Consider the following 55299-nt stretch of genomic DNA (forward strand, 5'->3'; position numbering starts at 1 on the left):
GGGCGAGGGGGTGGCAGGGATGGCGGACATTGCCGCATTGTCGGAGTTCAAGTGGGCTTGAACACAAGCGACACGGATCGCGGCTTCGTGCTGTGATCTGGGCCTGCCATTGACGCGGGGCGATCAGGCCCCGTCGGACAGCGCCTTCATCTCCCGGTACAGGTCCGCCTTGCCCTCGAAGCCGATGCCGGGCAGCTCGGGCAGGGTGACGTAGCCGCCGTCCACCTTCACGCCGTCCGGGAAGCCGCCGAAGGGCTGGAACAGGTCGGGGTAGCTCTCGTTGCCGCCCAGGCCCAGGCCGGCCGCGATGTTCAGCGACATCTGGTGGCCGCCGTGCGGGATGCAGCGGCGGGCGGACCAGCCGTGCTCCTTCAGCATGTCCAGCGTGCGCAGGTACTCGACCAGGCCGTAGGAGAGCGCGCAGTCGAACTGCAGCCAGTCGCGGTCCGGGCGCATGCCGCCGTAGCGGATCAGGTTGCGCGCGTCCTGCATCGAGAACAGGTCCTCGCCGGTGGCCATCGGGTTCGTGTAGTAGTTGCGCAGCGTGGCCTGCAGCTCGAAGTCCAGCGGATCGCCCGGCTCCTCGTACCAGAACAGGTCGTACTGCGAGAGCGCCTTGGCGTACTGGATCGCGGTGTCGAGGTCGAAGCGGCCGTTGGCGTCCACGCAGAGCTTCTGGCCGTCCTGCAGCACCGAGAGGATGGAGTCGATGCGGCGCAGGTCTTCGTCGAGCGAGGCGCCGCCGATCTTCTTCTTGACGACCGTGTAGCCGCGGTCGATGTAGCTCCGCATCTCGTCCTTGAGCTTGCCGTGGTCCTGGCCCGGGTAGTAGTAGCCGCCGGCGGCGTAGACGAAGATCCTGCGGTCGGGCCGGCCGTCGCCGTAGCGCTCGGCCAGCAGCTGGAACAGCGGCTTGCCCTCGATCTTGGCCACTGCATCCCACACGGCCATGTCGATCGTGCCGATCGCCACCGAGCGCTCGCCGTGGCCGCCGGGCTTCTCGTTGGTGAACATCGCGTTCCAGATCTTGTGCGGGTCGAGGTTCTTGCCGCTGGCGTCGATCAGCGAGTACGGGTTCGCTTCCAGGATGCGCGGGATGAAGCGCTCGCGCATCAGCGTGCCCTGGCCGTAGCGGCCGTTGGAGTTGAAGCCGTAGCCGACGACCGGCTTGCCGTCGCGGATCACGTCGGTGATGACCGCCACTAAACTCAGGGTCATCTTGCTGAAGTCGATGTAGGCGTTGCGGATGGGCGAGCTGATCGGCAGGGTCTTCTCGCGGATGTCGACAATCTTCATGGGCGGTTTCCGAAGGTGTGGCTGAGGACGATGGCTGAATGATCGTCATCGGCCCGTGTTTCGGCCAATGCCTGTTTTTTCGCCTTTGATGCCCTGAAAGCACCGCCCCCGACATGACGATGAACCTGTCCTGGCTCGACGACTTCCTGGCGCTGGCGGCCAGCGGGAACTTCTCGCGCGCGGCCGAGGAGCGGCACATGACCCAGCCCGCCTTCAGCCGCCGCATCCGGGCGCTGGAGGAGTGGCTGGGCGCCGAACTGTTCGACCGCAGCAGCCAGCCCGCCCGGCTGACCGCCGCCGGCGAGTGGTTCCGCGAGACGGCGCAGGAGCTGATGGCGCGCGTGGCGCGCGTGCCGGGCGAGGCGCGGGCCGTCGCCGAGGCCCACTCGACGACGCTGCGCTTTGCCTCCACCCATGCGCTGTCCTTCACCTTCCTGCCGGAATGGCTGCGCAGCCTCGAATCAAGGGTCGAGGTCGGCCCGGTCACGCTGATCTCCGACGTGCTGGAGCGCTGCGAGGCCCTGCTGCTGGAGCGGCAGGTGCAGTTCGTCGTGAGCCACGGGCACCCGCAGGCCCCGAGCGAGCTGCAGGCGCAGGGCTTCCCCTTCGTCAGGGTGGGCAGCGACCTGCTGCTGCCGGTGTCCGCGCCGGGGCCCGACGGGCGCCCCCGGCATGCCCTGGCGGACGCGACGCCCGCGGCGCCGCTGCAGCTGCTGGGCTACAGCCCGGAGTCCGGCACGGGCCGCATCCTGCGCGAGGTCTGCGGCGCCGCCCTCGACCGCTGCCCGACCCAGGGCGCCTTCACGGCGCACCTGGCGTCCGTGCTGAGGACGATGGCGCTGACGGGCCGCGGCATGGCCTGGCTGCCGCGCCGCCTGATCGAGGACGACCTGGCCGCGGGCCGCCTGCTGGAGGCCGCACCGGCGCCGTGGCATGTGGACATGGACATCAGGCTCTATCGCGACCGGGCGCCGCTCGGGCATGCGGGGGAGCTGTTCTGGCAGGCGGCCGAGGAGGCCGTACAGTCCGGCCGTTAGCAAGACGCCAAGGAGCGGCATGACGACGACGACCGGCTACTCGGGAACCCCGCTGGCGAAGAAGCTCGGCCTCAACAAGCCGGCGATGCTGCTTCAGGTGCTGGGCCTGCCGCTGCCCGAATACCGCACGCTGCTGGGCCCGCTGCCGGGCATCGACTTCGTCAGGCTCAAGCGGCCCGCCGAGCGGGCGGACGTGCTGCACCTGTTCGCCACCGAGCGCGAGGCGCTGGCCAAGGAGCTGGCCGCGGCCCGCAAGGCGCTGCGCGACGATGCGGTCGTCTGGGTCTCCTGGCCCAAGAAGGCCGCCAAGGTGCCTACCACGATCACCGAGGACGTGATCCGCGAGCTGGCATTGCCCATCGGTTTCGTGGACATCAAGGTGTGCGCCGTCTCGGAGGTCTGGTCCGGCCTAAAGTTGATGGTGCGGCGCGAGTTCCGCGCCTGATGACGACGCACGGACAAGGAGACCGCTCATGTCGCTGGCCACGCTGAAGACGATGTTCGCCTACAAGGCCTGGTCCAACGAGGAGCTGTTCGAGCTGCTGTCCACGCTGGCGCCGGACCGTGCCGACAAGGTGCTGACCCCCGCGCTGCGCCGGCTCAACCACATCTACGTCGTCGACCGCCTGTTCCGCGCCCGGCTGGCCGGCGAGGCGTCCGAGCCCTTCGAGGCCACCAACACGCGCGAGACGCCCGCGCTGTCCCAGCTGCGCGAGGACGTGGCGGCCACCGACCGCTGGTATGTGGACTACGTGCGCGCGCTGACCGAGCCGCAGCTGGCCGAACCGCTGCCCTTTCGCTTCACCGACGGCGACGCCGGGCGCATGACGCGCGAGGAGATCCTGGTCCACGTGAGCCTGCACGGCGGCTACCACCGCGGCAACGTCGGCCAGATCCTGACCGACGCCGGCATCAATCCGCCGCGGGATCTCTACACGAAGTTCCTGCACCTCGCCGAGCCGGCGCGAAGGGCCGGCTGACCGGCCGGTCGGGCGCTCACCAGACCTTGCAGCGCTCCTCGGGCTTCTTCACCATCTTCTGCCCCGGCTTGCAGGAAAAAGCCTTCTCGAACTCGGGCATGTTCACGACCACGCCGTTGATGCGGTAGCGGCCGGGCGAGTGCGGGTCGGTCTTGGCCTTGACGCGCAGGAACTCGGGGCGGGCGTCGTTGCAATCCCACTGGGCATAGCCGACGAAGAAGCGCTGCTCGGGCGTCAGGCCGTCCCTGTTGTCCTTGTCCAGCGTCTTGTTGGCGATGTGCGCCTTCCAGGCCGAGTAGGCCAGCACCAGGCCGCCCAGGTCGGCGAGATCCTCGCCCAGCGTCAGCTTGGAGTTGATCCTGATGTCGTCGACGACGGTGTACTGGGCGTACTGGTCCGACACGCAGGCGGCGCGGGTCTCGAACTCCTGCGCGTCCTTCTTGGTCCACCAGTCCTTCAGGTTGCCCTTGGCGTCGAACTGGCGGCCCTGGTCGTCGAAGCCGTGGGTCAGCTCGTGGCCGATGGTGCCGCCGGTATTGCCGTAGTTGGGCGCGTCGTCCAGCTTCGCGTCGTAGAGCGGCGCCTGCAGGATGCCGGCGGGGAAGTTGATGTCGTTCATCTGCGGGTCGTAGTAGGCATTGACCGTCTGCGGGGTCATCTGCCATTCGCCGCGGGCCACCGGCTTGCCGATCTTGGCGAGCTGGCGCTTCGACTCGAACACATTGCCGCGCATCACGTTGCCGGCGAAGTCGCCGCGCGCCACCTGCAGCGACGAGTAGTCGCGCCATTGGTCGGGGTAGCCGATCTTGTTGGCGATCGAGTGCAGCTTCTCGCGGGCGCGCTTCTTCGTCGCCTCGCTCATCCAGGCCAGCGAGTCGATGCTCTTGCCCATCTCGGCCTCGATCTCCTGCGTCATCGTCAGCGTCGCCTGCTTCAGCTCGGGGCCGAAGTTCTGCGCCACGAATTCCTGGCCCAGCGCCTCGCCGAGCTGCTGGTCCACCAGCGCCACGCAGCGCTTCCAGCGCGGCTTCATCTGCGGGGCGCCGTTGAGCGTCTGGCCGAAGAAGTCGAAGTTGGCCTGCACCATCGCGTTGTCGAGATAGGGCGCATTGCTGCTGATCAGCTGCCAGCGCAGGTAGGTCCTGATGTCGGCCAGGCTCAGCGTGGCGAACTGCTTGTCCAGCGCCTTGAAGAAGGCCGGCTCGGTGACGTTGTAGACCTTCAGGCCCGGCGCCACGCCCAGCGCCTTGCGGTAGGCGGCCCAGTCGAAGTGCGGCGTGAGCGCCTGCAGGCCCTTGGCATCGACCTTGTGGAAGGTCTTGTACGGGTCGCGCTTGTCCACGCGGGTCAGCGTGGCGCGGGCCAAGGCGGTCTCGATCGCCATCACCGTGGTCGCGGCAGCCTTCGCCTGTGCGGCATCGCTGCCGGCCAGCTCGAAGCTGCGGGCCACGTGGGCGGCGTACTGCTCGCGCAGCGTCCTGGCCTTGTCGGTGTCGTCGGTGTAGTAGTCGCGGTCCGGCAGGCTGATGCCGCCGCCGGTGGCGAAGGCGATCACGCGGGTGGAATCGGCAAAGTCCTGGTTGGCGCCGAAGCCGAAGAAGAAGCGGTCACCGGCGGTGGCCAGGTGCAGCGCGGCGAGCAGGGTGGGCAGTTGCTTCTTGTCGGCGAGCGCGTCGATGCGGGCGAGCATCGGGGCCAGCGGCGCGAGGCCCGCCTTGTTGGCGGCGGCTTCGTCCATGCAGGCGGCGAAGTAGTCGCCCATGCGGGCCTGGTTGGCGTTGCGCGTGGCTTGCGCGTCGGACAGCTTGTCGAGGATGCCCCAGAGATAGCGCAGGTTCTCGTTGGCCATCTTCGAATACACGCCCCAGCGCGACTGGTCGGCCGGGATCGGATTGTTCTTGAGCCAGCCGCCGCAGGCGTACTGATAGAGGTCCTCGCAGGGGTCGACGCTGCGGTCCATCGCCGTGGTGTCGAGGCTCGGCACGTAGGGCAGGGCGCTGAGCGGGGCCTCGGGCGTCGATGGGGTCTGGGCGCAGGCCGCGGCGGCGGCGAGGCTCAGGGCGAGCAGGGCAGGCAGGCGTGCGGAGGACGGCATGGCGGGCTCTCTATTTTTTGCAAGCCCGCATTCTCAACCCAGGCATACGCCCGGCCGAAAGACACGCCTCTAGCGCAAACCCGCGTTGATCTTCGCCAGCGCCTTGGCGCCGGGGCAGAGCTCCGCCTCGGCGAGCTGGTTCAGAGGACGCGCCGAGGTGTTCAGCGCCTGATGAAGATCGCGCGCCTCCGGGTCCAGGTAGAGCAGGCCGGTGGCGATCTCGCCCGCGGCGGCCAGGGCCTGCACCTGGTTCATCGCGGCGATGCGATCGGTGGGCGCGTAGTCGGGCAGCAGGCGGCGCAGGCGGATGGCGCTGCCGTCGGGCTGCGGGACCAGGATCAGGCTCTCGTCGCCGGCCGCGTGCTGCTGCTCGGCCAGATCGATGAAGTCGATGCGGTTGACCGCCTCGTTGTGCTCGCGCACGTAGTCGTAGCTGCGGGTGCTGCCGGCGTGGTTGTTGAAGGCCACGCAGGGGCTGATCACGTCGATGAAGGCGGCGCCGCCGTGGCGGATCGCGCCCTCGATCAGCGGCACCAGCTGGTCCTTGTCGCCGCTGAAGCCGCGGGCCACGTAGCTGGCGCCCAGCTGCAGGGCCATGCTGACCAGGTCGATGGACGCATCGTGGTTGACCGCACCCTTCTTGGCCACCGAGCCGCGATCGGCCGTGGCGCTGAACTGGCCCTTGGTGAGGCCGTAGACGCCGTTGTTCTCGACGATGTAGACCATGCGCACGCCGCGCCGCATCGCGTGGGCGAACTGGCCCAGGCCGATCGAGGCGGAGTCCCCGTCCCCGCTGATGCCGAGATACAGCAGCTCGCGGTTGGCCAGGTTGGCGCCGGTCAGCACGCTGGGCATGCGGCCGTGCACGGTGTTGAAGCCGTGGCTCGCGCCGAGGAAGTAGTCCGGCGTCTTGGAGCTGCAGCCGATGCCGGACAGCTTGGCCACCCGGTGCGGCTCGATGTCCAGCTGCCAGCAGGCCTGCACGATCGCGGCGGAGACCGAATCGTGCCCGCAGCCGGCGCACAGCGTGGAGACCTTGCCTTCGTAGTCGCGCCGCGTGTAGCCGACCGCGTTCTTCGTCAGGCTCGGGTGGTGGAGCTTGGGCTTGGCGATGTAGGTCATGTCTAGAAGGCCTGAGTGGCCAGCACGTGGACCTGCCGCGTGATCGCCTCGGTGATGAAGCGCGCGGTGATCGGCGTGCCGTCGAAGTGCAGGATGCGGATCAGCTTGTCCGGCGCTGCGTCCAGCTCGTTGACCAGCAGCGTGCGCATCTGCGCGTCGCGGTTCTGCTCGACGACGAAGACGTGGGCATGCGCCTCGATGAATTCGCGCACGGCCGCCGGGAAGGGGAAGGCGCGCAGGCGCAGGCCGTCCAGCGCGATGCCGGCGGCGGCGAGCGCTTCGAGCGCCTCGTCCATCGCCGGCGCGGTCGAGCCGAAGTAGATGACGCCCAGGCTGGTCTTGCGCGCCGCGGGCGTCAGCACCGGCGGCGGCACCAGCGTCGCCGCGGTGGCGAACTTCTTCAGCAGGCGCTCGACGTTGTAGATGTAGTCCGGCCCCTTCTCCGAGTACAGCGCCCGCGGGTCGCGTGTGGTGCCGCGGGTGAAGTAGGCGCCCTTGCTCGGGTGGGTGCCGGGCAGCGTGCGCCAGGGGATGCCGTCGCCGTCCACGTCCTTGTAGCGGGCGAACTCGCGGCCGGCCTCCAGCTGCTCGGCCGTCAGCACCTTGCCGCGGTCGTAGCGGCGGGCGTCATCCCATTCGAGCGGATCGCACAGGCGCTGGTTCATGCCGATGTCCAGGTCTGTCATCACGAACACCGGCGTCTGCAGCCGGTCGGCCAGGTCCAGCGCGGCGGCGGCATGGTCGAAGCATTCCTTCGGGTCCTGCGGCAGCAGCAGCACGTGTTTCGTATCGCCATGCGAGGCGTAGGCGCAGGCCAGCAGGTCGGCCTGCTGGGTGCGCGTGGGCATGCCGGTGGACGGGCCGCCGCGCTGCACGTTGATCAGGGTCAGCGGGATCTCGGCGAAATAGGCCAGGCCGAGGAACTCGGTCATCAGCGAGACGCCGGGGCCGGAGGTAGCGGTGAAGGCGCGCGCCCCGTTCCAGCCGGCACCGGTGATGATGCCGATGGACGCGATCTCGTCCTCGGCCTGCACGATGGCATAGCGCGCCGTGCCATCGGCCGCATCGGTGCGCAGCTTGGAGCAGTATTTCTGGAAGGCCTCGGCCACCGAGGACGAGGGCGTGATCGGATACCAGGCGCAGACGGTGGCGCCGCCGTAGACGCAGCCCAGCGCCGCCGCCGCATTGCCCTCCATGAAGATGCGCTCGCCGATCAGCCCGTGGCGGGCCTTGACCTTGAGCCCCATCGGCGGCTCGCCCAGGTGGTCGCGCGCGAACTCGCGGCCGGCGTGCAGCGCGCGGACGTTGGAGTCCAGCAACCGTTCCTTGCCGCGGTACTGCTCGGCGAACAGCGCCTCGATGACCGTCGGGTCCATCTCCATCAGCTGCGACAGCGCGCCCAGCACCATGATGTTCTTGAACAGCTGGCGCTGGCGGGCGTCCTCGTAGGTGGCGTTGCAGATGGCGGTGACCGGCATGCCGATCACATGGATGTCCTTGCGGAACTCGCTCTCGGGCAGCGGCCGGGTGCTGTCGTAGAACAGATAGCCGCCAGGCTCCACCTCGGCGACGTCCTGCGCCCAGGTCTGCGGGTTCATCGCCACCATCATGTCGATGCCGCCGCGCCGGCCTAACCAGCCATCCTGACTGACACGGACTTCGTACCAGGTCGGCAGGCCCTGGATGTTGCTCGGGAAGATGTTGCGCGGGCTCACCGGCACGCCCATGCGCAGGATGGCCTTGGCGAACAGCTCGTTGGCCGAGGCCGAGCCCGAGCCGTTGACGTTGGCGAACTTGACGACGAAGTCGTTCACTGCATCGATGCGGCTCATTGGTGCTCCCCGCTGGTCGAGTACGCCCAGCGACCCTCCGAGAGGGTGGGGCCTTGCTTGGGGCGGCCCGGCGCTGCGGCCCTCATGCGGCGGCCCTCCGCACCGGCAGGTCGCGGCAGGCATGGCCCGCCTGCGTGGTCTGCAGGAGGAACTTCTGCATGTCCCAGGCCCCGGTCGGACAGCGCTCGGCGCACAGGCCGCAGTGCAGGCAGACGTCCTCGTCCTTGACCATCACGCGGGCCGTCTTCAGCGGCGCGCTGACGTAGAGATCCTGGGTCTCGTTGAGCGCCGGCGCCTTCAGCATCTGGCGCAGCGCCGGCTCGTCGGCATTGCCGGTGAAGGTGATGCAGTCCATCGGGCAGATGTCCACACAGGCATCGCATTCGATGCAGGCCTTTTCGCTGAACACGGTCTGCACGTCGCAGTTCAGGCAGCGCCGCGCCTCGTGGATCGCGGTGGCCGTGTCGAAACCCAGCTCCACCTCTACCTTGATGCTGGCCAGCGCCTTCTCGGCCGCGGCCCAGGGCACCTTGTGGCGCAGCTCGTTGGTGGGGCCGTTGTCGTAGCTCCACTCGTGGATGCCCATCTTTTGCGAGATCAGGTTCACATGCGGCGGCGGGCGCTTGGTGACCGGCTCACCGTGCAGGTAGCGGTCTATCGAGACGGCAGCCTCGTGCCCATGGGCGACGGCGCTGATGATGTTCTTCGGGCCGAAGGCCGCGTCGCCGCCGAAGAAGACCTCGGGCCGGCTGGACTGGAAGCTCTGCGCGTCGAGCACCGGCAGGCCGGTCCTGGCGTCGAAGGCGATGCCGGCGTCGGCCTCGATCCAGGGGAAGGCGTTCTCCTGGCCGACGGCGAGCAGCACCTGGTCGCAGGGGATCGTGATTTCATCACCCTGCGTCACGCGCTTGAAGCGCATGCCGGTCAGTCGACCTTGGCCGTCATGTTCGAAGGCCAGCGGCACATGGAAGTCGAGGATCGGGATGCCTTCGTGCTCCGCGTCCTCCTTCTCCCAGGGCGAGGCCTTCATCTGCGCATAGCCGCTGCGCACGGCCACGGTGACCGACTCGGCGCCGAGCCGCCGCGACGAGCGGCAGCAGTCCATCGCCGTGTTGCCGCCGCCCAGCACGATCACGCGCGGCTTGACGGAAGTGACATGGCCGAAGGAGACGCTGGCCAGCCAGTCGATGCCGATGTGGATATCGGCCGCGGCTTCGCGCCGGCCGGGCAGGTCCAGGTCGCGCCCGCGCGGCGCGCCGCAGCCGACGAAGACCGCGTCATAGCCCTCGCCCAGCAGCGCCTTCATCGAGGCGATCCGCTGCCCGGCGCGGAACTCCACGCCGAGGCCGAGGATGTAGCCGCACTCCTCGTCGATCACCCGCTCCGGCAGGCGGAATCGCGGGATCTGCGTGCGGATGAAGCCGCCCGCCTTGGCCTCGCCGTCGAACACGGTGACCGCATAGCCCTGCACCGCCAGATCCCGTGCGACGGCCAGCGAGGCCGGCCCGGCGCCGACGCAGGCCACGCGCCTGCCGTTCTTCGCCAAGGGCGTGGGCAGCATCGCGCGCAGCTGCTCGGTCTTGTTGTCGGCTGCCACGCGCTTGAGCCGGCAGATCGCCACGGCTTCCGGCTTCTCGGCGTTCTTCTCCTCCACCCGCCCGCGCCGGCAGGCCGGCTCGCAGGGCCGGTCGCAGGTGCGGCCGAGGATGCCGGGGAAGACGTTGGAGACCCAGTTCACCATGTACGCCTCGTCATGGCGGCCCTGGGCGATCAGGCGGATGTATTCGGGGACTGGCGTGTGGGCCGGACAGGCCCACTGGCAATCGACGACCTTGTGGAAGTAGGCCGGATTCGCGGTATCGCTACGCTGCACTGAACTGTCTCCTTCGCCAGCCTCGTGGGGCCAGGTCTTCGGTCCAGTCTACGCCTGCGGGAGGCGCCTCGGCGAGCCCCGGGCAAACCCCGTCAGCCGCCCGGCAAGACGCCCAGCACCTCCCGTCGCCACACCGGCGGCAGTTGCTTGGCCTCCCAGGCCCAGACGGCGGGCTTCACCGCGCGGGTGCTGCGGTACTGGGCGGTGTCGAGCAGGCCGCGGCGCACCTCGTCGCTCAGGGCCAGCTGCTCGATGCGGATCGGCCGCGCGCGGCCGCGGGCGAGGTTCAGCTGGCCGGCGTCGCTGAAGATGTATTCGCGGGCCAGCCGCGCGGCGTTCGGGTGCGGCGCGTGCGGATTGATGATCGGCGTGTAGCCGCTGGTGATCGAGCCGTCGGCCGGGATCAGCACCTCGAAGTCCGCCGCCGCCGCACGCCCCAGCCGCTCGCGCATCGTCAGCGCGAGGAAGTCCCACATCAGGTAGACGTCCACGTCCTCGCCGTCCTTGATGCGCTGAAATGTCGGGTTATGTGAGCGGAGTCTGCCGGCGCGGGCCAGGCGGGCGAACTGCCCCAGGGCCGGCTGCAGCTGGGTCTCGCCGCCGCCCAGCGCCACGGCCGCGGCCAGCACGGCGGCATTGGCCTGGGCCGAGGTGCCCACCGCGCCGACCAGGACGGTCAGGCTGCCGTCGAACAGCGCGCGCCAGTCGCGTGGCGGCCGGGCGACGCGGCGCTTGTCGACCATGAAGGCCAGGGTGCCGGTGTAGGCCAGCGCCCAGTAGCCGTCCTCGTCCTTGGCCCAGCCGGGGATCTGCGCCCAGGGCGCGGGCTTCAGCGGCAGGCTGGCGCCGCGGCCGCGCGCCACCGCCGCGTATTCGTAGCCCACGTCGCCGATGTCCACCGTGCCGGCGCGGCCCTCGCGGGCCATGCGCTCGATCTCCTCGGCGCTGCCCATGTTGGTGTCGCTGTGCTGCAGGCCGTAGAGCCGCTTCAGGTCAGCCCAGGTCTGGCCCCAGTTGGCCCAGCTGTCGGGCATGCCGACGCTGACGAGGCTGCCTTCCGCCCGCGCGGCCGCGGCCAGCCCGGCGCTGATGCCGGGCACCTGCTGGGCGACCCCCGGGTCGGTGGCCAGGGCGGCGCCCACGGTGAGGGCGAAGTCGCGGCGGTTCATCGAAGCCGATTGTGTGCCTCACGGGACCTTAAGCTTCAAACCCGATAATGCAGGGATGTCAAAGTTCCCTGCTGCCGCCGGGCTGGCCCTGCTGCTGGCCGGCTGCATGTCCAACCCGCTCGCGCCGGCGCCCAAGGCGGTCTACCAGAGCGAGCGCTTCCAGTCCGACGAGACCTTCTCGCGCCTGTTCGACAGCAGCGTGGAGGACACCTGCGAGGCCGCGCGCCGCGCGCTGCTGAGCCAGGGCTACATCATCAACGCCTCGGCCACCGGCCAGATCACCGGCAGCAAGCGCTTCCAGCCCAATGGCGAGGACCATGTGGAGATCAACTTCACCGTGGTCTGCGTGCCCGACGGCAAGGGCAACGCGGTGTCCACCGCCTATGTGTCCGCGCAGCAGGACCGTTATGTGATCAAGCGCAGCGCCAATTCGGCCAGCGTGGGCGTGGGCGCGATCGGCTCGATCTCGGTGCCGCTGTCGTCCTCGCAGGACTCGCTGGTCAAGGTGGCCTCGGAGACGATCCCGGCCGGCGAGTTCTATGACCGCTTCTTCGCGCTGATGTCGAGGATGCTCAAGGAGCAGTTGAGCGACAAGGGCTAGGGTCTGTCCGTAGTGTGAACAGGCCCTAGTGCCGCTGCGGCGGCGCCTCGGCCGCCTCCGCCGCGCGCTGCAGCAGCAACTGCTGTTCGCGCACATTGCGGGTCAGCGCCGCGGCCCGCTCGAATTCGATCTTCGCCTCGGGCAGCCGCCCCAGCTTCAGCAGCAGGTCGCCGCGCACGCTGGGCAGCCAGTGGTAGCCCTTGAGCTGGGGCAGGGCCATCAGCTCGTCCACCAGCGGCAGCGCCTGGGCCGGGCCGTAGGCCATGCCGATGGCCACCGCGCGGTTCAGCTCGACCACCGGCGAGGGCCGCAGCTGGGCCAGCGCGTCGTAGAGCGCGACGATCAGCGGCCAGTCGGTGTCCCCGGGCAGCCGGGCGCGGGCGTGGCAGGCGGCGATTGCCGCCTGCAGCGCATAGTTGCCCAGCGATGCGCCTCTCGCGGCCAGCAGCTGCTGGGCCTTCCCTAACGCCGAGAGTCCACGGCGGATCAGCAGCTGGTCCCAGCGTGAGCGGTCCTGCTCCAGCAGCAGCACCGGCCGGCCCTGCGCATCGGTACGGGCGGCGGTGCGGGAGGCCTGGATCTCCATCAGCGCCACCAGGCCCAGCACCTCGGGCTCCTCGGGCGTCAGGCCGGCCAGGATGCGGCCCAGGCGCAGCGCCTCGTCGCACAGGGCCGGGCGCATCCAGTCCTCGCCGGCGGTGGCCGAGTAGCCCTCGTTGAAGATCAGGTAGATCACCTCCAGCACCGAGTCCAGGCGCTCGGCGCGTTCGGCCTCGACCGGCACCTCGAAGGGCACGCCGGCGGCGGTCAGGCTGCGCTTGGCGCGGACGATGCGCTGGGCGATCGTCGGCTCCGGCGCGAGGAAGGCGCGGGCGATCTCGTCGGTGGACAGGCCGCCCAGCAGCCGCAGCGTCAGCGCCACCCGGGCCTCGGTGGAGAGCACCGGATGGCAGGCGGTGAAGATCAGCCGCAGCAGGTCGTCGCCGATGGTGTCCTGCCGCGCGGCGTCCAGCGCATCGACGAAGTCCGGCTGCACATGGGCGCCGAGCGCCTCCATGTCGCCGACCAGTTCCTCTTCCTTGCGCGCGTGCAGCGCATGCTGGCGCAGGCGGTCGAGGGCCTTGTTCTTGGCGGCGGTCATCAGCCAGGCCCCGCAATTGGCCGGGATGCCGTCGCGCGGCCAGGTCTCCAGCGCGGCGACCAGGGCATCCTGCGCCAGTTCCTCGGCCAGGCCCACGTCGCGCACCAGCCGGGCCACGCCGGCGATGATCTTGGCCGACTCGATCCGCCACGCGGCGGCGATGCGGCGGTCGATCTCATCACGGGGCACCGTCGACATGACGCGTTATTCCTGCGGAGGCATGCCGCTCATGTGGACGAGTTCCCACTTGTGCCCGTCCAGGTCCTCGTAGCCGTGCGAGTACATGAAGCCGTGGTCCTGCGGCTCGGGCTGGGCGGTGCCGCCGGCGGCCACGGCCTTGGCGACGAGGCTGTCCACCTCCTCGCGGCTGTCGCAGGACAGGCAGGTCAGCACCTCCACGCTCTCGTGGGCGTTGACGATGGTCTTCTTCGTGAAGGTCGCGAAGAAGGGCTCGGTGAGCAGCATCGCGAACAGGTTCTCGCCCAGCATCAGGCAGGCGCCCTGGTCGTTGCTGAACTGCGGGTTGAACTGATAGCCCAGCGACTCGAAGAAGGCGCGCGAGCGCTTCATGTCCTTGATGGGCAGGTTGACGAAGATCTGCTGGTGGCTCATGGCTTGCTTACTCCGGATTGAATTGATGCGGCTGCACGAGGTTGATGAGGTTGCCGCAGCCGTCCTCGAACAGCACGGCGGTGATCGGGCCCATCGCGCGCGGCTCGCCGCGCACGGTGACGCCGGCGGCGCGCAGCCGGGCGACCTCGCTGGCGATGTCGGTGGTGATGAAGGCGGTGGCCGGGATGCCGGCGTCGAACAGCGCCTGCTGGTAGGCGGCCGAGGGCGGGAAGCCCAGCGGCTCCAGCACCAGCTCCACGCCGTTGATGCCGTCGGGCGAGCTGACGGTGAGCCAGCGGTACTCGCCCATCGGGATGTCGGCCATCTTGGTGAAGCCGAGCTTGGCCGTGTAGATCTCCAGCGCCTGCGCCTGGTCCTTCACGGTGACGCTGATGAACTTGAGCTGCATGGTGGCAAGTCTCCTTTCGTTTACTTGGCGGACTCGGCCGCGGCCTTCAGGTTGGCCAGGCCGGCCTCGAAGTCGGGCCCGACCATGCGGTCCATGCCGACGATGGTGTCCATCAGCTTGGTCATGTAGGGCGCCGGGCCGCTCATTGACCAGGTCACGCGGGTGCCGCCGCCTTCGGGCGCCAGCGTGAACAGCGCCAGGTTGTGCGCCTCCATCGGCTTGGTGAAGTCGAGCTTGAAGGCGACGCGGCTGGCGGGCACGCTTTCCGCGATTTCCATGCTGCCCTCGCCGGTCTCCTTGCCGACCCAGGCGTAGCGGGCGCCGGGGCCGCTGGCGGGGCCGGTGTAGGTGAGGGCGGCCGTGGGCTCCTTGCGCAGCCAGGGGTTCCAGGTGTTGAAGGCCTTGAGGTCGGCGATCAGCGGGTAGACCTTGTCGGGCGACGCCTGGATGAGGGCGCTGCGCTCGAGCTTGAAGCTGTCGGGCTTGGTCGCGGCATAGATCAGCACGCAGGCGATCAGGGCCAGCAGGATCAGGGCAATGGTCTTGAACATCGTGGGTCCTTTGTTGCTTGTTGGTTTGTCGTTCGTCAGCCTTTGTGGAGCACGCCGCCGGGCTCGAAGTCCTCGTTCTCGTACAGCGGGCGCACCTCGATCTCGCACTCGAAGCCCTTGCCGAACGGAGCCGGGAAGCGGCGCGCCCATTCCATCGCCTCGTCGCGCGAACGCACCTGGATCAGCGTGTAGCCGGCCAGCAGTTCCTTGGTCTCGGCGAAGGGGCCGTCGATGACGCTGCGGCCGCCGTCCCGGCCGTAGCGGATGCGCCAGCCCTGGCTGCTGGGCCTCAGGCCGTTGGCGTCCAGCAGCACACCGGCCCGGGCCAGTTCCTCGTGGAAGGCGCCCATCTCGGCCATCACCGTGTCGTCGTCGGGCAGCACGCCGGCCTCGCTGACCGGGGTGCCCTTGACCATGATCATGAAGCGCATGGTGTCTCTCCTTGTCGTGGGTCCATGCCGCTACGACGAACGGCGGCGACGAGGATCGACAGGCGCGGCGCGGAATTTATCTAGTCGTAGCAGGGGCCGACGGCCCGCACCTCGACCGTCGCCCACTCGGCCGCCGGGCAGCGCGCCGCGATCTCCAGCGCCTGCTCGCGGCTGTCCACCTCCAGCAGGAAGAAGCCGCCGACCATCTCCTTGGCCTCGGCGAAGGGGCCGTCCAGGGTGGTGGCGCGGCCCTGGCGCACCTGCAGCCGCGTGGAAGGGGTGGAGAGCGAGTTGCTGGCCAGCAGCAGGCCCTGGGCCTGCAGCGCGGCGCCGAACTCGCCCATGCGGGCATAGACCTCGTGGCCCTTGTCGAGGCCGCGCTCGGCGCGCTGGCCGACCGGTTCGTTGATCAGGAGCAGGTATTGCATGGCGTCACGCTTTCAGCTTGTCCTTGAAGAAGGCGATCGTACGGTCCCAGGCCTGGCCGGCCGCGGCGGCGTCGAAGCGGGGCGTCGTGTCGTTGTTGAAGCCGTGCTGGACGCCGGGATAGGTGAAGGCCTGGTAGGCGACGTGATGGGCCTTCAGCGCCTGCTCGTAGGCGGGCCAGCCGGCGTTGATGCGTTCGTCGTCGCCGGCGTACTGGATCAACAGCGGGGCCTTGATCTTCGCCACGTCGGCGGCCGGCGGCTGGGCGCCGTAGAAGGGCACGCCGGCGGCCAGTTCCGGCACTTGCGTGGCGAGGTAGTTGACGATGCCGCCGCCCCAGCAGAAGCCGACCACGCCGACGCGGCCGTTGCCCATCGGCACGCGCATCAGGTGGCGGGCCACGGCCAGCATGTCGGCGCGGGTCTTGGGTGCGTCGAGCTTGGCGAAGAGGTCGCGGGCCTTGTCCTCGTCGCCGGGGTAGCCGCCCAGCGGGGTCAATGCATCGGGGGCGACGGTGAGAAAACCGTCCAGCGCGAGGCGGCGGGTGATGTCCTCGATGTGCGGGTTGAGGCCGCGGTTCTCGTGGACCACCATCACCACCGGCAGCTTGCCCGCGGCGCCCTTGGGCCAGGCGACGTAGGCGTTGATCTTGCCGTTGCCCTCGGGCGAATCGATCTGCACGCGGTGGGTCGCCAGCCGGGCGTCGTCCGGCCTGACCTTCTGCGCGGCGGCGAACTGCGGGCTCAGCGCGGCCAGCAGGCCGGCCGCGCCGCCGACGGTGCCGGCAGCGTACTGCTGGGCCTGTTCGAGGAAGCCGCGGCGGCTCAGGTCGCCGTGGACGTAACGGTCGAACAGCTTCAGCACCTCGGGCCGGAAATCGGCGGCAGTCTGATGTGGCATGGCGGGCTCCTCCCTGGTCGGATCGATCGATCAGGCCGGGATCTTCACGGCCTTGCGCCCGATGGTCAATCGGGGCAAGAGCCGTGCCGGGAGGAGCTCGGTCAGCGGCGGCGGCGCCAGGCCTTGATGCCGAACACGCCCAGCCCCGCCAGGAACAGCAGCGCCGGCGCCGGCTCGGGCACGGCGGCGGTCGAGGGCTCGGCGATCGCGCTGGAGGCGTCCAGCGTCGACACGGTGGCGCTGACGGTCGAGCCGTCGAGGAAGACGCGGGCGGAGAGGCTGAAGACGCTGGCGCTGTTGGTCAGGTCGTCGGGATGGAAGGTCGTGATGTCGTAGCCGTTCGGGTTCAGCTGCCAGCCGCTCGTGCTGTTGTACATCGCGGTCAGCGCGGCGCCGGCCTGGGCCGGCGTGACGATATTGCCGTTGAGCAGCAGCACGCCGTTGAGCTGGCCGGCGATCAGGTTGCCGGTGGTCTCGGCGTCGTTGCCGTTCAGCGCGGTGGTGACCGAAGCGCTGCCGTTGGCATTGATCGTGACGGACAGCAGGTTGTAGTTGGTGGGCGAGCCCGAGGTGGAGCTGAGCGGGTTGAGCGTCAGGCCGAAGTTGGACCAGATCGCGCCGTTCGCGTCGGTACTGGAGAACTCGCCGAACTGCGAGTAGTCCATGCCCAGGCTCCACAGGCTGGCGCTCGGCGCGGACATGGTCCAGGGATCGGTGATGCGGGTCTCGGCGATGGTCGGGTTGTCGGCCACCACGCCGCGCTTGGCGTTGGCATTGGACTTGGTGTACTTCAGCGCGTAGTAGCCGCCGATGAAGCCCTTGTACAGCTGCAGCTGGGTCCAGTTCGTCGCGGTGCTGCCGCCGACGCTGGTGTCCACGCGCGGGTAGGGGTTGGAGTCGTAGGTGCCGGTCCAGCCGGCCGCGCCGGGCTTGCCGAGGAAGCTCCAGGTGTGCCAGCCGGCCCCGCCGACGGGTACGCCGCCGAAGGAGTTCATGTACTGGTCGTCCCAGCGGCCGGTGGGCAGTTCGTCCTTGTTGTCGGTGTACCAGATGCGATCCTTCTTCCAGCCGTCGGTGGTGGAGAAGATGTCGGTGGACCGGCTGGTGGCCGAGGTGTCGGACGGGGCGCCGTGCGCCGGCGGCGAGGCCGACATCAGCGCGAGGGCGGCGACGATGGCCGCGGTCAGCGGCAGGAACGAGCGAGTCGTGGTGGGCACCATGGCGACGAACTCCAGATGGCGAGCGCCCTCATAGGGGCGAATCTGCCGATTGGCGCGCGGAGCCAGGAAGTCCGTACTGCTTTGACCACGACGAGCAACACGCCAACCGGCAAGGGCTGGCCTCCCACTTGGAGGCGGATGCTGCGCCGCTGGTCCGGGAGCGTCAACAAGGACGAAGGGCTTGCGACGCCGGCGCCGCAAGCCCTTGATTCGGCTGGCAATATTGTTACAATTTCGTAACAGAAAACCTATGCCGCCAGTGTGCCCATTCGCTGGGCTTCATGCGCTCACTTGGTGGCGATCAGCGCTTCCAGCTCGTCCATCACCCGGTTCATGCGGCGCACGACCGCCTGGTAGGGCGCCGGCGTGGCCATGTCCAGGCCGGCGGCCTTGACCAGCAGGTACGGGTCGTCTGAGCCGCCCGCCTTGAGCAGCGTGAAGTAGCGGTCCCGCAGCGCGGTGTCGCCCTTGCCGATGCCCTCGGCGAAGTAGGCCGCGGCGCTGATGCAGGTGGCGTACTGGTAGACGTAGAAGTCGCGGTAGAAGTGGGGGATGTAGGCCCACTCGATGCCGTAGAGATCGTCGATCTTCAGCACGCCCTCGGCGTCGCCGTGGTAGCGCTTGAGCAGGTCCAGGTAGATGGCGCTGAGCTTCTCGCCGGTGATCGGCTCGCCCTTCTCGACCGCCTCGTGCGCCTTCAGCTCGAACTCGGCGAACATTGCCTGGCGGAAGAAGGTGCCGCGGATGTTCTCCAGTTCCTGGCTCAGCGCGAAGATCTTCTCCTGCTTGCTCTTTGCATGCTCGACCATGTAGTCGGCCAGCAGCAGCTCGTTGGCGGTGGAGGGGATCTCGGCGATGAAGGTGGAGTAGTCGCTGGTCTCGAAGGGCTGGGCGCCGGTCGTGTAGACCGTGTGCATCGCGTGGCCCCACTCGTGGGCCAGCGTGCTGAGGCTGTTGTAGTTGTTGTTGAAGCTCATCAGCAGGAACGGATGCACGTCGTAGGCCGAGCCGTTCATGTAGGCGCCGCTGCGTTTGCCGCGCTGGGGCACCGAGTGCATCCAGTTGCCCTTGAAGCCGGCGGCCAGCTTGTCGGTGTAGTCCTTGCCCAGCGGCTGCAGCGCGGTCAGCGTGAGCTGCTCGGCTTCGGCCACCGTGTAGCTGGCCGAGGGCTTGGCCAGCGGCACGTAGATGTCCTGGTAGCCGGCGCTCTTCAGGCCCAGCATCCTGCTGCGCAGCTTGAAGTAGCGGTGCAGCGTGGGCAGGCCCTTGTTGGTCTCCTCGACCAGCGTGCGGTAGACGGCCTCGGGGATGTTGTCGCCGCCCTGGGCCATCGCCACGCTGGTGGGGAAGTTGCGCGCGCGGGCCTGGAAGACGGTGCCGCGCAGGTTGGCGGCGTAGGTGGCGCCGAGCGTGCGCTCATAGGCCTTGAAGACCGGCCAGAAGGCCTTGAACACCTGCAGGCGGATCTTCGGATCGGCGTCGGAGCGGTACTTGACGTACTGCTCCTGGTCCAGCGTCACTTCCTTGCCGTGGATCTTCACCTTGGGCCAGGGCATGTCGGCATTGGCCAGCAGGTTGTAGATCGCCTGGGGCTGCTGCAGCGGCTCGGCGGCGGAGGCCAGCAGCGCCTCTTCCTTGGCGCCCAGCACATGGGCCGACAGGCGCAGGATCGTGCGCAGGCCGTAGGCATGCTTGGCCAGGCCGGCGTCCTGGGCGATGAAGCCGTTGACCTTGTCGGCGCCCAGCGCGGCGACCTCGGTGTTCAGCCAGGAGGTGGCCTCGCCGAACTGGTTGAAGGCCGCGTCGGCCTGCTGGTTGCGCGCCTGGTTCTCGGTGATCTTGGTGTTCTCGTCGGCGCGCAGGCTGGCGTAGACGGCCAGGCGGTAGATGCGCTTCTTCACCGCCGAGATCTGGTCCATGCCGGCGCGCAGCGCGCCCGCATTGGCGCCCAGCGTGCCCTGCAGGGCCTTGAGCTTCGGCAGCTCGGCCAGGATGGCCTGGCGCTCGGTCTCCCAGGCCGCGGCGTTGGGGTACAGCGGCGTCAGGTCCCAGACGCCGGCGGCGTCCATCGTGGGTGCGGCGGCGGCGGGGGCGGTGGCAGCCTGGGCCGGCAGGATCTGCAGCGAGGCGGCGGCCAGGGCCAGGGCGATGGCGGTCAATTTCATGGGCGAGTGCTCGTGGCTTCGTATGAAGCCGGCGATTTTGCACGCGGCGCCCGGGGGTGCCGTTCGTCACCTCGGGTTGGCCCGAGGCCTTGTCAGCGCCGTGGCAGCGTCAATGTTGCCCGCAGCCCGCCCTCCGGCCGGTTCGTCAGTGCCAGCGTGCCGCCCTGGCGCTGCATCAGGTCCCGCGCGATGTACAGGCCCAGGCCGGTGCCGCCGGTGTGCTTGCTGCGCGAGGCATCGACGCGGAAGAAGGGCTGGAACACGTCATCCAGCAGCGCGGGCGGGATGCCCGGCCCGGCGTCGTCGATGGTGATGCGCAGCTGTTCGCCGGTCAGCTGAACCTCGACCTCAGCCCGCCCGCCGTAGCGCAGCGCGTTGTCGACCAGGTTGCCCAGCACGCGGCGCAGCGCGCCCGGCTGCACCTGGGTGACGGCCTCCTCGGCGCCGGTGTAGGCGACCGGCTGGCCCTGCTCGGCGAGGTCGTCGGCCATCGACTGCAGCAGCGCCGCCACGTCGGTCTTCTGCATCGGCTCGGGGTTGCCGTCGGCGCCGCGGAAGACCTCCAGCGTGTTGTCGATCAGCGCGTTCATCTCGCGCAGGTCCGAGATGTTCTTCTGCTGCAGCTCGGACTCGGCGTTGTCCGCCATCTCGATGCGCATGCGCATGCGGGTCAGCGGCGTGCGCAGGTCGTGCGAGATCGCGGCCACCATCAGCCCGCGCGAGCGGAAGTGCTCGCGCAGCCGGCGCGCCATGTCGTTGAAGACCTTGGCCGTCTCGCGCACCTCCAGCGTGCCCTCGTGCTCGTCCAGCTCCGGCGGCGCGGCGCCGCCCTCGGCCAGCGAGCTGCCCAGCCGCTGCGAGGCGCTGACCAGCCGGCGCATCGGTTGCGACACCCAGCGCGAGCCGAACCAGGCCGCCAGGCCGATCACCAGCAGGCGCACGCCGTAGTCGATCGCGAGCAGGCGCCCGCTCATCTCGCGCCGGGCGCCGAAGCGGGGGCCGGGCGGCGGACCGTTGTCCATCGCCGTGCCCGGCGGCGGCCCGCGCATGCCGTCACCCGGGCCAGGGCCAGGGCGCGGTCCGGGGCCGCGGGGCATGCCGGGCGTCGGCGGCATCGTCGGCAGCGTGGCCATGCGGCCGGGGATGCCGTTGCCGCCGAACATCTCGTGTTCCTCGCCGCTGAAGGTGCTGGCGAACTGCACCACCGTGATGGCGAGCAACTGGCTCACCACCAGCGAACCCCAGATCAGGACAAAGAGACGCTTGGCCAGCGTGTCGGCGAACTTGCGCGCGAGCCAGTCCTTCGTCATCCACTCACCTGGCAGTCGAACAGATAGCCCTCGCCGCGCATCGTGCGGATCATCCGCGGTTCGCGCGAGGAGTCGCCCAGCTTCTGCCGCAGACGCGAGACGCTGAGGTCGATGCTGCGGTCATTGACGACCACGCCCGGCGCGCGGGTCAGGTCGATCAGCTGGTCGCGCGTCATCACGCGGCCGGGCCGGTCGACGAAGGCCGACAGCAGGCGGAACTCGGCGTTGGACAGGACGACGACCACTTCCTCCGGCGAGCGCAGCTGGCGCAGCACGCGGTCGAACTTCCAGCCCTCGAACTGCACGCTGCGCGACTTGCTCGGCTCCATGCCGCGCTCGCCCTTCTTCGTGCGGCGCAGCACCGCGTTAATGCGGGCCACCAATTCGCGCGGCTCGAAGGGCTTGGGCAGGTAGTCGTCGGCGCCCATCTCCAGGCCCAGCACGCGGCTGACCGGGTCGCCCTGCGCCGTCAGCATTACCACCGGCGTCTGCGAGTTCTGCTGCACCCACTGGCACAGCGACAGGCCGCTCTCGTCGGGCAGCATCAGGTCCAGCACGATCACGTCGAACACCTGGCCCGAGCCCATGGCTCGGCGCATCTCGACCCCATCGGCCGCGGTGCTCACCTCCATGCCGAAACGGCCCAGGTAATCGCTCACCGCGTGGCGGATCTCGGCATCGTCGTCGACGACGAGGCAGCGGGTCATGGTTTCCTCCTGCTTGGCCGCACGTTGGGCCAGGAAGCGGCCCGCCTCGGGCGGACTGGCGAACCATACACCAGTGCCGTTCTTCATCACGATCATGGCGGGCACCGCTCAGGCCGCGATCGCCATGGTCAGCGCCGCGGCGTAGCCGTTCGTGACGTCGCCGCTGACGGTGGACATCTCCAGGGTCACGCCGTCGCTGAACACGCCGTCGGTGGCGAAGCTGATGCGGGCGAAGTTGGCGATGCTGGCGCTGTAGCCGCTGGCCGTGTTGTAGACGGTGTTGCAGGCGTCCGTCGGGAAGGCCAGCTGCGTGGTCTTCAGCGCCTTGGTGTACGAGGTGGCGGTGGCCGCGCTGGCGTAGACCTCGATGTGGATGTGCGGCATGCGGCCGGAGTAGCAGCCGGGAAAGACGGTGGTGAAGGTGGCCGTGCCGTCGCTGCCGGTCACCTGCACGCCGCGCAGGTAGTTCTCGGCGGTCACGCCGCTGCTGTACATCGAGTAGCGGCCCTCGCGGTCGCAGTGCCAGATGTAGATGGCATAACCGGAAAGATCAGCGCAGGCGCCGTTGGCGTTCTGCAGCGTCAGCTTGACCGTCAGCGGCACGCCGCCGGCGGTGGTGGTGCTGCCGCCGAAGCTGCTGCGGATGTCGCTGCGCAGGATGCCGCTGAGCGTCAGCGCGTTGGCGATCGAGCCGTTGGCGGTGTTGGAGCCGTCGGCCGGATAGGGGCCGTTGGTCTCCTCGGGGATCACGCTGCAGCTCGAGGACGTGGAGCCGGAGCTGGTGCTGCCGCCGCTGGAGCTGCTGCCGCCACTGCTGCTGGAGGCCACGGTGCTGTCGCCGCCTCCGCCGCCGCAGGCCACCAGCGTCAGCGTGCCGACGCCGGTGACGGCGGCCAGCCAGCCGAGGGCGCGGCGGCGTTGCGCGCGTTGCGCATTGATCCGCTGGATGTCGTGGGCCAGGCCCTGGTCGTGGTCGTGGAGGTGTTGCATGACGCCATTGCAGCGCCGGCCCTTGTCATCCACTTAGCGGCTTTGTGTCGAGCTTGACACATGCGGGCAAGGGAATTGCCGCGTCGTCCAGAATCCCTACCCATGAGCAAGATGAAGAACAAGACCCTGCCCCTGTTGCTGCTGCTCGCCGGCCTGGCGACGGCCTCCCAGGCCCAGACCCTGCGCTGGGCCGCCGCCGGCGACGTGCTGACGCTGGACCCCTTCGCCCAGAACGAGACACTGACCAACACCATCAACGGCCAGATCCACGAGTTCCTCGCCACCCGCGACCAGAACCTGAACCTGGCGCCGCAGCTGGCCACGGAATGGAAGCAGACCGGCCCGCTGAAGTGGGTGTTCAAGCTCCGCCCGGGCGTCAAGTTCCACGACGGCCGGCCCTTCACCGCGGACGACGTGATCTTCTCGGTCAATCGCGCGAAGCAGCCCAGCTCCCAGGTGGCCGTCTACGCCAACGCTTTGGGCGAGCCGAGGAAGGTCGACGATCTCACCGTCGAGTTCACGCTGAAGGAAGTGAACCCGATCTTCCTGCAGCACGTGACCACGATCTACATCATGAGCAAGGGCTGGGCCGAGGAACACAAGGCCACCAAGACGCAGGACTTCTCCGCCAAGGAGGAGAGTTATGCCGCCTTCCATGCCAACGGCACCGGCCCCTTCATGCTGGAGAGCCGCACGGCCGATTCGAAGACGGTGCTCAAGCGCAACCCGAACTACTGGGGCAGGATCGAGGGCAATCTGCAGCAGGTGGTCTACACCCCGATCAAGAGCGAGGCCACGCGCACCGCGGCGCTGGTCTCGGGCGAGGTGGACTTCGTGCTCGATCCCTCGCCGCGCGACCTGGACCGCCTCTCCCACACGCCCGGCGTCAAGATCGTCAACGGGCCCGAGAACCGCATCATCTTCATCGGCCTGGATCAGGGCCGCGACCAATTGCTGTACTCGGACGTGAAGGGCAAGAACCCGTTCAAGGACGTCCGCGTGCGCCGCGCGCTGTACCAGTCCATCGACATCGAGACGATCAAGACCAAGCTGATGAACGGCCAGTCCGCGCCGACCGGCGCCGTCGTGCCCTCGCCGCTGGGCGACTACAACGACGCCGAGATCGAGAAGCGCCTGCCCTTCGATCTCGAGGCCGCGAAGAAGCTGCTGGCCGAGGCCGGCTACCCGGCCGGCTTCGGCTTCACGCTGGACTGCACCAACGACCGCTACGTCAACGACGAACGCATCTGCGTGACCCTGGCCGCGCAGTGGGCCAAGGCGGGCCTGAAGGTCAAGGTCAACGCCCAGCCCAAGGCGCTGACCTTCAACAAGCTGGAGCAGCTGGACACCAGCGCCTACATGTTCGGCTGGGGCGGCTCGATCACCGATGCCGAGCCGATCTTCACGACGCACTATCGCAACCGCGGCGCCAAGGGCCAGGGCGAGTACAACCGCGGCAACTTCAAGGACGACGAGCTGGACGCGCTGGTCGTGGCCTCGTCGAAGGAGGCTGATCCGAAGAAGCGCGAGGCGCTGGTGAAGAAGGCCTTCCTGCGCGAGCAGGAGCAGGTCCACTACATCCCGCTGCACCGCCAGTTCATTCCCTGGGCGGCGCGCAGCAATGTGAGCGTCGTCCACCGGCCGGACAACTGGCTGGAGCTGCGCTGGGTCAGCGTGGGGCCGGCCAAGTAGCCAGCAGCGCGGGAAGCTGGGCCATGTCGGTGAAGACATGGCTGGCGCCCGCGGCCAGCAACTGCTCCGGCGAGCCGTGCGAGGGGCCGCCCGGCGCATAGCCGAACACGGTGGCGCCCGCGGCCACGCCGGCGGTGACGCCGGTCGCCGTGTCCTCGATCACCGCGCAGCGCCGCGGGTCCGCGCCCAGCGCCGCCGCGGCGGCCAGATAGACATCGGGCGCCGGCTTGGAGCGCGGCATCTCGTGGCCGCTGAAGATGCGGCCTTCGAACAGCTCGTACAGGCCCACCTTGCGCAGCTGCAGCTCGATCTTCGGCCGGTCCGCGCCGGACGCGCAGGCGATGCGGCCGCCGCTGGCCTCGCGCAGCGCCGCCACCGCGGCCGGCGCACCGGGGATCACTTCCAGCTCGTTCGCCAGCGCCTTGTTGCGCGCCGCGCGGAAGCTGCTCAGCCACTCCTCGGTCAGCGGCCTGCCGGTCATCCGCTCGATCAGCGGCGCCTGGTCGCGCACCAGCTTGCCGATGAACAGGCGCATGCACTCGTCCAGGCCCAGCGTCCAGCCGGCCTCGGCCAGCATGCGCTGCAGCACGATGTGGGTGATGGTCTCGGAGTCGACGAGCACGCCGTCGCAGTCGAACAGGATGGCTTCGAATTTCATGCGGGGGATTGGAGCATGTCACGCCCGCTTCACGCGCCGCCCCGATGATCCCGCGTCATCGTCCTGACACTCTGTTGCGCGCACGTTGCTCCCCATCTCATGCCGATGCCCCGCGGTTTCCACTTCCTGATCGCCGCGCAATTCGCCTCGGCTCTTGCGGACAACGCCCTGCTGATTGTCACGATCGCCTTGCTTCAGCAGCAGGGCCTGCCGGGCTGGTGGGCGCCGCTGCTGAAGTTCGGCTTCACGCTGTCCTATGTCGTGCTGGCCCCCTTCGTCGGTGCGCTGGCCGACGCGATGCCCAAGGCGCGGCTGATGGCCTGGATGAACGGGGTCAAGCTGGTCGGCGTGCTGGCGCTGCTGGCGGGCCTGCATCCGGTGCTGGCCTTCACGATCGTCGGCTTCGGTGCCGCCGCCTATGCGCCGGCCAAGTACGGGTTGATCACCGAGATCTGCGGGCCCGAGCGGCTGGTGGCGGCCAATGGGTGGCTGGAGGTGACGGTGGTCTGCGCGGCGCTGCTGGGTGCGGTGCTCGGCGGGGCGCTGGTGAGCCCGCTCGTGCTGGACCTGCTGGGCATGGGCCTGTCGGGCGCGATGGCCGTGCTGATCGGGGTCTACGTGCTGGCGAGCCTGCTGAACCTCGGCATTCCGGACAGCGGGGCGCGCTATGCCTCGCGGGGCTTTCATCCGCAGGTACTGCTCGATGACTTCCGCGCAGCCAATCGCACGCTGTGGCGCGACTGCGATGGCGGGCTCTCGCTGGCGGTGACGACGATCTTCTGGGGCGTCGGCGCCACGCTGCAGTTCGCGGTGCTGCGCTGGTCGGCCGACGCGCTGGGGCTGCCGCTGGACAAGGCGGCGATGCTGCAGGCGGCGGTGGCCGTGGGCGTGATCGCCGGCGCCGGCGTGGCGGGCCGCTGCGTGCCGCTGGCGGCGGCCAAGAAGATGCTCGTCTGTGGCGTGCTGCTGGGGCTCCTGATGCCGGTCGTCGCCGCGACGCGCTCGCTGCCCGCGGCCATCGTGCTGCTGATGCTCACCGGCGCGGTCGGCGGCCTGCTGGTCGTGCCGCTCAATGCCTTGCTGCAGCACCGCGGCTACCAGCTGCTGTCGGCCGGCCGCTCGATCGCGGTGCAGGGCTTCAACGAGAACGCCAGCGTGCTGGGCATGCTGGCGCTCTATGCGGGACTGCTGTGGCTGGACGTGCCGATCGGCGTGCTGCTGAGCGGGCTGGGGCTGGCGGTGGCTGCCGCGCTCGGGCTGCTGATGCGACGGGAGTCGCGCAAGAGAAAGATCAGCCTGGTACCACGCTGACCCGCGTCGTGGCCGGCAGCACCTCGTGCTGCTGCATCGCCCCGGCCAGCACGCCCTCGAACTGCGCCACGATGCCGGCCCAGTCCAGCGGCTCGGCGCTGGCCCGTGCGGCGGCGCCGATGGCCTGCCGGCGCGGTGCGTCCAGCGCCAGTTCCAGCGCCGCGTCGACAAAGGCCTGGCGCTGGTCCAGCGCCGCCAGCATGCCGTTGCCGCCATGGCGGATCAGCTGCGCGGCGGCCGCGTAGTCGAAGGCGACGATGGGCAGGCCGCTGGCCATCGCCTCGGTCGTCACGTTGCCGAAGGTCTCGGTCTGGCTCGGGAACACGAACAGGTCCATCGACGCATAGTGCGCCGCCAGGTCCTCGCCGCGGCGCTGGCCGGCGAAGATCGCGTCCGGGCAGCGGGCCTGCAGCTCGGCGCGCTGCGGGCCGTCGCCGACGAAGAGCAGCTTCGCGCGCGGCTGCCGCTGGCGGATCGCCTCGAAAGCGGCCAGCAGGGCGTCCAGGTTCTTCTCCGGCGCGAGGCGGCCGACGCAGCCGACGACCACGTCGCCCTCGCTGACGCCCCACTGCTGCTCGCGCAGCGCGGCGCTGCGGCGGGTGGGGTTGAACAGCTTCGTGTCCACGCCGCGGCTCACCACCAGCAGGCGCTCGAAGCCCTGCGCCTGCAGCTGGCGACGCAGCGCCTCGGTGGGCACCATGGTCCAGTCGCAGCGGTTATGGAACTTGCGCAGATAGCCCATGATCGGCTTGTGCAGCCAGCCGATGCCGTAGTGGCTGCTGTAGGCGTGGAAATTGGTGCGGAAGTCGGAGCAGACCGGCAGCTTCAGCAGCAGCGCGGCCTGCAGCGCGGACCAGCCGAGCGCGCCTTCGGTGGCGATGTGCACCACGTCGGGCCGGCGCATCGACCACAGCTTCACCAGCGCCCGCTTGGACGGCATGCCCATGCGCAGGCTCGGGTAGCGCGGGATCGGCAGGCCGCGTACCAGCTCCTCGTCGAAGCGGTCGCCCGCCGCGTCGTGCGCGCCCTGGCGCGGCCGGATCAGCTGGATGTCGTGGTTGCGCTCGTGCATGCCCTCGACCAGCCGGGCCATCGTCATCGCCACGCCGTTGACCTCGGGCGGGTAGGTCTCGGTGACGAAGGCGACCCGCAGGCTGGGCCGCGCGGGGCTCAGGTGGTCGACGAGGAAGCGCTGCTGGGCATCGGTGAGGGCGGCGTTCATGCAGCGATGCTGACCGTGCCGCGCAACAGTTCGATGACGGTTGCGCGTCGGTTTTGTGGCAGCGCCGCCGTCACGGGGCTTTCATGCAGCCCCGTCACCATCGCGTCACACCATCTTTCACTACGACGGGGACCGCCGTGACCACAAGCCTGCTGAAGGACTTCTTCAAGACCCTCGAGACCCAGCGCTGGGACGACCACCGCCTCTACCACCACAGCCGCATCAACCAGAGCCTGCACCTGCTGTCGGCGGTGTGCTTCGTGATCTCCTACGGCCTGATGTTCGTGGACCCGGCCTGGGCCGCGCTGCTCGCCTGGACCGTCTCGATGACCAGCCGCCAAGCCGGTCACTTCTTCTTCGAGCCGCGCGGCTTCGACCACGTCAACAACGTGAGCGACGAGTACAAGGAAGCGGTGAAGGTCGGCTACAACATCCGCCGCAAGATCGTGCTGATGGCCGCCTGGGCCGGCATCCCGCTGCTGCTGTGGTTCCAGCCCTCGCTGTTCGGCTGGATCCAGCCTGCCGTCGACCTGACGGGTTACCTGCACGACGTCGGCATGGCCTGGCTGGCGCTGGGCGTGTCGGGCCTGATCTTCCGCGTGCTGCAGCTGTGGCAGCAGCAGAACCTGATGGAAGGCCTGGCCTGGGGCTTCAAGATCATCACGGACCCGTTCCACGACATCAAGCTCTACCACCGCGCTCCGCTGTTCCTGCTGCGCGGCCAGCTGATCGACCCGATGGAGCATGTCAGCTCGCACGGCTGATCGGTCCGGAGAACCGTTCGGGCTGAGCCTGTCGAAGCCCTGCCCTGAGCCGGTCGAAGGGCCCTTCGACAAGCTCAGGGCGAACGGTTCTTCCTCAGAACAGGTGGCTCAAAGTCTCCTTCAAGATCCCGCGGCGGATGGCCTTGTTGGTCAGCGTCGCGTCCTGCCACCACCAGCCGTCCTTCATCATCTGCTGGCCCGCTGCAACGAAGCGCTGGGTCACGGCGTCGAAGTCCGCATCGGTGTAGTTGAGGCTGAAGATCAGCCGGCCTGTGCCCACCCAGCTGAGCGCCAGGCCCTGCTCGCGCAGGTAGTACTGCAGCAGCCAGTTGTAGCGCGAGGGCTCCGTGTAGGTCACCGTCCAGATCGACTGCAGCGCCGCCACGCGAACCGGCAGGCCGGCCGACTGCAGCGCGGCGTTGAAGCGCTCGGCGCGGCCGGTCCAGCGAGCGTCCAGGCTCTCGTACACGTCCTTGATGCGCGGCGTCTCCAGCCGGCGCAGGAACACGTTCATCGCGCCCATCACGTAGGGGTGGGCGTTGAAGGTGCCGCGGGCGAAGCAGACGTCGGCCGGGCGCTCCTCGCGGTAGCGCTTCATCAGCGAACGCTTGCCGCAGACCACGCCCACCGGCAGGCCGCCGCCCAGCGTCTTGCCGTAGGTGACCATGTCGGCCTGCACGCCGAAGTACTGCTGGGCGCCGCCAGGGGCCAGGCGGAAGCCGACGAAGACCTCGTCGAAGATCAGCACGATGCCGCGCTCGCTGCAGACCTCGCGCAGCTGCTTGAGCCACGCCGTGTAGGCGGCGCGGTCGAAGCCGGCGCGGCGGCTGCTGTCCATCAGCGCCGAGTCGCCTGGCGCGTTGGCGTTCGGGTGCAGCGCCTGCAGCGGGTTGACCAGCACGCAGGCGATGTCGCGGCGGGTGCGCAGCACCTGCAGGCTCTTGGGATCGAGGTCCTTCAGCGTGTAGGTCTCGCGCGGGGGCAGCGGGTTGCCGGGGCCGGGCTGCACGTCCTCCCACCAGCCGTGGTACGCGCCGCAGAAGCGCACCAGGTGCTTCTTCTTCGTGTGGTAGCGGGCCAGGCGCACGGCCTGCATCACGGCCTCGGTGCCGGACATGTGGAAGGACACCTCGTCCAGGCCCGAGACGGCCTTCAGCCGCGCGACGTTGTCGGCCACGCAGGGGTGGTAGGCGCCGAGCACCGGGCCCAGCGGGGCGGCGAGCTGCGCGCCTTCGGCGATGCAGTCGCGGTAGAAGTCCACGCCGAAGACGTTGACGCCGTAGGAGCCGGTCAGGTCGTAGAAGACGTTGCCGTCCAGGTCTTCCACCGTCACGCCCTGGGCGGCGCGCAGGAAGCTGCCGCTGGGCAGGTGCTGGCGCAGGTAGGGGCTGAAGGGGAAGGGCACGCGGTAGCTGCCGGTGAACTGCAGGTCCGAGATGCCGTCGCGTGCCTGGCGGGTGGCTTCGATGCTCTGGGCATAACGCTCATTCCAGACGGCAGCCAGGCGCTGGAAGCCGGCGCGGCGCTGGTTCGTCACATCGGCCGGCGCGCCGTCGGCGGCGAAGAAGCGGGCTTCGCCGTAGGCATAGCCGGGCAGCAGACGTGCCAGGCGCTTGGCCCAGAGGGAATGGCCGGCGAGCGAGCGGTGCTTGGCGCGGGAGAGTTGCAGGCGCCGATGGGCCAGCGGCAGGGTCCAGGCCAGCGCGGCGAGCGCGACAGCCGACAGGGCAAAGGTTTCTTCCATGATCGGGCCGTTGTTTCGGTGGCCCGAGATTTATCAAGCTTGATTGACAGGACGATGAATTGAACACGAGCAACACCCTTATCAAGCGGTTTTTCCAGCAGGAAGACCTGAACTTCCTGCTCACCAACCGCGTGCCGCGCATCGCGTTGACCCGCTTCATGGGCTGGTTCAGCCAGATCCGCTCGCCGCTGCTGGCGCGGGTGTCCATCGGCATCTGGCGGCTGTTCACCGACCTCGACCTCAGCGAGGCCCGCGAGCAGCGCTACGGCAGCCTGCACGACTGCTTCACCCGCGAGCTGAAGCCCGGCGCGCGCACGATCGAGCCCGACCCGGCGCTGCTGGCCAGCCCCTGCGACGGCATCGTCGGCGAGTGCGGGCCGGTGCAGGGCCGGCAGGTCTTCCAGGCCAAGGGCTTCCCGTATTCGATGGGCGAGCTGTTCGGGCCCAGCCAGGACGCCAGCGCCTTCCAGGACGGAACCTACATCACGCTGCGCCTCACCTCCAGCATGTACCACCGCTTCCATGCGCCGGTGGACTGCGAGGTGGACCATGTGACCTTCATCAGCGGGGACACCTGGAACGTCAACCCGATCGCGCTGAAGCGGGTGGAGCGCCTGTTCTGCCGCAACGAGCGCGCGGTGCTGCGCGCCCGCTGCGGGGAACACCAGCTGGCCATCGTGCCGGTGGCGGCCATCCTGGTGGCCAGCCTGCGGCTGCACTTCCTGGACCTGCTGCTGCACCTGGGCTACCAGGGGCCCAAGGAAATCCCCTGCCAGGCGACATACGCCAAGGGCGAGGAGATGGGCTGGTTCCAGCACGGCTCCACGATCATCCTGTTCGCCCCCAAGGGCTTCGCGCTGGCCGATGGCATCGCCACCGGCTCGCGCGTGAAGATGGGGCAGGCGCTGATGAAGTTACCCGTTACTTCATCGCCTCCAGGACAAGGTTGAACGGCGTCTCCGTCGCCCGCCGGAAGCTCCTGAAGCCGGCGTCCATGAACACATGGCGCAGCCGCTTCTCGCCGGCCTGCGCGCCCAGGCCCAGCCCGACCTCCTGCGACAGCGAGTTGGGCGTGCAGATGCAGGTGGAGGCGGCGTAGAACAGCCGGCCGACCGGGTTCAGGTTGCTCTGCAGCTCGTCGTTGGCGAAGGGCTCGACCAGCAGCACCGTGCCGCCGGGCTTCAGCGCCTCGAAGGCGCGGCGGGCGGCGCCGACCGGGTCGCCCATGTCGTGCAGGCAGTCGAAGAAGCAGACCAGGTCGTAGTCGCTGCCCGGGAAGCCCTTGGCGGGCGCCTGCTCGAAGGCGGTGCGGCCCGCCACGCCGGCCTCCTCGGCGCGCTGGCGGGCCTGCTCGATCGACGGGGCGTGGAAGTCGAAGCCGTGGAAGCGCGAGTTCGGGTAGGCCTGGGCCAGCACGACGGTGGAGGCACCGTGGCCGCAGCCGATGTCGGCCACCTTGGCGCCGGCCTCCAGCTTGGGCACCACGCCGTCCAGCGCCGGCAGCCACTGGCTCACCAGGTTGGCCTTGTAGCCGGGACGGAAGAAGCGCTCGGTGCCGGAGAAGAGGCAGGGATGGTGCTCGCCCCAGGACAGGGCGCCGTCGCCGCGCATTGCCGCGGCGATCTTGTCCTTGTCCAGGAACATGCTGGCCAGCACCTGCACGCCGCCAGCCACGTAGACCGGCGAATCCTCCACCGCCAGGGCCAGCGCCTGCTCGGGCGGCAGCCGGAAGGTGCTGTCGCCCTCCAGTTCCACATAGCCGCTGGCCGCCTGCGCGCTGAGCCACTCGCGCAGCAGCCGGGCATTGCAGCCGGTGCGCTCGGCCAGTTGCTCCGCCGTGGTGGGCCGGCCGTCGGCCATGGCCCGGTACAGGCCCAGCTCCTCGCCGAGGATCACCGTGGCCATCATCGCGCCGCCACCCATGTCGGTGACCAGCCGCCCCATGAAGTCCTGTAGCTTCGCTTCGTTCATCGCCGTCACTCCTTGTGCGGATCGACGCAAGACGTGGCCGGGAGGATCCGCGCTCCGGGCCGATGCTTTGTCTCGGATCGGCCCTTCGGCCTTACAGCAGGCGTCGGCTTGTGGCGTTAGCGCGCCATAACGCCGAAACCGTGCGGTGTGCGCAATCCGCCACAGATGGCGCCGGCTGTCATACGCATACAGGGGCAGTCAGGCGCAGACTGGGCCTGTCTTTCTGTTGGTTTGAAAGGTCTGCGATGAGCCCGATGTCCCTGGTCCATCTGTCCGGTGAAACGCTGCAAGCGGCGCACGATCACGACGACATGCCGTCCCCGCACGGCGAGCGCGGCGAGCGCGACTGGGCGGCCTGGGTCGGTCTCGCGCTGCCGCTGGTGATTGCCACGATGATGATCGTGGCGCGGCTGCACTGACCTTTTTCAGGCCGTTTCCAGGGCCCGCGCGATGCGGTGCCTGTTGACGGTCGGCTTCGGCACCCGCATGTCGAACCAGCTGCGCACGTCGTTCTCGATGCCGATGCCGTGCATGAAGTTGTAGATCGCCTTCTTCAGGCAGCGCCCCAGCGCGTCGTGGTCGACGCCGGTGGGGTCCACGAAACCCACGTCGTTCTTGGCGAACGGGCTGTCGGGCAGCGGCAGCAGCGTCACGCCGTAGTCCTGCGGCGCCAGGCCCACCGGCGAATGCACGGTGCAGGCGAAGCGGTGGAAGAAGCCGCTCTGTATGCAGCCGTTCTCGAACAATTGCCGCACGTACTCCAGCGCATCGACGGTGTCCTGCACCGTCTGCGTCGGGAAGCCGTACATCAGGTAGGCGTGCACCAGGATGCCGGCGTCGGTGAAGGCCTTGGTGACGCGGGCCACCTGCTCGACGCTGACGCCCTTCTTCATCAGGTTCAGCAAGCGGTCGGAGGCCACCTCCAGCCCGCCGGAGATCGCGATGCAGCCGCTGTCGGCCAGCTGCTGGCAGAGCTCGGGGCTGAATGACTTCTCGAAGCGGATATTGCCCCACCAGCTGATGCTGGTGCCGCGCTGTTGCAGCTCGGCGGCCAGCGCCTTCAGCGCCTTGGGCGGGGCGGCCTCGTCGACGAAGTGGAAGCCGGTCTGGCCGGTCTCGGCGACGATCGCCTCGATGCGGTCCACCAGCACCTCGGCCGAGGCGCCCTCATAGCGCGAGATGTAGTCCAGGCTGACGTCGCAGAAGCTGCACTTCTTCCAGTAGCAGCCGTGGGCCACGGTGAGCTTGTTCCAGCGCCCGTCGGACCAGAGCCGGTTCATCGGGTTCAGCATGTCCAGCAGCGACAGGTAGTCCTGCAGCGGCAGGCCGTCCCAGGTGGGTGTGCCGACTTCGGCGAAGGCCACGTCGGGTTCCACCAGGTTGACGTACTTCACCGCGCCGTCCTCGCGGACGAAGGTGCGCACGAGGCGCTGCCTGGAACGCTTGGCGCCCAGGTGTTCCAGCAGCGCCAGCAGCGGCCGCTCGCCGGCGTCCAGCGTCACGTAGTCGACGAAGTCGAACAGCCGCGGTTCGGCCAGCTCGCGCAGCTCGGTGTTGACGAAGCCGCCGCCGAGCACGACCGCGATGTTCGGGTCGCGCGCCTTGATCGTCTGCGCGATGCGCAGCGCGGCGTAGACGGCGCCGGGGAAGGGGACCGAGAGCAGCACCACGTCGGGCTGGTGCTGTTCGAGAGACATAACGGTCAATTCGCGCAGCGTCTCGTCCACCAGGTTCGGCGGCGCGCCCAGCGCGTCGGCCAGCGGGTCGAAGCTGGGCTGGCTGGTGGCCAGCTTCTCGGCATAGCGGACGAACTCGAAGCGCGGGTCCACCGCGTCGCGCAGCACGTCGGCCAGATCGTTCAGGTAGAGCGTGGCGAGGTGCCGCGCGCGGTCCTGCAGGCCCAGGGCGCCGAAGGCCCAGGCGAGCGGGTCTTCGCCCTCCTCGGCGATGTAGTGGTCCAGCGCGGCGAAGCGCGGGCCCTCGGGCAGGAAGGCGCGGGTGTTGATGCGGTGCGCCAGCGTCGGGTCGCGACCCTGCAGGAAGGCGATGACCGGCGTGATCGTCGCGCGGTAGCGCTCGTAGGCGGCCTCGAAATACTCCACCGCCGGGCTGCGTTGCGCGCGGGCGGCGGCCTCGTGCAGCGTGGCCAGGCCCTCGCGCGAGAACAGCTTCAGCACCAGGGCCAGCGCCAGGTCCACCTGCTGCGCGGCGATCCCGCGCGAGCGCAGGAAGCCCGTCAGGTAGGCGGTGGACGGGTAGGGCGTGTTGAGCTGCGTCATCGGCGGGATGACGCTGAGCACGCGCAGGGCGATGGCGGGAAGAGCGGCGGACATTGCCGCAATTTTGCCAGTCGCACGCCTGGCGCACCGTAGTTACCCGAATCAACGGCCTTCGTCGCGTGGTCAGCCCTTATCCTCGCGCCCACCCATGCAGCCCCCACGCTCACTTCGTTCACTGCCCCCCGAGGGGGCGCGCAACGCCTTCGGGCGGCCGAGCGGCGCTGCATGAACCTCTTCGTCTCGCTCAAGTACCTGGTCGCGCTGGACGATCACCGCCACTTCGGCCGCGCCGCCGTGGCCTGCCATGTGACGCAGCCGGCGCTGTCCAATGCGATCCGGGCGCTGGAGGAGAACTTCGGCTGCGCCATCGTCAAGCGGGGCCGCGCCTTCGCGGGCTTCACGCCCGAAGGCGAGCGCATCCTGGCCAGTGCGAGGCGGATGCTGAACGAGCACGAACTGCTGCAGCAGGACCTGACGAGCAGCGCCGGCCAGCCGGTCGGCAACCTGCTGCTCGGTGCGGTGCCGACGGCGATGCCGATCGCCGCCCGCTTCGGCGCGATGCTGCAGGACCGGCACCCCGGCATCCGCCCGACGCTGCGCTCGATGAGTTCCGTCGAGCTCGAAGGCGGCCTGGAAAACCTGGCCCTCGACATGGCGCTGGGCTATGCCGAGCGGGTGGACGAGGCGCGCTCGGCGCTGCGGGTGATCCCGCAGTACGTGGAGCACTACTACCTGCTGTCGCGCCCGGCCGAGCCGCGGGGCGAGGGCCTGCAGATGGGGCCAGGTCTTGCCTGGAGCGAGGCGGCCGAGCTGCCGCTGTGCCTGCTGAGCCCCGAAATGCACAACCGCACGCTGATCGATCGTGCATTTTTCACGGCCTGCGGCCGCGCCGTCACGGCGGCGATAGAGACCAACTCAATACTGACGCTCGTTTTGAGCGTTAGGGCCGGGCGCGTCGCCAGCGTGCTGCCGGGGGCGCTGCTCAGTGCGATGCAGGGGGACGCGGCGCAGTTGCTGGCCCGGCGGCTGGTGTCGCCGGTGGTCGAGGTGCCGATGGCCCTGCTGGTGCACGACAGCAACCGCCCCTCGCGCACGCTGGAAGCGGCGCTGGCCTTCGCGGACAGCGCCGAGTGGCGCGAGCAACTGGCCCGTCATGCGGGCCTGCTGCCCGGTGATCCAGGTTAACCCTCGATTCACCGGGCTGATCGCGCCATTCGGCGAATGAATTTGACCCTGGGCGGGAGCGCTCGGGACACTTCGGCCTTACCGCGCGGCCAAAACAGCGCGGAAAAGCAGTACGACAGGAGAGACATCAATGTCCGCCGTGATTGGGAACACGACAGGAGCCGGGGCGCCGGGCCTGCTCGACAAGGAACGCACGATCGCCGGCGCCGGCTTCAACCGGTGGCTCGTTCCTCCGGCCGCGCTGGCCATCCATCTTTGCATCGGCATGGCCTACGGCTTCTCGGTGTTCTGGCTGCCGCTGTCCAAGGCGCTGGGCGGCGCCGCCGCGGCCTGTGGCAAGGACGTCGGCCTGATGGCCGAGCTGTTCGCCAGCGATTGCAACTGGCGCATCTCCTCGCTGAGCCTGATGTACACCCTGTTCTTCGTGGTGCTGGGCGTGGCCGCGGCGCTGTGGGGCGGCTGGCTGGAACACGTCGGCCCGCGCAAGGCCGGCGTCGTGGCGGCCTTCTGCTGGTGCGGCGGCCTGCTGATCTCAGCTCTGGGCGTATCCACGCACCAGCTGTGGATGATGTGGCTGGGCTCCGGCGTGATCGGCGGCATCGGCCTGGGCCTGGGCTATATCTCGCCGGTGTCCACGCTGATCAAGTGGTTCCCGGACCGCCGCGGCATGGCGACCGGCATGGCCATCATGGGCTTCGGCGGCGGCGCGATGATCGGCTCGCCGATGGCGGTGGAGCTGATGAAGGCCTTCGGCGGCAGCGTGGCGGCCACCTTCGTCTGCATGGCGGTGATCTATTTCATCTTCATGATGGGCGGCGCGATGAGCTACCGCATCCCGGCCACCGGCTGGAAGCCCAAGGGCTGGACGCCGCCGGTCGCGCAGACCGCCAACGCGATGATCACCCAACGCCACGTCCACGTGAAGAAGGTCTGGGGCATTCCGCAGTTCTGGCTGATCTGGATGGCCCTGTGCATGAACGTGACCGCCGGCATCGGCGTGATCGGCATGGCCAGCCCGATGCTGCAGGAGGTGTTCGGCGGCTCGCTGATCGGCCTCACCGGTGATGCGGCCAAGTTCGGCAACCTGGACAAGGACGCGCTGGCCAAGATCGCCGTCGTCGGCGCCGGCTTCGCCGCGCTGCTGAGCCTGTTCAACATCGTCGGCCGCTTCTTCTGGGCCAGCATGTCCGACAAGCTCGGCCGCAAGCTGACCTACGTCGTGTTCTTCGTGCTGGGCGGCGCCCTCTATGCCAGCATCCCGAGCAGCGCGGACAGCGGCGCCAAGCTGGCCTTCGTCGGCGCGATCTGCATCATCGTGTCCATGTACGGCGGCGGCTTCGCCACGGTGCCGGCCTACCTGGCCGACATCTTCGGTACCCAGATGGTCGGCGCGATCCACGGCCGGCTGCTGACCGCCTGGTCCACCGCCGGCATCCTCGGCCCGGTGCTGATCACCTATATGCGCGAGTACCAGCAGGGCCTGGGCCTGCCCAAGGCGGAGGCCTACAACCAGTCGATGTACATCTTCGTCGGTGTGCTGGTGATCGGCCTGGTCTGCAATCTGCTGGTGCGTCCGCTGAACGAGAAGTGGTTCATGAACGACGCCGAACTGGCGGAAGAGAAGCGCCTGGCGCATGACCGCGCGGCCGCCAACGAGGTGGGCACGGGCAGCGGCGGCGCCGCTTCGGCCGCTGCATCCTCGAACCTGGTGGCGGTGCTGGCCTGGCTGGCTGTTGGAATTCCGCTGGCCTGGGGTGTGTATCGCACGCTCTTGAGCGTGGTCAAGTTCTTCGGCTGAGCATGATGTGAAGATGCGGGCCTGCGTTGCTTGCAATGCAGGCCCGCTGCACTAGAACTGATGAATGAGGAAGCGATGGTGGAGACGATGAACAGCAAGGCAGAGGCAGAAGCAACCGTCAGCGCGGTGCTGGCCGCCCGCGCGGACGAGCCCGGCGCGCTGCTGCCGATCCTGCATGAGGTGCAGGACAAGCTCGGCTACGTGCCGCCGGCTTCGGTGCCGGTCATTGCCGCGGCGCTGAACCTGTCGCGCGCCGAGGTGCACGGCGTCATCACCTACTACCACCACTTCCGCAGCGAGCCGGCCGCACGCCATGTGCTGCAGATCTGCCGCGCCGAGTCCTGCAAGGCGATGGGCGGCGACCAGCTGATGGCCCATGCCGAGAAGAAGCTGGGCTGCGGCCAGCACGAGCATTCGGCCGACGGCCTGTTCACGCTGGAGCCGGCTTTCTGCCTGGGGCTGTGCTCGTCCTCGCCGGCGCTGATGCTGGGCGATGAACTGCACGCCCGGGTGAGCGTCGATGACCTGGATTCGCTGATCGAAGAAGCAAGGAGCGCCGCATGAGCGCCGCCACGATTTACATCCCGCGCGACTCCGCCGCCCTCGCCGTGGGCGCGGACCGGGTCGCGAAGAAGATCGCCGCCGAGGCTGCCGCCCGCGGGATCGAACTCAATATCGTCCGCAACGGCTCGCGCGGCCTGATGTGGCTGGAGCCCATGGTCGAGGTGGCGACGCCCGCCGGCCGCGTCGCCTACGGCCCGGTCACGACCAAGGACGTCGCCGCGCTGTTCGACGCCGGCTTCCCCGCTAACGGCACATCTCATCAGACCCATCTGGGCCTGACCGAGGAGATCCCGTATCTCAAGAATCAGGAGCGCCTGACCTTCGCCCGCATGGGCGTCACCGATCCGGTGTCGCTGAGCGACTACGAGGCCCACGAAGGCTATGCCGGCCTGCGCGCCGCGCTGGGTCTAGCGCCCGAGGCGATCGTCCAGCAGGTGTTCGACTCCGGCCTGCGCGGCCGCGGCGGCGCCGCCTTCCCGGCCGGCATCAAATGGAAGACGGTGGCCGGTGTGCAGGCGGCGCAGAAGTACATCGTCTGCAATGCCGACGAGGGCGACTCCGGCACCTTCTCCGACCGCATGACCATGGAGGGCGACCCCTTCATGCTGATCGAGGGCATGACGATCGCCGGTCTCGCGGTCGGCGCCACGATGGGCTACATCTACTGCCGCTCCGAATACCCGCATGCGATCGCCGCGCTGAACGAGGCGATCGTCGCGGCCGAGAAATCCGGCCACCTGGGCGACAACGTGCTGGGCAGCGGCAAGGCCTTCTGGCTCGAAGTCCGCAAGGGCGCGGGCTCCTACGTCTGCGGCGAAGAAACCGCGCTGCTGGAAAGCATCGAGGGCAAGCGCGGCATCGTGCGAGCCAAGCCGCCGCTGCCGGCGATCGAGGGCCTGTTCGGCCAGCCGACGGTCATCAACAACGTGATCACCTTCGCCAGCGTGCCGGTCATCCTGGCCAAGGGCGCGGAGTTCTACAAGAACTACGGCATCGGCCGCTCGCGCGGCACGCTGCCGATGCAGCTGGCCGGCAACATCAAGTACGGCGGCCTGGTCGAGAAGGCCTTCGGTGTCTCGCTGCGCGAGCTGGTCGAGGGCTACGGCGGCGGCACGATGAGCGGCCGGCCGATCAAGGCGATCCAGGTCGGCGGCCCGCTGGGCCCCTACGTGCCCGAGAAGAACTGGGACCTGCCCTTCGACTACGAGAGCTTCGCGGCGGCCGGCGCCACCGTGGGCCACGGCGGCATCGTCGTGCACGACGACACCGCCGACATGGCCTCGCTGGCCCGCTACGCGATGGAGTTCTGCAAGCTGGAAAGCTGCGGCAAGTGCACGCCCTGCCGCATCGGCTCGACCCGCGGCGTCGAGGTGATCGACAAGATCACCCAGAACAAGCAACGTGCCCAGCAGGTCATCCTGCTGCGCGACCTCTGCGACACGATGATCAACGGCTCGCTGTGCGCGATGGGCAATATGACCCCGCTGCCTGTGCTGTCCGCGCTGAACCACTGGCCCGAGGACTTCGGTCTCGAGACACCCGACCAGGCCGCGGCCTGATCCAGGAGGAGAACTCAAATGCTGATCCAGGAAACCGACTACGGCACGCCCGCCAAGCAATCGGACATCGAGGTAACGCTCGAAATCGACGGACAGGAAGTCACGGTGCCGAAGGGCACGTCGGTGATGCGCGCCGCCGTCGACGCCGGCATCCAGGTCCCCAAGCTCTGCGCCACCGACAGCCTCGAGCCCTTCGGCTCCTGCCGCCTGTGCCTGGTGGAAGTGGAAGGCCGCCGCGGCTATCCGGCCTCCTGCACCACGCCTTGCGAGCCGGGCATGAAGGTGAAGACCCAGTCGCCGAAGCTGCAGGAGCTGCGCAAGGGCGTGATGGAGCTCTACATCTCCGACCACCCGCTGGACTGCCTGACCTGCGCCGCCAACGGCGATTGCGAGCTGCAGGACATGGCCGGCGTCACCGGCCTGCGCAACGTCCGCTACGGCTACGACGGCGAGAACCACCTGGACGCCAAGAAGGACGAATCGAACCCGTACTTCACCTATGACGCCAGCAAGTGCATCGTCTGCAACCGCTGCGTGCGCGCCTGCGAGGAAACGCAAGGCACCTTCGCGCTGACCATCTCCGGCCGCGGCTTCGAGTCGCGCGTGTCGCCGGGCATGGACGAGCCCTTCATGGACTCCGAGTGCGTGTCCTGCGGCGCCTGCGTGCAGGCCTGCCCGACCGCCACGCTGCAGGAGAAGTCGGTCATCTGGCTGGGCCAGGCCGAGCACAGCGTGATCACCACCTGCGCCTATTGCGGCGTCGGCTGCTCGTTCAAGGCCGAGATGAAGGGCACGGAAGTCGTGCGCATGGTGCCCTGGAAGGACGGCAAGGCCAATGACGGCCACTCCTGCGTCAAGGGCCGCTTCGCCTGGGGCTATGCCACGCACAAGGACCGCATCACCAAGCCGATGATCCGCGCCACGATCGACGAGCCCTGGCAGGAAGTCAGCTGGGAAGTCGCCATCGGCCACGCGGCCAGCGAGTTCAAGCGCCTGCAGGCCAAGTACGGCAAGGACTCGATCGGCGGCATCACCTCCTCGCGTTGCACGAACGAGGAAACCTACCTCGTGCAGAAGCTGATCCGCGCGGCCTTCGGCAACAACAACGTGGACACCTGCGCCCGCGTCTGCCACTCGCCGACCGGCTACGGCCTGGGCGCCACGCTGGGCACCTCGGCCGGCACGCAGACCTTCAAGTCGGTGGAAGAGGCCGACGTGATCATGGTCATCGGCGCCAACCCGAGCGACGGCCATCCGGTCTTCGCCTCGCGCATGAAGAAGCGCCTGCGCCAGGGCGCCAAGCTGATCGTCGTCGACCCGCGCAAGATCGACATCGTCAGCGGCCCGCACGTGAAGGCGGTGCACCACCTGCCGCTGCGCCCGGGCACCAACGTTGCGGTCATCACCGCGATGGCCCACACCATCGTCACCGAGGGCCTGGTGAACGAGGCCTACGTGGCCGAGCGTTGCGATCCGAAGTCCTTCGGCGAATGGCGTGAGTTCGTCGCCAAGCCGGAGAACTCGCCCGAGACGCTGGAAGCGTCCAGCGGCGTGCCCGCGGCCGACCTGCGCGCCGCGGCCCGCCTCTACGCCACCGGCGGCAATGCCGCGATCTATTACGGCCTGGGCGTCACCGAGCACAGCCAGGGCTCGACGATGGTGATCGGCATCGCCAACCTGGCGATGGCGACCGGCAACGTCGGTCGCGAAGGCGTGGGCGTGAACCCGTTGCGGGGCCAGAACAACGTCCAGGGCTCCTGCGACATGGGTTCCTTCCCGCACGAGCTGCCGGGCTATCGCCACATCAGCGACAGCGTCGTGCGCGCCCAGTTCGAGGAAGCCTGGGGCGTGACGCTGGAACCGGAACCGGGCCTGCGCATCCCGAACATGTTCGAGGCCGCCATCGACGGCAGCTTCAAGGGCCTGTATTGCGAGGGCGAGGACATCGTCCAATCCGACCCGAACACCCAGCACGTGGCCGAGGCGATGAAGTCGATGGAGTGCGTGGTCGTGCAGGACATCTTCCTGAACGAGACCGCCAAGTACGCCCACGTCTTCCTGCCGGGTTCTTCCTTCCTCGAGAAGGACGGCACCTTCACCAATGCCGAGCGCCGCATCTCGCGCGTTCGCAAGGTGATGCCGCCGCTGGCCGGCCTGGCGGACTGGGAGGTCACGGTCAAGCTCTCCGAGGCGCTGGGCTATCCGATGCCCTACAAGAACCCCGAGGCGATCATGGACGAGATCGCCGCGCTGACGCCCACCTTCAGCGGTGTCTCCTACAAGAGGATCGAGGAACTGGGCGGCAGCATCCAGTGGCCCTGCAACGAGGCGGCGCCTGACGGCACGCCGACGATGCACATCAACAAGTTCGTCAAGGGCAAGGGCAAGTTCATCATCACCCAGTACGTGCCGACCGACGAGAAGGTCACGCGCAAGTTCCCGCTGCTGCTGACGACGGGCCGCATCCTGTCGCAGTACAACGTCGGCGCCCAGACCCGCCGCACGGCCAACAACGAATGGCACAGCGAGGACCGGCTGGAGATCCACCCGCACGACGCCGAGGACCGCGGCATCCGCGAGGGCGACTGGGTCGGCATCACGAGCCGCGCCGGCGAGACGGTGCTGCGCGCGGTGGTCTCCGAACGCATGCAGCCGGGTGTGGTCTACACGACCTTCCACTTCCCCGAGTCCGGCGCCAACGTGATCACGACGGACAGCTCCGACTGGGCCACCAACTGCCCCGAGTACAAGGTGACCGCGGTGCAGGTGATGCCGGTGATGCAGCCGTCCAGCTGGCAGCAGGAGTACAGCCGCTTCAACAAGGCGCAGCAGGAATTCCTGGATGCGCGCAACGACGTGGTGTCGGCGAAGTAAGCTGGTGGGGTGATGAACGCGCCGAACGAGATCGCCACCCCCGCTGACGCCTTCTGCGAAGGCGCCCGCGAGGTGCGCGTGCGCGGGCTGCGCGGTGGACAGGCCTTCGAGGCGCCCGACTGGGTGGCCGAGGAAGTGCCGGTGGCGCTGGAGTTCAACGGCATCTCCCACGCGGTGATGCTGGCCACGCCGCTGGACCTGGAGGACTTCGCGCTGGGCTTCTCGCTCAGCGAGGGCATCCTGGATGCGGCGCACGAGCTCTATGCGGTGGACGAGGAGGTTTCGCCCGAAGGCGTGACGCTGCAGCTGCAGGTGGCCAGCTCCGCCTTCATGCGGCTGAAGGAACGCCGCCGCTCGATGACCGGCCGCACCGGCTGCGGCCTGTGCGGCACCGAGAGCCTGGCGCATGTGAGGCAAGACCTGGCCCCGGTGTCGGCGCGTGCGTCATGGAACGCCAAGGCCGTGTCGCATGCCATGGCCCAGTTCCGCGCGCACCAGACGCTGCAGCAATCGACCGGCGCCGTGCATGCGGCCGCCTGGTGCACCCGCGAGGGCGAGCTGCGCTGGCTGCGCGAGGACGTCGGCCGGCACAACGCGCTGGACAAGCTGATCGGCGCGCTGGCCCGCAACGACGTGGATGCCTCGCAGGGCTTCATCGCCGTCACCAGCCGCGCCAGTTTCGAGATGGTGCAGAAGGCGGCGAAGGCGGGGGTGTCGCTGCTCGCGGCCGTATCGGCGCCCACGGCCTTCGCCATCGAGACCGCGCGCTGCGCTGGCCTCACGCTGGTCGGCTTCGCGCGCCAGCAGGACCTGGTGGTCTACAGCCACGCCGACAGAATCAGTTTAGGTAACTAGTTATGCACATCGAGAACCTGATCCGCATGGCCAACCAGATCGGCGCCTTCTTCCAGGACATGCCGGACCATCCGGAAGCGCTGGAAGGCGCGTCCCAGCACATCAAGAAGTTCTGGGAGCCACGCATGCGGCGGGCGCTGCTGGCCTATGTGGATGGGGACGACTCGAGCGCGCTGAGCCCCTTCATCCTCGAGGCGATCACCACGCATCGGGAGTTGCTGGAGCCGCTGGTCCGCGCCTGATCCGCTAGCTCGAACTCGCCAGCGTGCAGCTCTGGCTGGCATTCGTCGGGCAGGGGCCGGTCCAGCGCAGTTGAACGGCGGTGGCCGGCGGCCGCGGGGCCGTGAGGCTCTGCAGCTGCGCGCGCGAGGCCGTATTGAAGCTGGCCAGCGTGGTCCAGTTCCCGGTCGTCGTCGTGCGGTAGTCCAGCGTGTAGCGGCTGCCCGGCCGCAACGCGCGGCTGCTGATCAGGTAGTTGTTGCCGCTGATCGTCAGCGTCGGCGCATCGCGCCACGGCTGGGCGAGCGGCTCGCCGACGAACAGGCCCTGGCCCGGCGTGGCCACCGACTTCCAGTAGGCCTCGATCAAGGTGGCGCCGCGCCAGTACTGGTCGATCAATACCGAGGCTTCGGGAAACTTGTCCGTGTAGTTGCAGGGCTCCTCGACGGTGCCGTAGCTGGCGGTCAGGCCCGCGTCGAGCCAGGCCGTCACGAGGGTCTGGCCGGCGTTGCCGTTGGGCAGCACGCCGGCATAGGAGGTGAGCGAATCGCCGATGGCGCCGGGGCGGTACTGGTTCGTCGTCAGCGAGGGGATGCTCGGCAGGCCGGTGAAATAGAACAGCACATCGGTCTTGCCGCTGATCACGTCGGAGCCCAGGCCGCCGGAGTTGTCCACGTAGTTCAGCGCCAGCGTGCTGGCCCACAGCGTGGGCAGCGGGGAAAAGTCGGTGTAGCGCCCGCTGCGGTTGGCGTCGCTGGTGCGGATCAGCCAGCCGGTGCCGGCGGGGGCCGTGCCGTCGGCGGACACGCCCTTGTCGATCAGCGCGTTCGCGGCATCGAGGGTCGTGCGCGCCAGCATCATCGAGGGCCGCATGCCGAGGTCGGTCTGCGGCGCCTGCGACTCGGAGTTGAAGTAGGCCGAGCTCGTCGTGGTCGCGCAGGCGGCGTTGCAGTAGCTGGCCTTGTAGCCGAAGGCCATGGCGCTGGTGATGCTCATCGAGCAGCTGCTGCCCTTGACGCGCGAAGGGGCGCTCCAGGTCAGCAGCGTCGCCTGCACGCCGGCGGGCAACTGGGCGTCGATGGCGGCCTTCAGCGTGGCGAAGTCCGTGGACGAGATCTCGGCGGCCGTCGTCGGCAGCGTGACGCGGATCATGTTGGCGGCCGGGATGCCGCGTTTCGTCTGGTAGCTCGCAGCGATCGCCTCGGACACCGGATCGCCGTTGGCCACGATCACGGCCAGTTGCGCGGCGCCGATGCCGTGCGACGGCAGGTTCAGCGTCAGCGTGGACAAGGGCGTGTCGACGCTGCCCGAGCCATCCGTGGACGTGGAGGACGCGCCGCCGCCGCCACCGCCGCAGGCCGCGAGAAGAAGGAGCGCCAGTACGGCGGCGAGAAGGGCGGCCTTCCGGATATGCCGCTCAATTTGAGAGTTAGGAAAGGCCCGCATCGGCGCGATTGTGGCGTAGCGCCGTGCCCCGGATTCACCCCCTCGCACAGTAAAGAATTCGTCACATCTGCACCACATTGGCGCGATATGCAAGCCCTAGATGTTGTTGGGCGTAAAAGCCACGCCTGGCAAGTCAGCGCCGGCGACATCCGATGGTGCTTGGCTTCTTCAGGCGGCAAACCCGCTGGTTTAATCGCTTAACTGAAAGTTTGCGCACACCAACATCCCTGTTTTGGTGCTCGTGTCTGAGGAAAACCCCAAGTGCGTGCGTGGTTGATGACATCTACATTGCACAGCACTCGATGCGGATGCCTGTCACAAGCGGCAGACGCGAGGCGGGGCTGAGGAGACATACACAACAGAAAGCAAGATCAACGAATCCAGTGACACTGTCACAATTCGCGGGCACCGAAGCAGCGCTTCCGGTGCCCGTTTTGTTTGTATCTGCCGACTTTCTTCCGTGTTCCCGGCGCCTGTGCGCCGCGGCCTGTGAACGCTTCCCCCGATGCTTGAACTCACCACCGTCGCGCTGGCTTCCCTGCTGGCTGGTTTCATCGATGCCGTCGTCGGCGGTGGCGGCCTCGTGCTGGTGCCGGCGCTGTTCGGCGTGTTCCCCAGCAGCGTGCCGGCCACCTTGCTGGGCACCAACAAGGGCGCTTCGGTCTGGGGCACGGCCTGGGCGACGGTGCAGTACGCGCGGCGCGTCTCGCTGAACTGGAAGGCGCTGGCGCCGGCAGCCGTGTTCGCGCTGGTGGGCGGTTTCGTCGGCGCCTGGGCGGTCACGCAGGTCAGCACCGACGGCCTGCGCAAGGCGCTGCCGCTGATCCTGGTGGCGGTGCTGGCCTACACGCTGGCGCGCAAGGACATGGGCCGCAACCACGAGCCGCGCTTCACCGGGCGCAAGGAAACGCTGGTGGCCGGCGGCATCGCGCTGGTGGTCGGTTTCTACGACGGCTTCTTCGGGCCGGGTACCGGCAGCTTCTTTGTCTTCCTGTTCGTGCGCCTGCTGGGCTACGACTTCCTGCATGCCTCGGCCACCGCCAAGCTGATGAACGTGGCCACCAATGCGGCGGCGCTGTCGCTGTTTGCCTACACCGGACACATCTGGTGGCATGTGGCGCTGGTGATGGCGGTGACCAATGTGGTGGGCAGCCTGATCGGCACGCGCATGGCCCTGCGCCGGGGCGCGGGCTTCGTGCGGGGCATGTTCGTCGTCGTCGTCTCGGTGCTGATTCTGAAAACAGGCTGGGATGCCTTCCTGCGTTGAGCAAGTTTGGGCCTCGCGGGCGCTACCATTCGTCACCCGACCGAATCCTGACCCGCCATGCCCGTTGACCCGCAGTTGCGCTCGCTCGACATCGAGATCCCCACCCAGCCGGAGGTCCTCGTCAAGCTGTCGCTGCTGATGGCAGCGGAGGACGTGGACCTGCAGGCGATGTCCGCCCTGGTCGAATCCGACATGGCCCTGGCCGCCGCGGTGCTGAAGGCGGTGAACTCGTCGATGTACGGCCTGCGCGGCCGGGTGCAGACGGTGCACCAGGCGCTGACCTACCTGGGCATGCGCGAGGTCGCGGCGATCACCTTCGAGATGGGCCTGCGCGCCGCCTTCCCCTCGGCGGCCGAGCTGGAACAGGTCTGGTCACGGGCCGCACGGCGCGGGCTGATCATGGGTCGCATGGGCCAGCTGCTGGGCGTGGACCCGTGGGCGGCGCATTCGGCTGGCCTGTTCGAGGAATGCGGCAAGGCGGTGCTGTACCGCCACGCACCTGCTCATTACCCTTCGATGCTGCGTGCGGCGGCCAGCGACTCGGAGCTGGCCCAGCTCGAGCGCACGGCCTTCGGCGTCAGCCATGACGCGCTGGGCGCCGCCCTGTGCGAGAGCTGGGGCCTGGCGCCGGCTTCGGTGGCCAGCGTGCGCTACCACGTCGAGGTGCAGGCCACGCTGACGATGCCGGAGGCCCTGCAGCGCCGCACCGTCAGCGCGATCTCGACGGTGGCCTGGGCCATGCTGCTGCAGCCTGAGCAGCTGGAAGAGGTGACCCAGGCCCTGGCGCCGCAGGCACAACTGGACGAGACCCTGGTGCTGCGCGCCGCCCGCCGCGTGACCGAGCAGCTGGAGCAGGCCGAGCAGCACGGCCGCTGATCAGGCGCCGCTGGCGGCCAGGCTCAGCCGGTCGCGGCCGGCATGCTTGGCGATGTACAGCGCCTCGTCGGCGGCCTGCATCAGGGCCTGCGCGCTCAGGTAGGGATGGGCGGGGCTGTAGGCGGCCAGGCCGACGCTGACCGTCAGCACACCGGTCGATGAGCGCTCGTGCGGCACCTGCAGGGCCAGCAGGTCCTCGCGCAACTGCTCCAGCAGCCCCTGCGCCGCCCCGATGTCGAAGCCGGGCAGCAAGGCCACGAATTCCTCCCCGCCCAGCCGCGCCACCACGTCCGTATCGCGCTTGAAGCGCACCGCCAGCAATTGCCCCACGCGGGCCAGCGCCGCATCGCCGGCGGCCGTTCCGTAGCGCTCGTTGTAGGCCTTGAAGTGGTCCAGGTCCAGCACGGCCAGGGCCAGCAGGCCGCGGTCGCGCTGCGCGCGCTTGAACTCCCGGCGCAGGCGCTCGTCGAACTCGCGGCGGTTGGCCAGGCCGGTCAATTCATCGACGCGGCTCAGGCTGCCCAGTTCGCGGATCTTGGTGTCGAGTTCATGCCGGGTCTGCGTCAGCGAGTGCTGCTGGCGTTCGATCTCCTGTTCCAGCCCGGCGCGGCGCTGCTGCTCGTGCTGCAGCTGCTGCCAGAGGTCCTTGTGCACGCGGTTCAGCGAGTGCGAGAGCTGCTGCAGTTCGGCCGGCGCCTCGGGCTCGCCGGGCAGCTCGCGGGCCGGCGGCGGCTGGGTCGGGTCGAAGGACCGGGCGCTGGCGGCCATGCGGCGCAGGGGACGCAGCAGCATGCGGTCCAGCACCAGCGCGATCGCGCCGCTCAGCAGGGCCACCAGCAGCAGGTCGCGCAGCAGGACGGCGAGCAGCCGTTCGCCGCCAAGGGCCTGGCGCACTTCGTCGTCGCGCAGCGCCAGCAGGCCGTCGACCAGGGCCAGCAGCAACAGGCTCACCAGGGCCACCGCGAGGACCATGCGCAGCCGCATCGAAGGCGCGGCGGCCCCGGCGGGCGCCGGGCTCAGGGACGATTCCTTGTCGGCGCTCGGGTCGAAGGACATGGCGGGCGGCGGCGTCGTGAAAGCAGCGGTGAGGCAGTGTAAGAGCCGGTGTTCCCCAGTTTGTCGGGGCTCCCTAGTTTGCAAAACATCAGCATATGCTTATATAGTGATTCACATGCCTGACGAATCCACGCCCGATCCGACGTCGACCCCGGTCGAGCGCGTCTACGAGATCGCCGCCGAGCTGTTCTCGCTGATGTCCACGCCGATGCGGCTGCGCATCATCAGCGCGCTGTGCAACGGCGAGAAGAGCGTGGGCGCGCTGCTGGAAGAGATCCCCACCACCCAGCCCAATATGTCCCAGCACCTGAACCAGCTCTACCGCGCCGGCATCCTGGCGCGGCGGCGCGAGGGCCAGCAGATGCTGTATCGCGTGCAGAACGAGCGGGCGGTGGCTCTGTGCCGCGCGGTCTGCACGCAGATCGCCATCGAGATCGACGATCCGCAAGCCATGCATCCCGCCGAACGCCTGATCCTGCCGAGAACCTGACATGACCGTCGACGACGCCGCGCCGGGCCGCCTGCTGCGCGCCCCCGAGAACCTGCTGAGCGCCGAGCAGCTGCGCGCCGCGCCCGAGCAGCGCCGCCGCCTGCTGCGCGGCGCCTTCGCCACCGCCGCCGCTGCGCTCGCCGCCGGCGCCGCGCGGGCCCAGGCCGCCGGCGACGACAACATCCTGAGCCTGCCGCCTCACTCACTGGCGCTGGGCCAACCCGTCGCGCTGGAAGGTTATGGCAAGCCCTCGAAGTACGAGGCCAACCTGCAGCGACGCCAGAGTCCCGGCCTGACGCCGACGCGCCAGGCCTCCGTCTCCTTCGCGCCGCTGCAGGGCCTGTTCGGCATCGTCACGCCCAGCGGCCTGCACTTCGAGCGCCACCACCAGGGCTGGTGGGACATCGACCCGAGCAAGCACCGGCTGATGGTCAACGGCAGCGACGCTCAGATGCTCAGGCGCCCGATGGTCTTCACGATGGACGAGCTGATGCGCCTGCCGAGCGTCTCTCGCTTCCACTTCATCGAGTGCGGCGCCAACACCGGCATGGAATGGGGCAACGTGGCCGTGCCGACGGTGCAGTACACCCACGGCATGCTGTCCTGCAGCGAGTTCACCGGCGTGCGCCTGATCGACGTGCTGGAGATGTGCGGCTACGACAGGAAGCGCGGCCGCTTCCTGCTGGCCGAGGGCGCCGACGGGTCCTCGATGACCCGCACGATCCCGATGGAGCTGGTCGAGAGCGGCGACGTGCTGCTCGCCTACGGCCAGAACGGCGAGATGCTGCGCCCGGAGAACGGCTACCCGCTGCGCCTCGTGGTGCCCGGCGTGCAGGGCGTGAGCTGGGTCAAGTACCTGCGGCGGGTCGAGGTCGGCGACATGCCCTATGCCACCAAGGACGAGGACGTCCACTACGTCGACCTGATGCCCGATGGCCAGCACCGCCAGTACACCTCGATCCAGGAGGTCAAGAGCGTGGTGACCACGCCCAGCGGGGGTCAGGTCTTGCTCGACAAGGGCTTCTACAACATCAGCGGCCTGGCCTGGTCGGGCCGAGGCAGGATCAAGAAGGTGGACGTCTCCGTCGACGGCGGCCGCAACTGGCGCGCGGCTGTGCTGCAGACCCCGGTGATGGACCGCTGCCTGACCCGCTTCACGCTGCCCTGGACCTGGGATGGCAAGCCCGCGCTGGTGATGAGCCGCGCCACTGACGAGACCGGCCAAGTGCAGGCCACTTACCAGCAGATGCGCGCGGTGCGCGGCCGGCGCTCGATCTATCACAACAACTCGATCCAGACCTGGCTGGTGCAGGAGAGCGGGGAGGTCAAGAATGTCCAGCTCTCGTAACTTCATCTTCGCGCTGGCCCTGGCGAGCGTCGCGGCGACGGCCCAAACGCCCAGGTTCGACGGCATCGGCAGAACCGCCACGCCCGCCGAGGTGAAGGCCTGGGACATCGACGTCCGCCCCGACTTCAAGGGCCTGCCGCCCGGCCGCGGCACGGTGGCGCAGGGCCAGGACCTGTGGGAAGCCAAGTGCGCCGGCTGCCACGGTGTTTTCGGCGAATCGAACGAGGTGTTCAGCGCGCTGGTCGGTGGCACGACGGCGGACGACATCAAGACCGGCCATGTGAAGCGCCTGACCGACCCGTCCTTCCCGGGCCGCACGACGCTGATGAAGGTCTCCCACATCAGCACGCTGTTCGACTACATCCAGCGCGCCATGCCCTGGACCGCGCCCAAGAGCCTGAAGCCCGACGAGGTCTACGCGGTCACCGCCTACCTGCTCTCGCTGGCCGATGTCTTGCCGGCGGACGGCGAGCTGTCGGACAGGAACATTGCCGAGGTGCAGCAGCGCCTGCCCAACCGCAATGGCAAGACCTGGGACCACGCGATGTGGCCGGGCAAGGAATTCAGCAAGGCGAGCAAGCCCGACGTGCAGGGCTCGTCCTGCATGACGAACTGCGCCACCGAGCCCAAGGTCGCCTCGCTGCTGCCCGACTTCGCGATGAACGCCCACGGCAACCTCTCGCAGCAGCAGCGCCTGGTCGGCCCGCAGCGCGGCCTGGACACGGCGCCGAAGGCTGCTGCGGCCAAGCCCGCCGCGCAGGCCGCCGCGCCCGCCGTCGACGTCGCCAAGCTGCTGACCCAGCACGCCTGCTTCGCCTGCCACCAGATCGACGCGAAGCTGGTCGGCCCCGCCTTCAAGGACGTGGCCGCCAAGTACAAGGACCGCCCCGATGCGCGCGAGTATTTCGCCTCGCGCATCCGCAGCGGCAGCAGCGGCAACTGGGGCACCATCCCGATGCCCGCGCAAGAAGCCGTATCCGCCGCCGATCTGACGGCCATCGCCGCCTGGCTCGCCGGCGGCGCTGGCAATCAGTGAGAATTCCCCCCGTTCCCCGATGGAGATGAGCGAATGAACCCCACCACGAACCGCCGCGAGCTGCTCAAGCACAGCGCCGTCGTTGCCGGCCTGCTGGCCAGCGCCGGGCTGCTGCCCCAACTGGCCCATGCCGAGGCCATCAGCCAGGCCGCCTTCGGCGCCAAGGGCATGGACGAGCTGTACAAGGCCCTGGGCATCGGCAAGCCGGTCGAGAGCCCGCTGGTCACGCTGACCGGCCCGGACATCGCCGAGAACGGCGCCGTCGTGCCGCTGGCCGTCGCGAGCACCGCGCCGGGCGTCAAGCGCCTGCTGGTGCTGGTCGAGAAGAACCCGAACATCCTGACGGCCACCTTCGACGTCACCGAGTTCGTCGAACCGCAGATGTCCACCCGCGTGAAGATGGGCCAGACCTCCAACGTCTACGCGCTGGCGATCACGAACGACAACAAGGTTCTCTTCGCCCAGAAAGAGATCAAAGTGACCCTCGGCGGCTGCGGCGGCTGACCCGACAAGGAGAAACAGACATGGCAGATCCGATGCGCATTCGCGCCCAGGCGCAAGGCGGCAACGCAGTGGTTCGCGTGCTGATGGCTCATGAGATGGAAACCGGCCAGCGCAAGGACGCGGCCGGCAAGACCATCCCGGCCTGGTACATCAGCGACGTCACCGCGCAGCTCAATGGCAAGACGGTGATGACCGCCCAGTGGGGTCCGGCCGTCTCCAAGAACCCCTTCCTGCAGTTCACCGTGAAGGGCGCCAAGGCCGGCGACAAGATCACGATCAACTGGGTGGACAACCACGGCGACAAGCGCAGCGACGAAGCGACCGTGTCCTGACTGAGTGTCTGATCCCCGGTACGACAAGGAGACAAAGCCGATGACCACCATGAAGCTGGCGCTCGCCCTGATCGGCGCCGCCGCAGGCCTTGCAGCCCACGCCCAGACCTCCACCGCCGACGGCATCGCCCAGTACCGCGCGATGCTGGCCGATGGCAACCCCGCCGAACTGTTCGAGGCCAAGGGCGAGGATCTGTGGAAGCAGGCCCGCGGCCCGAAGAAGGCTTCGCTTCAACAGTGCGACCTCGGCAAGGGCCCCGGCGTCGTCAAGGGCGCCTTCGTCGAGCTGCCGCGTTACTTCAGCGACACGGGCCGGGTGCAGGATCTCGAATCGCGCCTGCTGAGCTGCATGGAGACGCTGCAGGGCTTCGATGCCAAGGCGATCGCCGCCACGCCCTTCGGCAAGGGCGAGCAGGCGAACATCGAGGCCTATGTGGCCTGGATCTCGTCCGAGTCCAACGGCCTGAAGTTCAATCTGCCGCAGCAGCATCCGGCCGAGAAGCAGATGTACGCCGCCGGCAAGAAGCTGTTCTACCTGCGCGCCGGCCCCTATGACTTCGCCTGCGCCACCTGCCACGGCGAGGACGGCAAGCGCATCCGCCTGCAGGACCTGCCCGCGCTCTACAAGAACCCCGGCGACGGCGTCGGCTTCGCGGCCTGGCCGGCCTACCGCGTCTCCAGCGGCGAGCTGTGGAGCATGCAGCGCCGCCTCAACGACTGCTTCCGCCAGCAGCGCTTCCCCTATCCGGGCTATGCCTCGGACGTCACCATCGCCCTGGCCACCTACATGGGCGTGAACAGCAAGGGCGCCACCTCGGTGGCCCCGGCGATCAAGCGCTGATCAAGGAAGGATGTCGATGATGAGCAAGAACACCAAGACCTGGATCGCCCTCGCCGCCGCGGCCGCCGTCGTGGCCGGCATCAGCGCCTGCGCCACCGGCCCGGCCGAGCCGAGCGATGCCGAGACCACGGCCGCCGCGAAGGCGATGCTGAACACCTCCTTCCGCGAGGAGGGCATCGCCAAGCTGGACCGCCTGCAGCAGGACGAGATCCAGCAGGCCTGCTCCGGCGACAAGGCCCCGCCGGCCGCCGTCACAGGCAAGCTCGAAGCCGCCCAGATGGCCACGGTGAAGTGGCCCAGCGACGGCAAGTACCTCGGCGACTGGAAGGAAGGCGAGAAGCTGGCCCAGAACGGCCGCGGCATGACCTGGACCGACAAGGCCGGCCAACCCTCCGGCGGCAACTGCTACAACTGCCACCAGATCGCCAAGGCCGAGATCTCCTTCGGCACCATCGGCCCGAGCCTGTACCAGTACGGCAAGCTGCGCGGCGTGACGAACCCTGACTCAAAAGAGGCCGAGGCCATCGTCAAGTACACCTGGGGCAAGATCTGGAACGCCAAGGCCACCAACGCCTGCTCCAACATGCCCCGCTTCGGCCACGCCGGCGTGCTGAGCGAAGGCCAGGTGCGCGACATCATGGCGCTGCTGCTGGACCCGAAATCGCCGGTGAACGCGCAGTGACGGCCGGTATCAGCAGGCGCGAGTTCGCGCAGTTGCTGGGGGCTGCCGCGGTGGCCGGCTTCGGCGCCAAGGCGCACGCCGCTGATGCTGACCGTTATGACGCCCCGCCGCCCTTCAAGGGCCCGGGCGCGGTCAGCCTGCTGCACATGACCGACTGCCATGCGCAGCTGATGCCGCTGTACTTCCGCGAGCCCAGCGTCAACCTGGGCTTCTTCGAGCAGAAGGGCCAGCTGCCGCACCTGGTCGGCGAGCCGCTGCTGAAGGCGCTGGGCCTGAGGCCCGGCACGCCCGAGGCCTATGCCTACACCAGCCTCGACTTCGAACGCGCCGCCCGCCGCTACGGCCAGGTCGGCGGCTTTGCCCACCTGGCGACGCTGGTCAAGCGGCTGAAGGCCAGCCGCCCCGGCGCGCTGCTGCTGGACGGTGGCGACACCTGGCAGGGCTCGGCCACGTCCCTGTGGACCAACGCCCAGGACATGGTCGACGCCTGCAAGCTGCTGGGCGTGGACGTGATGACCGGCCACTGGGAGTTCACCTACGGCCAGGAGCGCGTCAAGCAGATCGTCGACGGCGACTTCAAGGGCAAGATCGACTTCGTCGCCCACAACGTCAAGACCAACGACTTCGGCGACGACGTCTTCCCCGGCTACACGCTGAAGGAGATCAACGGCGTGCCGGTGGCCATCATCGGCCAGGCCTTCCCGTACACGCCGATCGCCAACCCGCGCTACCTGGTGCCCGACTGGAGCTTCGGCATCCGCGAGCAGGAGCTGCAGGCGGTCGTCGACGCCGTCAAGGCCAAGGGCGCGAAGCTGGTCGTGCTGCTGAGCCACAACGGCATGGACGTCGATCTGAAACTGGCCGGTCGCGTCAGCGGGCTGGACGCCATCCTCGGTGGCCACACGCATGACGGCATGCCGGTGCCGGTGTCGGTGAAGAATCGCGGCGGCCAGACGCTGGTGACCAATGCCGGCAGCAACGGCAAGTTCCTCGGCGTGCTCGATGCGAAGGTCGGCCCATCGGGCAAGCCCGAGCTGAACTATCGCCTGCTGCCCATCTTCTCGAACCTGCTCCCTGCCGACGCCGAGATGGCCGCGCTGATCGCCAAGGTCCGCGCGCCCTTCGCCGCGCGCCTGGCGGAGCCGCTGGCCGTCACCGAGGGCCTGCTCTACCGCCGCGGCAACTTCAACGGGTCCTGGGACCAGCTGCTGTGCGACGCGCTGATGGACGTGCAGGGCGCGGAGATCGCCTTCTCCCCGGGCTTCCGCTGGGGCACCAGCCTGCTGCCGGGCCAGACCATCACCCGCGAGATGCTGATGGACCAGACTGCCATCACCTACCCGTACGCCACCGTGACGGCGATGAGCGGAGAGACGATCAAGACCATCCTCGAGGACGTGGCCGACAACCTCTTCAACCCCGACCCCTACTACCAGCAGGGCGGGGACATGGTGCGCGTCGGCGGCCTCGCCTACACCTGCACGCCCGAGGCAAAGATGGGCAGCCGCATCTCCGACATGCGGCTGGGCGGCAAGCCGATCGAGGCCGGCAAGACCTATAAGGTCGCCGGCTGGGCGCCGGTGGCCGAGGAGGCCGCCAAGGCCGGCAACAAGCCGGTCTGGGAGCTTGCCGAGCAGTGGCTGCGCGCGAAAGCCAGCCCGGGTGCTAACGGCCAGCCTGGACGCATCGGCGAGCGCCGCATCAACACGCCGAAACTCGTCGGCGCCGCAGGCAACCCCGGCATCGCTTGACGGTCATTGCCGGCGGGCATACTGCCTGCCATGAGCAAGGACAAGAAGAGCAGCAGCCCGCTGCCGCCCACCACGCTGGGCGGCGCGCGGTTGTGGACGCAGGAGGAC

General features: G+C 68.7%; 51 protein-coding genes. 26 read left to right on the forward strand and 25 right to left on the reverse strand.

All coding sequences use genetic code 11. The annotated features are described in order from the left end of the window. Nucleotides 1-123 precede the first annotated feature (123 nt). Entirely contained in the window at nucleotides 124-1296 is a 1173-nt protein-coding gene (locus tag B0W88_RS01780; protein WP_077032932.1) for a mandelate racemase/muconate lactonizing enzyme family protein, read from the reverse strand. Between the two features lie 113 nt (nucleotides 1297-1409). On the opposite strand from B0W88_RS01780, the gene B0W88_RS01785 reads away from it, so the two are divergent. The 3 genes from B0W88_RS01785 to B0W88_RS01795 are packed head-to-tail and all read left to right on the forward strand — an operon-like array spanning nucleotide 1410 to nucleotide 3313. Beyond that, nucleotides 1410-2333, forward strand: coding sequence for a LysR family transcriptional regulator (locus B0W88_RS01785; RefSeq protein WP_369973834.1), 924 nt, complete (start codon nucleotides 1410-1412; stop codon nucleotides 2331-2333). Nucleotides 2334-2352: 19 nt separating this feature from the next. Further along, on the forward strand, nucleotides 2353-2778 hold the full coding sequence (locus tag B0W88_RS01790) for a DUF3052 family protein (RefSeq protein ID WP_077032933.1): 426 nt from the start codon (nucleotides 2353-2355) through the stop codon (nucleotides 2776-2778). 28 nt (nucleotides 2779-2806) lie between these two features. Beyond that, nucleotides 2807-3313, forward strand: coding sequence for a DinB family protein (locus B0W88_RS01795; protein ID WP_077032934.1), 507 nt, complete (start codon nucleotides 2807-2809; stop codon nucleotides 3311-3313). Between the two features lie 16 nt (nucleotides 3314-3329). Here B0W88_RS01795 and B0W88_RS01800 read toward each other — a convergent pair whose 3' ends face one another. The 5 genes from B0W88_RS01800 to B0W88_RS01820 all read right to left on the reverse strand — a co-directional run bounded on the left by B0W88_RS01800 (nucleotide 3330) and on the right by B0W88_RS01820 (nucleotide 11404). Beyond that, on the reverse strand, nucleotides 3330-5408 hold the full coding sequence (locus B0W88_RS01800) for a M13 family metallopeptidase (RefSeq protein WP_077032935.1): 2079 nt from the start codon (nucleotides 5406-5408) through the stop codon (nucleotides 3330-3332). Between the two features lie 69 nt (nucleotides 5409-5477). After that, nucleotides 5478-6530, reverse strand: coding sequence for a 2-oxoacid:ferredoxin oxidoreductase subunit beta (locus B0W88_RS01805; protein ID WP_077032936.1), 1053 nt, complete (start codon nucleotides 6528-6530; stop codon nucleotides 5478-5480). Between the two features lie 2 nt (nucleotides 6531-6532). Then, the gene (locus tag B0W88_RS01810; protein WP_077032937.1) at nucleotides 6533-8362 is read right to left on the reverse strand and encodes a 2-oxoacid:acceptor oxidoreductase subunit alpha; all 1830 of its coding nucleotides are present in this window, start codon (nucleotides 8360-8362) and stop codon (nucleotides 6533-6535) included. Nucleotides 8363-8444: 82 nt separating this feature from the next. Then, complete coding sequence (locus B0W88_RS01815) at nucleotides 8445-10235, reverse strand: FAD-dependent oxidoreductase (RefSeq protein WP_077032938.1); 1791 nt, start codon at nucleotides 10233-10235, stop codon at nucleotides 8445-8447. Nucleotides 10236-10327: 92 nt separating this feature from the next. Further along, nucleotides 10328-11404, reverse strand: coding sequence for an ABC transporter substrate-binding protein (locus B0W88_RS01820; RefSeq protein WP_077032939.1), 1077 nt, complete (start codon nucleotides 11402-11404; stop codon nucleotides 10328-10330). A gap of 55 nt (nucleotides 11405-11459) precedes the next feature. On the opposite strand from B0W88_RS01820, the gene B0W88_RS01825 reads away from it, so the two are divergent. Continuing rightward, the gene (locus tag B0W88_RS01825; RefSeq protein WP_077032940.1) at nucleotides 11460-12005 is read left to right on the forward strand and encodes a DUF2242 domain-containing protein; all 546 of its coding nucleotides are present in this window, start codon (nucleotides 11460-11462) and stop codon (nucleotides 12003-12005) included. Nucleotides 12006-12030: 25 nt separating this feature from the next. Here the strand turns inward: B0W88_RS01825 and B0W88_RS01830 are convergent, their stop codons facing one another. From B0W88_RS01830 to B0W88_RS01885, 12 genes are all read right to left on the reverse strand, one after another. After that, nucleotides 12031-13344 (reverse strand): RNA polymerase sigma factor, encoded by a 1314-nt coding sequence (locus B0W88_RS01830; RefSeq protein ID WP_077032941.1) that lies wholly within the window; start codon nucleotides 13342-13344, stop codon nucleotides 12031-12033. Nucleotides 13345-13350: 6 nt separating this feature from the next. Continuing rightward, entirely contained in the window at nucleotides 13351-13758 is a 408-nt protein-coding gene (locus B0W88_RS01835; protein WP_077032942.1) for a VOC family protein, read from the reverse strand. 7 nt (nucleotides 13759-13765) lie between these two features. Further along, nucleotides 13766-14167 carry a VOC family protein gene (locus B0W88_RS01840; RefSeq protein WP_077032943.1) on the reverse strand — a complete coding sequence of 134 codons (402 nt, stop codon included), beginning with the start codon at nucleotides 14165-14167 and terminating at the stop codon, nucleotides 13766-13768. A gap of 20 nt (nucleotides 14168-14187) precedes the next feature. Next, nucleotides 14188-14718: an SRPBCC family protein gene (locus B0W88_RS01845; RefSeq protein ID WP_077032944.1), complete on the reverse strand. Its 531-nt coding sequence runs from the start codon at nucleotides 14716-14718 to the stop codon at nucleotides 14188-14190. 35 nt (nucleotides 14719-14753) lie between these two features. After that, entirely contained in the window at nucleotides 14754-15149 is a 396-nt protein-coding gene (locus B0W88_RS01850) for a YciI family protein (protein WP_077032945.1), read from the reverse strand. A gap of 80 nt (nucleotides 15150-15229) precedes the next feature. Beyond that, nucleotides 15230-15577 (reverse strand): YciI family protein, encoded by a 348-nt coding sequence (locus B0W88_RS01855; protein ID WP_077032946.1) that lies wholly within the window; start codon nucleotides 15575-15577, stop codon nucleotides 15230-15232. Between the two features lie 4 nt (nucleotides 15578-15581). Continuing rightward, nucleotides 15582-16475 (reverse strand): dienelactone hydrolase family protein, encoded by an 894-nt coding sequence (locus B0W88_RS01860; protein ID WP_077032947.1) that lies wholly within the window; start codon nucleotides 16473-16475, stop codon nucleotides 15582-15584. A gap of 101 nt (nucleotides 16476-16576) precedes the next feature. Next, entirely contained in the window at nucleotides 16577-17692 is a 1116-nt protein-coding gene (locus B0W88_RS01865; protein WP_158080776.1) for a PEP-CTERM sorting domain-containing protein, read from the reverse strand. 290 nt (nucleotides 17693-17982) lie between these two features. Next, the gene (gene pepF, locus B0W88_RS01870) at nucleotides 17983-19860 is read right to left on the reverse strand and encodes an oligoendopeptidase F (RefSeq protein ID WP_077032949.1); all 1878 of its coding nucleotides are present in this window, start codon (nucleotides 19858-19860) and stop codon (nucleotides 17983-17985) included. Nucleotides 19861-19952: 92 nt separating this feature from the next. Further along, nucleotides 19953-21170 (reverse strand): HAMP domain-containing histidine kinase, encoded by a 1218-nt coding sequence (locus B0W88_RS01875; RefSeq protein WP_077032950.1) that lies wholly within the window; start codon nucleotides 21168-21170, stop codon nucleotides 19953-19955. Continuing rightward, entirely contained in the window at nucleotides 21167-21973 is an 807-nt protein-coding gene (locus B0W88_RS01880) for a response regulator (RefSeq protein WP_369973835.1), read from the reverse strand. The genes B0W88_RS01875 and B0W88_RS01880 overlap by 4 nt, the downstream gene beginning before the upstream one ends. 12 nt (nucleotides 21974-21985) lie before the next feature. Continuing rightward, the gene (locus tag B0W88_RS01885; RefSeq protein ID WP_077032951.1) at nucleotides 21986-22867 is read right to left on the reverse strand and encodes an intradiol ring-cleavage dioxygenase; all 882 of its coding nucleotides are present in this window, start codon (nucleotides 22865-22867) and stop codon (nucleotides 21986-21988) included. Nucleotides 22868-22969: 102 nt separating this feature from the next. Between B0W88_RS01885 and B0W88_RS01890 the strand changes: the two genes are divergently transcribed. Further along, nucleotides 22970-24559, forward strand: coding sequence for an ABC transporter substrate-binding protein (locus B0W88_RS01890; RefSeq protein ID WP_233151593.1), 1590 nt, complete (start codon nucleotides 22970-22972; stop codon nucleotides 24557-24559). Here the strand turns inward: B0W88_RS01890 and B0W88_RS01895 are convergent. Next, entirely contained in the window at nucleotides 24537-25226 is a 690-nt protein-coding gene (locus B0W88_RS01895; RefSeq protein ID WP_144006541.1) for an HAD family phosphatase, read from the reverse strand. The two genes, B0W88_RS01890 and B0W88_RS01895, sit on opposite strands and share 23 nt — an antisense overlap. Before the next feature lie 96 nt (nucleotides 25227-25322). Here B0W88_RS01895 and lplT point away from each other — a divergent pair, with 96 nt between their 5' ends. Then, on the forward strand, nucleotides 25323-26528 hold the full coding sequence (lplT, locus tag B0W88_RS01900) for a lysophospholipid transporter LplT (protein WP_077032978.1): 1206 nt from the start codon (nucleotides 25323-25325) through the stop codon (nucleotides 26526-26528). Here the strand turns inward: lplT and B0W88_RS01905 are convergent. Then, a complete protein-coding gene (locus B0W88_RS01905) occupies nucleotides 26509-27750 on the reverse strand; it encodes a glycosyltransferase family 1 protein (protein ID WP_077032953.1) in 1242 nt (413 codons plus the stop codon). The genes lplT and B0W88_RS01905 overlap by 20 nt on opposite strands. Before the next feature lie 137 nt (nucleotides 27751-27887). On the opposite strand from B0W88_RS01905, the gene B0W88_RS01910 reads away from it, so the two are divergent. After that, a complete protein-coding gene (locus B0W88_RS01910; RefSeq protein ID WP_233151594.1) occupies nucleotides 27888-28514 on the forward strand; it encodes a hypothetical protein in 627 nt (208 codons plus the stop codon). A gap of 94 nt (nucleotides 28515-28608) precedes the next feature. Here the strand turns inward: B0W88_RS01910 and B0W88_RS01915 are convergent, their stop codons facing one another. Continuing rightward, complete coding sequence (locus B0W88_RS01915) at nucleotides 28609-30258, reverse strand: aminotransferase class III-fold pyridoxal phosphate-dependent enzyme (RefSeq protein ID WP_077032954.1); 1650 nt, start codon at nucleotides 30256-30258, stop codon at nucleotides 28609-28611. 59 nt (nucleotides 30259-30317) lie between these two features. On the opposite strand from B0W88_RS01915, the gene asd reads away from it, so the two are divergent. Further along, nucleotides 30318-31208: an archaetidylserine decarboxylase gene (gene asd, locus B0W88_RS01920; RefSeq protein WP_077032955.1), complete on the forward strand. Its 891-nt coding sequence runs from the start codon at nucleotides 30318-30320 to the stop codon at nucleotides 31206-31208. On the opposite strand, the gene B0W88_RS01925 is transcribed toward asd, so the two are convergent. Next, nucleotides 31180-32229 carry a class I SAM-dependent methyltransferase gene (locus B0W88_RS01925; protein ID WP_077032956.1) on the reverse strand — a complete coding sequence of 350 codons (1050 nt, stop codon included), beginning with the start codon at nucleotides 32227-32229 and terminating at the stop codon, nucleotides 31180-31182. The two genes, asd and B0W88_RS01925, sit on opposite strands and share 29 nt — an antisense overlap. Nucleotides 32230-32474: 245 nt before the next feature. Here B0W88_RS01925 and B0W88_RS33435 point away from each other — a divergent pair, with 245 nt between their 5' ends. Continuing rightward, nucleotides 32475-32648 (forward strand): hypothetical protein, encoded by a 174-nt coding sequence (locus tag B0W88_RS33435; RefSeq protein ID WP_158080777.1) that lies wholly within the window; start codon nucleotides 32475-32477, stop codon nucleotides 32646-32648. 6 nt (nucleotides 32649-32654) lie between these two features. On the opposite strand, the gene B0W88_RS01930 is transcribed toward B0W88_RS33435, so the two are convergent. Beyond that, nucleotides 32655-34562: a radical SAM protein gene (locus tag B0W88_RS01930; RefSeq protein WP_077032957.1), complete on the reverse strand. Its 1908-nt coding sequence runs from the start codon at nucleotides 34560-34562 to the stop codon at nucleotides 32655-32657. A gap of 171 nt (nucleotides 34563-34733) precedes the next feature. Between B0W88_RS01930 and B0W88_RS01935 the strand changes: the two genes are divergently transcribed. The 7 genes from B0W88_RS01935 to B0W88_RS01965 all read left to right on the forward strand — a co-directional run bounded on the left by B0W88_RS01935 (nucleotide 34734) and on the right by B0W88_RS01965 (nucleotide 43585). Next, nucleotides 34734-35693, forward strand: a complete 960-nt coding sequence (locus tag B0W88_RS01935) for a LysR substrate-binding domain-containing protein (RefSeq protein WP_077032958.1) — start codon at nucleotides 34734-34736, stop codon at nucleotides 35691-35693. Nucleotides 35694-35823: 130 nt separating this feature from the next. Further along, nucleotides 35824-37491: an OFA family MFS transporter gene (locus B0W88_RS01940; RefSeq protein WP_077032959.1), complete on the forward strand. Its 1668-nt coding sequence runs from the start codon at nucleotides 35824-35826 to the stop codon at nucleotides 37489-37491. Nucleotides 37492-37551: 60 nt separating this feature from the next. Then, nucleotides 37552-38055, forward strand: coding sequence for a formate dehydrogenase subunit gamma (locus B0W88_RS01945; protein ID WP_233151595.1), 504 nt, complete (start codon nucleotides 37552-37554; stop codon nucleotides 38053-38055). Further along, entirely contained in the window at nucleotides 38052-39614 is a 1563-nt protein-coding gene (locus tag B0W88_RS01950; RefSeq protein ID WP_077032961.1) for an NADH-quinone oxidoreductase subunit NuoF, read from the forward strand. Before B0W88_RS01945 ends, B0W88_RS01950 begins: the two co-directional genes overlap by 4 nt. A gap of 18 nt (nucleotides 39615-39632) precedes the next feature. Continuing rightward, nucleotides 39633-42488: a formate dehydrogenase subunit alpha gene (gene fdhF, locus B0W88_RS01955; RefSeq protein WP_077032962.1), complete on the forward strand. Its 2856-nt coding sequence runs from the start codon at nucleotides 39633-39635 to the stop codon at nucleotides 42486-42488. Nucleotides 42489-42500: 12 nt separating this feature from the next. Then, complete coding sequence (gene fdhD / locus B0W88_RS01960; protein WP_077032963.1) at nucleotides 42501-43343, forward strand: formate dehydrogenase accessory sulfurtransferase FdhD; 843 nt, start codon at nucleotides 42501-42503, stop codon at nucleotides 43341-43343. A 2-nt stretch (nucleotides 43344-43345) separates the two neighbouring features. Then, nucleotides 43346-43585 carry a formate dehydrogenase subunit delta gene (locus B0W88_RS01965; protein WP_077032964.1) on the forward strand — a complete coding sequence of 80 codons (240 nt, stop codon included), beginning with the start codon at nucleotides 43346-43348 and terminating at the stop codon, nucleotides 43583-43585. Nucleotides 43586-43589: 4 nt separating this feature from the next. Here B0W88_RS01965 and B0W88_RS01970 read toward each other — a convergent pair whose 3' ends face one another. Continuing rightward, nucleotides 43590-44852: a TIGR03790 family protein gene (locus B0W88_RS01970; protein ID WP_077032965.1), complete on the reverse strand. Its 1263-nt coding sequence runs from the start codon at nucleotides 44850-44852 to the stop codon at nucleotides 43590-43592. 661 nt (nucleotides 44853-45513) lie between these two features. Here B0W88_RS01970 and B0W88_RS01975 point away from each other — a divergent pair. Together B0W88_RS01975 and B0W88_RS01980 are read left to right on the forward strand one after the other, a co-directional pair. Next, nucleotides 45514-46275, forward strand: coding sequence for a TSUP family transporter (locus B0W88_RS01975; protein WP_077032966.1), 762 nt, complete (start codon nucleotides 45514-45516; stop codon nucleotides 46273-46275). A 57-nt stretch (nucleotides 46276-46332) separates the two neighbouring features. Further along, a complete protein-coding gene (locus B0W88_RS01980) occupies nucleotides 46333-47151 on the forward strand; it encodes an HDOD domain-containing protein (RefSeq protein ID WP_077032967.1) in 819 nt (272 codons plus the stop codon). Here B0W88_RS01980 and B0W88_RS01985 read toward each other — a convergent pair whose 3' ends face one another. Continuing rightward, on the reverse strand, nucleotides 47152-48207 hold the full coding sequence (locus B0W88_RS01985) for a diguanylate cyclase (RefSeq protein WP_077032968.1): 1056 nt from the start codon (nucleotides 48205-48207) through the stop codon (nucleotides 47152-47154). A 115-nt stretch (nucleotides 48208-48322) separates the two neighbouring features. On the opposite strand from B0W88_RS01985, the gene B0W88_RS01990 reads away from it, so the two are divergent. The 8 genes from B0W88_RS01990 to soxB are packed head-to-tail and all read left to right on the forward strand — an operon-like array spanning nucleotide 48323 to nucleotide 55191. After that, complete coding sequence (locus tag B0W88_RS01990) at nucleotides 48323-48697, forward strand: metalloregulator ArsR/SmtB family transcription factor (protein WP_077032969.1); 375 nt, start codon at nucleotides 48323-48325, stop codon at nucleotides 48695-48697. Nucleotide 48698: 1 nt separating this feature from the next. Further along, nucleotides 48699-50045, forward strand: coding sequence for a sulfite dehydrogenase (soxC, locus tag B0W88_RS01995; protein ID WP_077032970.1), 1347 nt, complete (start codon nucleotides 48699-48701; stop codon nucleotides 50043-50045). Continuing rightward, a complete protein-coding gene (locus tag B0W88_RS02000) occupies nucleotides 50029-51081 on the forward strand; it encodes a c-type cytochrome (protein WP_077032971.1) in 1053 nt (350 codons plus the stop codon). Before soxC ends, B0W88_RS02000 begins: the two co-directional genes overlap by 17 nt. Nucleotides 51082-51114: 33 nt before the next feature. Further along, on the forward strand, nucleotides 51115-51585 hold the full coding sequence (soxY, locus tag B0W88_RS02005; protein WP_077032972.1) for a thiosulfate oxidation carrier protein SoxY: 471 nt from the start codon (nucleotides 51115-51117) through the stop codon (nucleotides 51583-51585). A gap of 20 nt (nucleotides 51586-51605) precedes the next feature. Continuing rightward, nucleotides 51606-51917 carry a thiosulfate oxidation carrier complex protein SoxZ gene (gene soxZ, locus B0W88_RS02010; RefSeq protein ID WP_077032973.1) on the forward strand — a complete coding sequence of 104 codons (312 nt, stop codon included), beginning with the start codon at nucleotides 51606-51608 and terminating at the stop codon, nucleotides 51915-51917. 40 nt (nucleotides 51918-51957) lie between these two features. Further along, entirely contained in the window at nucleotides 51958-52758 is an 801-nt protein-coding gene (gene soxA, locus B0W88_RS02015) for a sulfur oxidation c-type cytochrome SoxA (RefSeq protein ID WP_077032974.1), read from the forward strand. A gap of 16 nt (nucleotides 52759-52774) precedes the next feature. Next, the gene (soxX, locus tag B0W88_RS02020) at nucleotides 52775-53440 is read left to right on the forward strand and encodes a sulfur oxidation c-type cytochrome SoxX (RefSeq protein WP_077032980.1); all 666 of its coding nucleotides are present in this window, start codon (nucleotides 52775-52777) and stop codon (nucleotides 53438-53440) included. Next, on the forward strand, nucleotides 53437-55191 hold the full coding sequence (gene soxB / locus B0W88_RS02025) for a thiosulfohydrolase SoxB (protein WP_233151596.1): 1755 nt from the start codon (nucleotides 53437-53439) through the stop codon (nucleotides 55189-55191). Before soxX ends, soxB begins: the two co-directional genes overlap by 4 nt. Nucleotides 55192-55299: the final 108 nt, after the last annotated feature.

This window comes from Pelomonas sp. KK5 (assembly GCF_001984095.1).
Lineage (GTDB): Bacteria > Pseudomonadota > Gammaproteobacteria > Burkholderiales > Burkholderiaceae_C > KK5.

What these genes read in the sequence shown, in the direction of transcription:
- B0W88_RS01780 (WP_077032932.1), bottom strand. Translation starts at nt 1,296, where the DNA reads ATGAAGATTGTCGACATCCGCGAGAAGACCCTGCCGATCAGCTCGCCC.
- B0W88_RS01785 (WP_369973834.1), top strand. Translation starts at nt 1,410, where the DNA reads ATGACGATGAACCTGTCCTGGCTCGACGACTTCCTGGCGCTGGCGGCC.
- B0W88_RS01790 (WP_077032933.1), top strand. Translation starts at nt 2,353, where the DNA reads ATGACGACGACGACCGGCTACTCGGGAACCCCGCTGGCGAAGAAGCTC.
- B0W88_RS01795 (WP_077032934.1), top strand. Translation starts at nt 2,807, where the DNA reads ATGTCGCTGGCCACGCTGAAGACGATGTTCGCCTACAAGGCCTGGTCC.
- B0W88_RS01800 (WP_077032935.1), bottom strand. Translation starts at nt 5,408, where the DNA reads ATGCCGTCCTCCGCACGCCTGCCTGCCCTGCTCGCCCTGAGCCTCGCC.
- B0W88_RS01805 (WP_077032936.1), bottom strand. Translation starts at nt 6,530, where the DNA reads ATGACCTACATCGCCAAGCCCAAGCTCCACCACCCGAGCCTGACGAAG.
- B0W88_RS01810 (WP_077032937.1), bottom strand. Translation starts at nt 8,362, where the DNA reads ATGAGCCGCATCGATGCAGTGAACGACTTCGTCGTCAAGTTCGCCAAC.
- B0W88_RS01820 (WP_077032939.1), bottom strand. Translation starts at nt 11,404, where the DNA reads ATGAACCGCCGCGACTTCGCCCTCACCGTGGGCGCCGCCCTGGCCACC.
- B0W88_RS01825 (WP_077032940.1), top strand. Translation starts at nt 11,460, where the DNA reads ATGTCAAAGTTCCCTGCTGCCGCCGGGCTGGCCCTGCTGCTGGCCGGC.
- B0W88_RS01830 (WP_077032941.1), bottom strand. Translation starts at nt 13,344, where the DNA reads ATGTCGACGGTGCCCCGTGATGAGATCGACCGCCGCATCGCCGCCGCG.
- B0W88_RS01835 (WP_077032942.1), bottom strand. Translation starts at nt 13,758, where the DNA reads ATGAGCCACCAGCAGATCTTCGTCAACCTGCCCATCAAGGACATGAAG.
- B0W88_RS01840 (WP_077032943.1), bottom strand. Translation starts at nt 14,167, where the DNA reads ATGCAGCTCAAGTTCATCAGCGTCACCGTGAAGGACCAGGCGCAGGCG.
- B0W88_RS01845 (WP_077032944.1), bottom strand. Translation starts at nt 14,718, where the DNA reads ATGTTCAAGACCATTGCCCTGATCCTGCTGGCCCTGATCGCCTGCGTG.
- B0W88_RS01850 (WP_077032945.1), bottom strand. Translation starts at nt 15,149, where the DNA reads ATGCGCTTCATGATCATGGTCAAGGGCACCCCGGTCAGCGAGGCCGGC.
- B0W88_RS01855 (WP_077032946.1), bottom strand. Translation starts at nt 15,577, where the DNA reads ATGCAATACCTGCTCCTGATCAACGAACCGGTCGGCCAGCGCGCCGAG.
- B0W88_RS01860 (WP_077032947.1), bottom strand. Translation starts at nt 16,475, where the DNA reads ATGCCACATCAGACTGCCGCCGATTTCCGGCCCGAGGTGCTGAAGCTG.
- pepF (WP_077032949.1), bottom strand. Translation starts at nt 19,860, where the DNA reads ATGAAATTGACCGCCATCGCCCTGGCCCTGGCCGCCGCCTCGCTGCAG.
- B0W88_RS01875 (WP_077032950.1), bottom strand. Translation starts at nt 21,170, where the DNA reads ATGACGAAGGACTGGCTCGCGCGCAAGTTCGCCGACACGCTGGCCAAG.
- B0W88_RS01880 (WP_369973835.1), bottom strand. Translation starts at nt 21,973, where the DNA reads ATGATCGTGATGAAGAACGGCACTGGTGTATGGTTCGCCAGTCCGCCC.
- B0W88_RS01885 (WP_077032951.1), bottom strand. Translation starts at nt 22,867, where the DNA reads ATGCAACACCTCCACGACCACGACCAGGGCCTGGCCCACGACATCCAG.
- B0W88_RS01890 (WP_233151593.1), top strand. Translation starts at nt 22,970, where the DNA reads ATGAGCAAGATGAAGAACAAGACCCTGCCCCTGTTGCTGCTGCTCGCC.
- lplT (WP_077032978.1), top strand. Translation starts at nt 25,323, where the DNA reads ATGCCCCGCGGTTTCCACTTCCTGATCGCCGCGCAATTCGCCTCGGCT.
- B0W88_RS01905 (WP_077032953.1), bottom strand. Translation starts at nt 27,750, where the DNA reads ATGAACGCCGCCCTCACCGATGCCCAGCAGCGCTTCCTCGTCGACCAC.
- B0W88_RS01915 (WP_077032954.1), bottom strand. Translation starts at nt 30,258, where the DNA reads ATGGAAGAAACCTTTGCCCTGTCGGCTGTCGCGCTCGCCGCGCTGGCC.
- B0W88_RS01925 (WP_077032956.1), bottom strand. Translation starts at nt 32,229, where the DNA reads ATGAACGAAGCGAAGCTACAGGACTTCATGGGGCGGCTGGTCACCGAC.
- B0W88_RS33435 (WP_158080777.1), top strand. Translation starts at nt 32,475, where the DNA reads ATGAGCCCGATGTCCCTGGTCCATCTGTCCGGTGAAACGCTGCAAGCG.
- B0W88_RS01930 (WP_077032957.1), bottom strand. Translation starts at nt 34,562, where the DNA reads ATGTCCGCCGCTCTTCCCGCCATCGCCCTGCGCGTGCTCAGCGTCATC.
- B0W88_RS01935 (WP_077032958.1), top strand. Translation starts at nt 34,734, where the DNA reads ATGAACCTCTTCGTCTCGCTCAAGTACCTGGTCGCGCTGGACGATCAC.
- B0W88_RS01940 (WP_077032959.1), top strand. Translation starts at nt 35,824, where the DNA reads ATGTCCGCCGTGATTGGGAACACGACAGGAGCCGGGGCGCCGGGCCTG.
- B0W88_RS01945 (WP_233151595.1), top strand. Translation starts at nt 37,552, where the DNA reads ATGAATGAGGAAGCGATGGTGGAGACGATGAACAGCAAGGCAGAGGCA.
- B0W88_RS01950 (WP_077032961.1), top strand. Translation starts at nt 38,052, where the DNA reads ATGAGCGCCGCCACGATTTACATCCCGCGCGACTCCGCCGCCCTCGCC.
- fdhF (WP_077032962.1), top strand. Translation starts at nt 39,633, where the DNA reads ATGCTGATCCAGGAAACCGACTACGGCACGCCCGCCAAGCAATCGGAC.
- fdhD (WP_077032963.1), top strand. Translation starts at nt 42,501, where the DNA reads ATGAACGCGCCGAACGAGATCGCCACCCCCGCTGACGCCTTCTGCGAA.
- B0W88_RS01965 (WP_077032964.1), top strand. Translation starts at nt 43,346, where the DNA reads ATGCACATCGAGAACCTGATCCGCATGGCCAACCAGATCGGCGCCTTC.
- B0W88_RS01975 (WP_077032966.1), top strand. Translation starts at nt 45,514, where the DNA reads ATGCTTGAACTCACCACCGTCGCGCTGGCTTCCCTGCTGGCTGGTTTC.
- B0W88_RS01980 (WP_077032967.1), top strand. Translation starts at nt 46,333, where the DNA reads ATGCCCGTTGACCCGCAGTTGCGCTCGCTCGACATCGAGATCCCCACC.
- B0W88_RS01985 (WP_077032968.1), bottom strand. Translation starts at nt 48,207, where the DNA reads ATGTCCTTCGACCCGAGCGCCGACAAGGAATCGTCCCTGAGCCCGGCG.
- B0W88_RS01990 (WP_077032969.1), top strand. Translation starts at nt 48,323, where the DNA reads ATGCCTGACGAATCCACGCCCGATCCGACGTCGACCCCGGTCGAGCGC.
- soxC (WP_077032970.1), top strand. Translation starts at nt 48,699, where the DNA reads ATGACCGTCGACGACGCCGCGCCGGGCCGCCTGCTGCGCGCCCCCGAG.
- B0W88_RS02000 (WP_077032971.1), top strand. Translation starts at nt 50,029, where the DNA reads ATGTCCAGCTCTCGTAACTTCATCTTCGCGCTGGCCCTGGCGAGCGTC.
- soxY (WP_077032972.1), top strand. Translation starts at nt 51,115, where the DNA reads ATGAACCCCACCACGAACCGCCGCGAGCTGCTCAAGCACAGCGCCGTC.
- soxZ (WP_077032973.1), top strand. Translation starts at nt 51,606, where the DNA reads ATGGCAGATCCGATGCGCATTCGCGCCCAGGCGCAAGGCGGCAACGCA.
- soxA (WP_077032974.1), top strand. Translation starts at nt 51,958, where the DNA reads ATGACCACCATGAAGCTGGCGCTCGCCCTGATCGGCGCCGCCGCAGGC.
- soxX (WP_077032980.1), top strand. Translation starts at nt 52,775, where the DNA reads ATGATGAGCAAGAACACCAAGACCTGGATCGCCCTCGCCGCCGCGGCC.